Origin of the sequence: Bradyrhizobium sp. LCT2 (assembly GCF_009931255.1) — a bacterium.
GTDB lineage: Bacteria > Pseudomonadota > Alphaproteobacteria > Rhizobiales > Xanthobacteraceae > Bradyrhizobium > Bradyrhizobium diazoefficiens.
In genome coordinates, this window is record NZ_CP034432.1 from 4,550,619 (window position 1) to 4,607,191 (window position 56,573).

The 56,573-nt window shown below is 64.4% G+C and carries 54 protein-coding genes and 1 tRNA gene (2 of these 55 cut by a window edge); 40 read left to right on the forward strand and 15 right to left on the reverse strand.

All coding sequences use genetic code 11. The features are described from left to right. Both EI171_RS22000 and EI171_RS22005 read right to left on the reverse strand, forming a co-directional pair. Positions 1-530: the 5' portion of a flavodoxin family protein gene (locus tag EI171_RS22000; RefSeq protein ID WP_028171577.1), read on the reverse strand. 25 nt of this gene lie to the left of the window's left edge; the window shows 530 of its 555 coding nt (coding positions 1-530); it begins with the start codon at positions 528-530; its stop codon lies off the left edge, out of view. Positions 531-619: 89 nt separating this feature from the next. Continuing rightward, positions 620-1,087, reverse strand: coding sequence for a helix-turn-helix domain-containing protein (locus tag EI171_RS22005; RefSeq protein WP_161534667.1), 468 nt, complete (start codon positions 1,085-1,087; stop codon positions 620-622). Positions 1,088-1,208: 121 nt separating this feature from the next. On the opposite strand from EI171_RS22005, the gene EI171_RS22010 reads away from it, so the two are divergent. Together EI171_RS22010 and EI171_RS22015 are read left to right on the forward strand one after the other, a co-directional pair. Beyond that, positions 1,209-1,982 (forward strand): SDR family oxidoreductase, encoded by a 774-nt coding sequence (locus EI171_RS22010; RefSeq protein ID WP_161534668.1) that lies wholly within the window; start codon positions 1,209-1,211, stop codon positions 1,980-1,982. Positions 1,983-2,158: 176 nt separating this feature from the next. Next, on the forward strand, positions 2,159-2,341 hold the full coding sequence (locus tag EI171_RS22015) for a hypothetical protein (protein ID WP_011087867.1): 183 nt from the start codon (positions 2,159-2,161) through the stop codon (positions 2,339-2,341). A 61-nt stretch (positions 2,342-2,402) separates the two neighbouring features. Here the strand turns inward: EI171_RS22015 and EI171_RS22020 are convergent, their stop codons facing one another. Further along, positions 2,403-3,011 carry an FMN-dependent NADH-azoreductase gene (locus EI171_RS22020; RefSeq protein WP_011087866.1) on the reverse strand — a complete coding sequence of 203 codons (609 nt, stop codon included), beginning with the start codon at positions 3,009-3,011 and terminating at the stop codon, positions 2,403-2,405. A gap of 83 nt (positions 3,012-3,094) precedes the next feature. Here EI171_RS22020 and EI171_RS22025 point away from each other — a divergent pair, with 83 nt between their 5' ends. Next, positions 3,095-3,517 (forward strand): helix-turn-helix domain-containing protein, encoded by a 423-nt coding sequence (locus EI171_RS22025; RefSeq protein ID WP_161534669.1) that lies wholly within the window; start codon positions 3,095-3,097, stop codon positions 3,515-3,517. Here EI171_RS22025 and dprA read toward each other — a convergent pair. Then, on the reverse strand, positions 3,514-4,632 hold the full coding sequence (gene dprA / locus EI171_RS22030; RefSeq protein ID WP_161534670.1) for a DNA-processing protein DprA: 1,119 nt from the start codon (positions 4,630-4,632) through the stop codon (positions 3,514-3,516). The two genes, EI171_RS22025 and dprA, sit on opposite strands and share 4 nt — an antisense overlap. A 115-nt stretch (positions 4,633-4,747) precedes the next feature. Between dprA and EI171_RS22035 the strand changes: the two genes are divergently transcribed. Then, positions 4,748-5,992: an amidase gene (locus EI171_RS22035; RefSeq protein ID WP_161534671.1), complete on the forward strand. Its 1,245-nt coding sequence runs from the start codon at positions 4,748-4,750 to the stop codon at positions 5,990-5,992. On the opposite strand, the gene EI171_RS22040 is transcribed toward EI171_RS22035, so the two are convergent. From EI171_RS22040 to EI171_RS22055, 4 genes are all read right to left on the reverse strand, one after another. Further along, the gene (locus EI171_RS22040; RefSeq protein ID WP_161534672.1) at positions 5,984-7,195 is read right to left on the reverse strand and encodes a patatin-like phospholipase family protein; all 1,212 of its coding nucleotides are present in this window, start codon (positions 7,193-7,195) and stop codon (positions 5,984-5,986) included. The genes EI171_RS22035 and EI171_RS22040 overlap by 9 nt on opposite strands. Before the next feature lie 212 nt (positions 7,196-7,407). Next, on the reverse strand, positions 7,408-8,004 hold the full coding sequence (gene plsY, locus EI171_RS22045; RefSeq protein ID WP_028171585.1) for a glycerol-3-phosphate 1-O-acyltransferase PlsY: 597 nt from the start codon (positions 8,002-8,004) through the stop codon (positions 7,408-7,410). 104 nt (positions 8,005-8,108) lie between these two features. Then, positions 8,109-9,410, reverse strand: a complete 1,302-nt coding sequence (locus tag EI171_RS22050; protein WP_028171586.1) for a dihydroorotase — start codon at positions 9,408-9,410, stop codon at positions 8,109-8,111. A 5-nt stretch (positions 9,411-9,415) separates the two neighbouring features. Further along, on the reverse strand, positions 9,416-10,363 hold the full coding sequence (locus EI171_RS22055; protein WP_011087859.1) for an aspartate carbamoyltransferase catalytic subunit: 948 nt from the start codon (positions 10,361-10,363) through the stop codon (positions 9,416-9,418). 203 nt (positions 10,364-10,566) lie between these two features. Between EI171_RS22055 and EI171_RS22060 the strand changes: the two genes are divergently transcribed. The 3 genes from EI171_RS22060 to EI171_RS22070 all read left to right on the forward strand — a co-directional run bounded on the left by EI171_RS22060 (position 10,567) and on the right by EI171_RS22070 (position 13,904). After that, positions 10,567-11,325: a M15 family metallopeptidase gene (locus EI171_RS22060; RefSeq protein WP_161534673.1), complete on the forward strand. Its 759-nt coding sequence runs from the start codon at positions 10,567-10,569 to the stop codon at positions 11,323-11,325. A gap of 20 nt (positions 11,326-11,345) precedes the next feature. After that, a complete protein-coding gene (locus tag EI171_RS22065) occupies positions 11,346-12,989 on the forward strand; it encodes an acyl-CoA dehydrogenase family protein (RefSeq protein ID WP_161534674.1) in 1,644 nt (547 codons plus the stop codon). Positions 12,990-13,133: 144 nt separating this feature from the next. Next, a complete protein-coding gene (locus tag EI171_RS22070; protein WP_011087856.1) occupies positions 13,134-13,904 on the forward strand; it encodes a CPBP family intramembrane glutamic endopeptidase in 771 nt (256 codons plus the stop codon). Positions 13,905-14,071: 167 nt separating this feature from the next. On the opposite strand, the gene EI171_RS22075 is transcribed toward EI171_RS22070, so the two are convergent. Then, positions 14,072-14,995 (reverse strand): AEC family transporter, encoded by a 924-nt coding sequence (locus EI171_RS22075; protein ID WP_161534675.1) that lies wholly within the window; start codon positions 14,993-14,995, stop codon positions 14,072-14,074. Positions 14,996-15,000: 5 nt separating this feature from the next. After that, on the reverse strand, positions 15,001-15,486 hold the full coding sequence (gene ruvX, locus EI171_RS22080; RefSeq protein ID WP_028171591.1) for a Holliday junction resolvase RuvX: 486 nt from the start codon (positions 15,484-15,486) through the stop codon (positions 15,001-15,003). A 46-nt stretch (positions 15,487-15,532) separates the two neighbouring features. On the opposite strand from ruvX, the gene EI171_RS22085 reads away from it, so the two are divergent. After that, positions 15,533-15,748, forward strand: a complete 216-nt coding sequence (locus EI171_RS22085) for a hypothetical protein (RefSeq protein WP_028171592.1) — start codon at positions 15,533-15,535, stop codon at positions 15,746-15,748. Here the strand turns inward: EI171_RS22085 and EI171_RS22090 are convergent. Next, a complete protein-coding gene (locus EI171_RS22090) occupies positions 15,735-16,625 on the reverse strand; it encodes a LysR family transcriptional regulator (protein WP_011087853.1) in 891 nt (296 codons plus the stop codon). The genes EI171_RS22085 and EI171_RS22090 overlap by 14 nt on opposite strands. Before the next feature lie 97 nt (positions 16,626-16,722). Between EI171_RS22090 and EI171_RS22095 the strand changes: the two genes are divergently transcribed. From EI171_RS22095 to EI171_RS22135, 9 genes are all read left to right on the forward strand, one after another. Further along, a complete protein-coding gene (locus EI171_RS22095) occupies positions 16,723-17,724 on the forward strand; it encodes a nitronate monooxygenase family protein (protein WP_161534676.1) in 1,002 nt (333 codons plus the stop codon). Between the two features lie 218 nt (positions 17,725-17,942). Beyond that, complete coding sequence (locus EI171_RS22100) at positions 17,943-19,019, forward strand: nitronate monooxygenase family protein (protein ID WP_161534677.1); 1,077 nt, start codon at positions 17,943-17,945, stop codon at positions 19,017-19,019. A gap of 77 nt (positions 19,020-19,096) precedes the next feature. Further along, positions 19,097-19,384, forward strand: coding sequence for an Asp-tRNA(Asn)/Glu-tRNA(Gln) amidotransferase subunit GatC (gene gatC / locus EI171_RS22105; RefSeq protein ID WP_011087850.1), 288 nt, complete (start codon positions 19,097-19,099; stop codon positions 19,382-19,384). An 18-nt stretch (positions 19,385-19,402) separates the two neighbouring features. Then, positions 19,403-19,615 carry a hypothetical protein gene (locus EI171_RS22110; protein WP_027547180.1) on the forward strand — a complete coding sequence of 71 codons (213 nt, stop codon included), beginning with the start codon at positions 19,403-19,405 and terminating at the stop codon, positions 19,613-19,615. Beyond that, positions 19,612-21,087, forward strand: a complete 1,476-nt coding sequence (gatA, locus tag EI171_RS22115) for an Asp-tRNA(Asn)/Glu-tRNA(Gln) amidotransferase subunit GatA (protein ID WP_028171596.1) — start codon at positions 19,612-19,614, stop codon at positions 21,085-21,087. Before EI171_RS22110 ends, gatA begins: the two co-directional genes overlap by 4 nt. After that, on the forward strand, positions 21,078-21,380 hold the full coding sequence (locus EI171_RS22120) for a hypothetical protein (protein ID WP_011087848.1): 303 nt from the start codon (positions 21,078-21,080) through the stop codon (positions 21,378-21,380). The genes gatA and EI171_RS22120 overlap by 10 nt, the downstream gene beginning before the upstream one ends. After that, positions 21,377-22,855 (forward strand): Asp-tRNA(Asn)/Glu-tRNA(Gln) amidotransferase subunit GatB, encoded by a 1,479-nt coding sequence (gatB, locus tag EI171_RS22125; protein ID WP_011087847.1) that lies wholly within the window; start codon positions 21,377-21,379, stop codon positions 22,853-22,855. The genes EI171_RS22120 and gatB overlap by 4 nt, the downstream gene beginning before the upstream one ends. A 1,562-nt stretch (positions 22,856-24,417) precedes the next feature. Beyond that, on the forward strand, positions 24,418-24,684 hold the full coding sequence (locus EI171_RS22130; RefSeq protein ID WP_028171599.1) for a hypothetical protein: 267 nt from the start codon (positions 24,418-24,420) through the stop codon (positions 24,682-24,684). Positions 24,685-24,880: 196 nt separating this feature from the next. Beyond that, on the forward strand, positions 24,881-25,090 hold the full coding sequence (locus tag EI171_RS22135; protein WP_011087842.1) for a hypothetical protein: 210 nt from the start codon (positions 24,881-24,883) through the stop codon (positions 25,088-25,090). Positions 25,091-25,232: 142 nt separating this feature from the next. On the opposite strand, the gene EI171_RS22140 is transcribed toward EI171_RS22135, so the two are convergent. Next, positions 25,233-25,325 (reverse strand) — tRNA-Ser (locus EI171_RS22140). A gap of 488 nt (positions 25,326-25,813) precedes the next feature. On the opposite strand from EI171_RS22140, the gene EI171_RS22145 reads away from it, so the two are divergent. The 7 genes from EI171_RS22145 to EI171_RS22175 all read left to right on the forward strand — a co-directional run bounded on the left by EI171_RS22145 (position 25,814) and on the right by EI171_RS22175 (position 37,880). Continuing rightward, positions 25,814-27,001, forward strand: coding sequence for an efflux RND transporter periplasmic adaptor subunit (locus EI171_RS22145; RefSeq protein WP_202633173.1), 1,188 nt, complete (start codon positions 25,814-25,816; stop codon positions 26,999-27,001). 3 nt (positions 27,002-27,004) lie between these two features. Next, entirely contained in the window at positions 27,005-30,178 is a 3,174-nt protein-coding gene (locus tag EI171_RS22150; RefSeq protein ID WP_161534678.1) for an efflux RND transporter permease subunit, read from the forward strand. A 27-nt stretch (positions 30,179-30,205) separates the two neighbouring features. Next, positions 30,206-30,607 (forward strand): hypothetical protein, encoded by a 402-nt coding sequence (locus EI171_RS22155; protein WP_011087839.1) that lies wholly within the window; start codon positions 30,206-30,208, stop codon positions 30,605-30,607. Between the two features lie 451 nt (positions 30,608-31,058). Beyond that, the gene (locus EI171_RS22160; protein ID WP_038966356.1) at positions 31,059-32,465 is read left to right on the forward strand and encodes an OprD family outer membrane porin; all 1,407 of its coding nucleotides are present in this window, start codon (positions 31,059-31,061) and stop codon (positions 32,463-32,465) included. Positions 32,466-33,270: 805 nt separating this feature from the next. Then, entirely contained in the window at positions 33,271-34,869 is a 1,599-nt protein-coding gene (locus EI171_RS22165; protein WP_161534679.1) for a porin, read from the forward strand. Between the two features lie 306 nt (positions 34,870-35,175). Continuing rightward, positions 35,176-36,168 (forward strand): formylglycine-generating enzyme family protein, encoded by a 993-nt coding sequence (locus EI171_RS22170; RefSeq protein ID WP_161534680.1) that lies wholly within the window; start codon positions 35,176-35,178, stop codon positions 36,166-36,168. A 29-nt stretch (positions 36,169-36,197) separates the two neighbouring features. Next, entirely contained in the window at positions 36,198-37,880 is a 1,683-nt protein-coding gene (locus EI171_RS22175) for an arylsulfatase (RefSeq protein WP_161537054.1), read from the forward strand. A 17-nt stretch (positions 37,881-37,897) separates the two neighbouring features. On the opposite strand, the gene EI171_RS22180 is transcribed toward EI171_RS22175, so the two are convergent. Next, positions 37,898-40,309 carry a lytic transglycosylase domain-containing protein gene (locus EI171_RS22180; protein WP_161537055.1) on the reverse strand — a complete coding sequence of 804 codons (2,412 nt, stop codon included), beginning with the start codon at positions 40,307-40,309 and terminating at the stop codon, positions 37,898-37,900. A gap of 281 nt (positions 40,310-40,590) precedes the next feature. Between EI171_RS22180 and dapA the strand changes: the two genes are divergently transcribed. The 4 genes from dapA to EI171_RS22200 are packed head-to-tail and all read left to right on the forward strand — an operon-like array spanning position 40,591 to position 43,074. Further along, positions 40,591-41,481: a 4-hydroxy-tetrahydrodipicolinate synthase gene (dapA, locus tag EI171_RS22185; RefSeq protein WP_028171604.1), complete on the forward strand. Its 891-nt coding sequence runs from the start codon at positions 40,591-40,593 to the stop codon at positions 41,479-41,481. 57 nt (positions 41,482-41,538) lie between these two features. Then, on the forward strand, positions 41,539-41,955 hold the full coding sequence (gene mscL, locus EI171_RS22190; protein WP_027547170.1) for a large conductance mechanosensitive channel protein MscL: 417 nt from the start codon (positions 41,539-41,541) through the stop codon (positions 41,953-41,955). A 59-nt stretch (positions 41,956-42,014) separates the two neighbouring features. Then, positions 42,015-42,488, forward strand: coding sequence for an SsrA-binding protein SmpB (smpB, locus tag EI171_RS22195; RefSeq protein WP_011087830.1), 474 nt, complete (start codon positions 42,015-42,017; stop codon positions 42,486-42,488). Between the two features lie 4 nt (positions 42,489-42,492). After that, positions 42,493-43,074 carry a peroxiredoxin gene (locus tag EI171_RS22200; protein WP_161534681.1) on the forward strand — a complete coding sequence of 194 codons (582 nt, stop codon included), beginning with the start codon at positions 42,493-42,495 and terminating at the stop codon, positions 43,072-43,074. An 8-nt stretch (positions 43,075-43,082) separates the two neighbouring features. Here EI171_RS22200 and EI171_RS22205 read toward each other — a convergent pair whose 3' ends face one another. Beyond that, the gene (locus tag EI171_RS22205) at positions 43,083-43,757 is read right to left on the reverse strand and encodes a uracil-DNA glycosylase (RefSeq protein WP_161534682.1); all 675 of its coding nucleotides are present in this window, start codon (positions 43,755-43,757) and stop codon (positions 43,083-43,085) included. Further along, entirely contained in the window at positions 43,738-44,382 is a 645-nt protein-coding gene (locus EI171_RS22210; protein WP_011087827.1) for an NYN domain-containing protein, read from the reverse strand. The genes EI171_RS22205 and EI171_RS22210 overlap by 20 nt, the downstream gene beginning before the upstream one ends. Before the next feature lie 326 nt (positions 44,383-44,708). Here EI171_RS22210 and rpoZ point away from each other — a divergent pair, with 326 nt between their 5' ends. The 12 genes from rpoZ to EI171_RS22270 all read left to right on the forward strand — a co-directional run. After that, complete coding sequence (gene rpoZ, locus EI171_RS22215) at positions 44,709-45,101, forward strand: DNA-directed RNA polymerase subunit omega (protein WP_008133017.1); 393 nt, start codon at positions 44,709-44,711, stop codon at positions 45,099-45,101. Positions 45,102-45,310: 209 nt separating this feature from the next. Continuing rightward, the gene (locus EI171_RS22220) at positions 45,311-47,599 is read left to right on the forward strand and encodes a bifunctional (p)ppGpp synthetase/guanosine-3',5'-bis(diphosphate) 3'-pyrophosphohydrolase (RefSeq protein WP_060912485.1); all 2,289 of its coding nucleotides are present in this window, start codon (positions 45,311-45,313) and stop codon (positions 47,597-47,599) included. A 44-nt stretch (positions 47,600-47,643) separates the two neighbouring features. Next, positions 47,644-48,396, forward strand: coding sequence for a pyridoxine 5'-phosphate synthase (locus EI171_RS22225; RefSeq protein ID WP_011087825.1), 753 nt, complete (start codon positions 47,644-47,646; stop codon positions 48,394-48,396). Beyond that, on the forward strand, positions 48,393-48,812 hold the full coding sequence (acpS, locus tag EI171_RS22230) for a holo-ACP synthase (RefSeq protein ID WP_161534683.1): 420 nt from the start codon (positions 48,393-48,395) through the stop codon (positions 48,810-48,812). The genes EI171_RS22225 and acpS overlap by 4 nt, the downstream gene beginning before the upstream one ends. 249 nt (positions 48,813-49,061) lie before the next feature. After that, positions 49,062-49,826, forward strand: a complete 765-nt coding sequence (gene lepB / locus EI171_RS22235; RefSeq protein WP_011087823.1) for a signal peptidase I — start codon at positions 49,062-49,064, stop codon at positions 49,824-49,826. Further along, positions 49,823-50,644 carry a ribonuclease III gene (gene rnc / locus EI171_RS22240; protein WP_011087822.1) on the forward strand — a complete coding sequence of 274 codons (822 nt, stop codon included), beginning with the start codon at positions 49,823-49,825 and terminating at the stop codon, positions 50,642-50,644. Before lepB ends, rnc begins: the two co-directional genes overlap by 4 nt. Next, positions 50,634-51,560 carry a GTPase Era gene (gene era, locus EI171_RS22245; RefSeq protein ID WP_161534684.1) on the forward strand — a complete coding sequence of 309 codons (927 nt, stop codon included), beginning with the start codon at positions 50,634-50,636 and terminating at the stop codon, positions 51,558-51,560. The genes rnc and era overlap by 11 nt, the downstream gene beginning before the upstream one ends. Positions 51,561-51,581: 21 nt before the next feature. Beyond that, complete coding sequence (locus EI171_RS22250) at positions 51,582-51,962, forward strand: hypothetical protein (protein ID WP_011087820.1); 381 nt, start codon at positions 51,582-51,584, stop codon at positions 51,960-51,962. Positions 51,963-52,099: 137 nt separating this feature from the next. Continuing rightward, positions 52,100-52,852 carry a DNA repair protein RecO gene (gene recO / locus EI171_RS22255; RefSeq protein WP_161534685.1) on the forward strand — a complete coding sequence of 251 codons (753 nt, stop codon included), beginning with the start codon at positions 52,100-52,102 and terminating at the stop codon, positions 52,850-52,852. Between the two features lie 100 nt (positions 52,853-52,952). Continuing rightward, positions 52,953-53,237 (forward strand): hypothetical protein, encoded by a 285-nt coding sequence (locus EI171_RS22260; RefSeq protein ID WP_028171610.1) that lies wholly within the window; start codon positions 52,953-52,955, stop codon positions 53,235-53,237. A gap of 60 nt (positions 53,238-53,297) precedes the next feature. Then, the gene (parC, locus tag EI171_RS22265) at positions 53,298-55,553 is read left to right on the forward strand and encodes a DNA topoisomerase IV subunit A (protein ID WP_011087818.1); all 2,256 of its coding nucleotides are present in this window, start codon (positions 53,298-53,300) and stop codon (positions 55,551-55,553) included. A gap of 256 nt (positions 55,554-55,809) precedes the next feature. Next, a protein-coding gene (locus tag EI171_RS22270; RefSeq protein WP_161534686.1) for an ABC transporter substrate-binding protein crosses the window boundary here: on the forward strand, positions 55,810-56,573 show its beginning. Its footprint extends 787 nt past the window's final position; only the first 764 of its 1,551 coding nucleotides appear in the window; the start codon lies at positions 55,810-55,812; its stop codon lies beyond the right edge, outside the window.

The following is a 56,573-nucleotide window of genomic DNA, read 5'->3' on the forward strand; positions in this document are numbered from 1 at the left end:
GCCAATCGCTGGCCGAGATATTCGGCCGTGTTGAGATCGCTCCAAGGCAAGGCGCCGTCGACCAGGTGTGTCGCCAAGCCAAGCTGGCTGCCCAAACGATTGCGGCCGTCCCGATCCTCTCCGCCAGGGATATCGAGCCCGCACCAGAGCATGCCGTGCTGAGCACCCAGGATCGTAAAGTAGGTCAGCGTGTGGAGTTGATCCCCGCTTGCGCAGGCGCCGGTGGTGAACCCGGCTGCGATCTTGTTGGCCCAGGCTTGCTTGCTCCATCTGTCGCTCGAAGCGTCGGCAAAAGCTTTGAATTGGGCCGCGGGTCCGCCCATGTAGGTGGGACTGCCAAATGCGACCGCGTCGACGCGGTCGATCGTTTCCAATAACCTCTCATTCTGAAACCGGCCTGACACGATGTCGTCGCCTGTGATGCGACAAAGTGCGACGTCCGCCGTGCCAGCCGCTCCGCGCGCCACCGCATGCGCCAGCTTCTCGGTGGTGCCGGAGATGGAAAAATAGACGATGGCGAGCAGGGGCATAGCGGTGCCACTTTGGGATGTTCAGCCATCTTTGACGCCGTCGATATTTTGTACAAGTCCCCCTGCGCGGTAGTGGCAGCCGTGCGTCGTCACGCCGATCGCCGCCGCGGCGCCGGTCGCGGTTTCACTGTCGTGTCCGCGGGGCTGAGCAGCCGGCCGTCCTCCGCGCGCATTTCGAGCTTCTTCACCGGGCGGCCTTTCTCGCGATCGACCAGGATGGTCGCGATCTGCTCGGGGTGGTCGTCGAATTCCTCGCTCCATTGCCGGAGCGCGACCAGGATCGGGAAGGTGCCGCGGCCCTTCGGCGTCAGCACGTATTCAGAATAGGCGCTGCCGTCGGAGGCGGGGGCGGTCTCCAGAATGCCGTGATCGACCAGCGCGCGCAGCCGCGCGGCCAGAATGTTCTTGGCCATGCCGAGCTTGCTCTGAAACTCGCCGAAGCGGCGCAGGCCGAACAGCGCCTCGCGGATAATCAAGAGCGACCACCAGTCGCCGATCGCCTCCAGCGAGCGTGCGATCGGGCAGGCATCACCCTCGAAGCTGGTTCGTTTCACCATCGTCCTGGTCCTTTCGCGTTCGCCCGATTCCGGTGGCGATCACGCGCTTGTGTGGTTGCATCATAAAACCAAGTACCCTAGATGGCAATGTAGTTTCATTATGAAACCACTGGAGGCGAACGTGAGACTGAAGAACAAGACGGCATTGATTACGGGCGGCAACGGCGGCATCGGGCTTGCGACGGCAAAGCTGTTCGTGGCCGAGGGCGCCAAGGTGGTGATCACCGGGCGCAACAAGGAAACGCTGGCGGCTGCCGCGAAAGAGCTCGGCCCGAACGCGCTTGCGGTCGTCGCTGATGCCACCGACATCGCCGCCACCGAAGCCGCGACCAGGCAGGGCGCCGAGAAGTTCGGCAAGTTCGACATCGTGTTCGCAAATGCCGGTATTCCCGGCAGCACGCCGCTCGGTGCGGCGACGCTGGAGGTCTTTGAGAAGGTGATCAGCACGAACCTCACCGGCGTGTTCTTCACGGTCCAGTCGGCGCTGCCTCATCTCAACGACAATGCCTCGATCATCCTCAACGGCTCGGTGATCTCTGTGCTCGGCATTCCCGGCTATTCGGCTTACGGCGCGGCGAAGGCCGGCGTGCGGGCGATGGCGCGGATCATGGCCTCGGAGCTGTCGCCGCGCGGCATCCGCGTCAACGTCGTCGCGCCGGGCGCGATCCGCACGCCGATCTGGGGCGCTGCGATCGCAACGCCTGAAGCCGAGAAGGCGTTCGAGAAGCGCATCGCGCTGTCGACGCCGCTCGGCCGCATTGGTGAACCCGATCACATCTCGAAGACGGTGCTGTTCCTCGCCTCCGATGATTCCGCGCATATTCAAGGCCAGGAGATCTTCGTCGATGGCGGCGCAGTCGCCGCTCCGAGCGGTGCGCCGATCTATCGCGGCTGATCAAATCAAGTGCAAATTGAATCGGTCGGCGCGGCCACATCGGTTGCGCCGGCCGGTTCCCTCGTCCCGCGGGATGTATTTTCTGAACCTTGCGTGATCAGGTTGAACCTTGCCGCAAGCTGCCAAGACCCTTTTACGGGCAGGGGGTCATAAGACTCATTTTCAGGGAGCCCGTCATGCCAAAGGCAGCTCGTATTTTTTCGTCGATTTCAACACCGCGCATTTTCACCGAACGCTCCGCCATTCCCGCCAGGCGCTCCGACAAATCGGAGCTCATCGGGGTGGCTGTTTTCTCCGGCATCGGCCTGTTCGTTTCGCTCGTGGCCGTCATCCTGGGCATGCAGGGCGCCTGGTTTTAGCCCGTGCGATCTGTCAGCCGCCGCCGGAATCCGGCAGCGGCTGCTGCGGTCGGCGGGAGCCTCACGCCGCCTGAAGGCTGGTGGCCGCCTGAAGTGCGCCGGCCAGCGCTTTCTCACGATGGTCCGGCCCGACCTGGATGCCATCGGCGGAGATGAACTCGGGATCGGTGATGCCGATGAAGCCGAACACCCAGCGCAGATAGGTTTCGAGATGCTCGCCAGCGGCAGTCGGCATGTCCGCGCCGTAATAGCCGCCGCGCGAGATCGCCACGATCACGCGCTTTGCGCCGGCAAGGCCCTGAGGTCCATTGGCGCCGTATTGGAATGTCTTCCCCGCCACCAGGATGCGGTCGATCCAGGCCTTGAGCTGGCTCGGGATGGTGAAATTGTACATGGGCGCGCCGATCACGACCACGTCGGCAGCGAGGAACTCGTTCAGCACGGCCGCGCTCGCGGCAAGGTCGGGTCCGAGTTCCGCCGGCGCAGGCGCGCCTTGCGCGGCCGCCAGATGCGAGCCGGAGAGGTGGGCGAGCGGGGTCTGGGTCAGGTCGCGATAGACGACCTCGAGCGAGGGCGTCGCCTGGCGGAGACGGTCGACGATGGCGGCGGAAACCTGCCGGCTGACGGAGTGGGGGCCGAGCACGCTGGAGTCGATATGGAGGAGTTTCATTGAGGTCACCCATGGTATAGATTTGTAACCCGCACTACATGAGTGACCATCGAAATCCCCGCAAGAACGCACTTTTTTGAGCCATGGACACATCTTTGAAACCTGCGCACATCGATCTGCCTGCTTCGCCAAGGTCGGTTCCAAGGCCCGATCCCAACCATGCGGACTGCCGCGGGGTCGCCTCCGTGCTGTCCCGCGTCGGCGACAAATGGAGCGTGTTCGTCATCATGATGCTCGGCGACGGACCGAAGCGCTTCAACGAGCTCAAGCGCATGATCAACGGCATCTCGCAGCGGATGCTGACCTTGACGCTGCGTGGCCTCGAGCGCGACGGCCTCGTCACGCGCACGATCTTCCCGACCATTCCGCCGCGCGTGGACTATGAGCTGACCGATCTCGGCCGCGGCCTGTCGCGGCCCGTGGAGGCGCTCGGCAAGTGGGCGATGGAGCATCTGGCGCAGATCGAGGCCGCACGTACGCGGTTCGACAAGCGCGGCGAGAACTAAAGCAGCGACACCAATCCGCCGCCGTGGCGTTCGAGCCGGCCGGCGAGCTCGAGCTCCAGCAGCACGGTGCGCACGATCGCCGGCGAGGCACCGGACATCCGCACGAGGTCGTCGAGGCCGATCGGCACGGGGCCGAGCAGGCCGGTGATCTGGTCGCGGTCGTGCGTCTGCGGATCGCTCTCGAACGGCCCGCTGTCGGGCTCGCGCGCAGGAATCACCAGCGGCCGCTCCATGATCGGTGCGACAGCGTTGATGACGTCGGCAGCTTCGGTGACGAGCGTTGCGCCCTGCTTGATCAGATCATTGGTGCCGGCGGCGCGCGGATCGAGCGGCGAGCCCGGCACCGCGAACACCTCGCGGCCCTGTTCGGCCGCCATGCGCGCGGTGATCAGCGAGCCCGAGCGGTGGGCGGCCTCCACCACGACCACGCCGAGCGAGGCGCCCGAGATCAGCCGGTTGCGGCGGGGGAAGTCGCGGGCGCGCGGCTCGTGGCCGAGCGGCATCTCGGAGATCGCCGCGCCCGCGTGATCGAGGATCGATCCGAGCAAATCGCCGTGCTCCGGCGGATAGATGCAGTCATGGCCACCGGCGAGCACGGCGATCGTGCCGCTTTCGACACTGGCGCGATGCGCGGCCTGGTCGACGCCGCGGGCCAGCCCCGAGATGATGATGAAGCGGGCTTCGCCAAGCTCACGCGCGAGCTGACCAGCAAATTTCAGCCCAGCGCCGGAGGCATTGCGCGAGCCGACGATCGCGATCATCGGCCGCATCAAGGTTGTCGTGTCGCCGCGTACGGCGAGCAGCGGCGGGGCGTCGTCGAGCGTCGAAAGCCGCGCCGGATAGCCGTCCTCGCCGGGCGCGAGCCAGGCGATGCCGAATTTGCGGCTGGCGGCGAGCTCGGCCTTGGCCTCGTCCGCGCTACAGATGCGCCCCGACCGCGCCGCGCCGCCGCGGCGTGCCAGATCCGGCAGCCGCTCCAGGGCCGCACGCGCGCTGCCGAAATGATCGACCAGCGAACGGAAGGTGCGTGGCCCGACATTGTCGGAGCGGATCAGCCGCAGGCGGTCGACCCGTTCGGCTTCGGTCAGCTCCACGCTGGGGTTGATGGCGTCCACGGCGTCTCCCTTGCAGGGGCAGCATGGAACAACCTGAGGGCGTGGGCAACAGGGGCATGCGCTTGCGCGACCTCGCCCCGATGCTAAAAGCGATGGCAATAAGAAGGGTATTGCCATGATCTCACTCGCCGACCTCCAGCGCCGCATCGAAACGGGCGAGCTGTCGCCTGACGCAGCCATCGCCCAGTCGCACGCGGCGATCGAGGCGCGGGAGAAGGAGGTCCATGCCTTCGTCCGCCACGACAAGTCGGCAAGAGCGCAAGCCTCCGGCCCGCTGCGCGGCATCGCCGTCGGGATCAAGGACATCATCGACACGGCCAACATGCCGACCGAGATGGGCTCGCAGATCTATCGCGGCTGGCAGCCGCGCTCGGACGCGCCTGTTGTGATGATGCTGAAACGGGCGGGGGCCACCATCATCGGCAAGACCACGACCACGGCGTTTGCCTCGCGCGATCCGACGCCGACGCTCAATCCACACAATCTTGGCCATTCGCCGGGCGGCTCGTCCTCGGGCTCGGCGGCGGCGGTCGGTGCCGGCATGATCCCGCTGGCGCTTGGCACCCAGACCGGCGGCTCGGTGATCCGGCCCGCCGCCTATTGCGGGACGGCTGCGATCAAGCCGTCGTTCCGCATGCTGCCGACGGTCGGCGTGAAGTGCTATTCGTGGGCGCTCGACACGGTCGGCCTGTTCGGCGCGCGCGCGGAGGATCTCGCGCGCGGACTGCTCGCGATGACCGGCCGCAGCGAATTCTCCGGCATCGTCCCGGCCAGGGCGCCGCGCATCGGCGTGGTCAGGCAGGAGTTCGCCGGCGCTGTCGAGCCGGCGGCCGAGCAGGGCCTGCAAGCGGCGATCAAGGCGGCCGAGCGGGCCGGGGCCAGTGTTCAGGCCATCGATCTGCCCGAGGCGGTGCATGAGGCCTGGCGCATCCATCCCATCATCCAGGATTTCGAGGCGCACCGCGCGCTCGCCTGGGAGTTTTCCGAGCATCACGACGAAATCGCGCCGATGCTGCGCGCCAGTCTCGATGCGACGGTCGGGCTCACGCCGAAGGAATATGACGAGGCGCGCCGGATCGGCCGCCGTGGCCGCCGCGAGCTTGGCGAATTGTTCGAGGGCGTCGACGTGCTCCTGACCTATTCGGCGCCGGGCACCGCGCCGGCCAAGGCGCTCGCGAGCACCGGCGACCCTCGCTACAACCGGCTCTGGACGCTGATGGGCAATCCTTGCGTCAACGTGCCGGTGCTGAAGGTCGGTGGCCTGCCGATCGGCGTGCAGGTGATCGCGCGCTTCGGCAACGACGCACATGCGCTCGCGACGGCGTGGTTCCTGGAGGATGCGCTGGTGAAATCAGGCTAGCGCGGGTTCTGCGGAAGCGGTGCGCTGGTCGGATGCAGGCGGAGCTGCACTGATCGTAGCTCCTTGCCCGAGCCAGCGCTCGGCCGCCTCGCGGCCGCTCCGGTGCAACAGGCGGATGAAGCCGCGGCCGAGATCGGCCGAGCTACGCTGCGCCAGGCCTTCAACGGAGTCTTCCGCCGCGATCCTGGACAGCCGCAGCGAGGATGCAGCGTGCGATTGCGCCCATGCGATCGCCGCAACCTCGGCATTGAGCGCGGCGTTTGCGGTGATCTGGTCGAGCCGGCGGTCGATGGCGGCGAGCGTGATCGGCACGTAGCTGTCGCGGGACGGGGTGAGCTGGACCAGCAGCACGTCGGTCGCCGCCGTCTCCTGCGCCAGCTTCAGCAATGGCGGATTGCCGCCGAAGCCGCCGTCCCAATAGGCTTCGCCCTCGATCTCGACGGCGCAGTGGACCAAAGGCGGGCAGGTCGAGGCCAGCGCGACGTCGGTCGTGATGGCGTCATTGCGAAAGATCTGCTGCTGCCCGTCGCGGATCCGCGTCGCCGCGATCAGGAGCCTTGGCGACTTCGCCGCGCGCAGGGCCGCGAAATTGATGTCGCGCGACAGCGCCTGCCGCAGCGGATCGAGATCGAACGGATCGAACTGGCCGGAGCGCAGCGTCGGCCCGAACGCGACCGAGCTTCCCACGGGCGAAAAGCCGCCGACCAGCATCAGCGAGCGGAACGAGGCCTCGTGCATCAGGCGGACCCAGAACCGGTTCAGCCGCGCGCGCGCAGCCTCACGGCCGCCCTCGGCGAGGCCGCAAGCGAGCAGCAGCGCATTGACGGCGCCGGCGCTGGCGCCGCTGATGGTGTCGATCTCGATATCGGGCTCTTCCAGGAGCCGCTCCAGCACGCCCCAGGTGAAGGCGGCGAAGGTGCCGCCGCCCTGAAGCGCCAGCGAGAGTTTTCGCGGTGGCCATTGATCGGGGCGGACCTGATCGCGCACGACAGGTGCAGCCGTGGTCACGGCCTCGATGGGACCGGCAATTTGTGCCACGGGGGCGGGCGCAGGTGGCGGTGCAACGGGAGCCGGCTCGGGGACGCGAGGCGGCGAGGGCGCATCGGACCAGATGTCCGTCATGGACAGCAGTCGGCTCGCCGCAGTGCGTGCCGCACCTTGCGAACCACCGTCGATATGCGCGCCGACAATCTTCTCGCTCATTCTGAGCAACCGCGTAACGCCTTTTGCGCTGTCAGGATGACAGGCATGGAACTCGTTCGCCACTCTGGCCACGATTGGCTTTCGAGTTGCGAACAGGATTTGGCGTATAATGCGGAAGGAGCGCGGCGGTATCCGTACTTTTTCCCGGCGTTGGATTTTGTTTTGACGCGTTTTCCTGACGCGAACCGGAATCCAATTCGGTCGAAAACGCTCTAGGCCTTCTCGCCGATCCGGCTTTCCTTGCCCGATTGCAGCCGCTTGATGTTCTCGCGATGCGCGTAGAACAGCAGCAGCGTCAGCACGGCGAACAGCGCGGACAAAGCGAGGTGGCCGAACCACCACAGGAACATCGGCGTGATGAAGGAGGCCACCAGCGCCGAGAGCGAGGAATAGCGCGTGGTGAAGGCGGTCGCCAACCAGAGCAGGCAGAACACCACCGCGGCCGGCCAGAACAGGCCGAGCAGGATGCCGATATAGACCGCAACACCCTTGCCGCCCTTGAATTTGAGCCAGACCGGGAAGAGATGGCCGAGGAAGGCGCCGAGGCCTGCCACCATCGCAGCATTGGGGCCGGCGATGTAGCCGGCGATCACGACCGCCACGGTGCCCTTCAGCGCATCGAGCAAGAGGGTGCCCGCAGCAAGGCTCTTGCGTCCGGTGCGCAGCACGTTGGTGGCGCCGATGCTGCCGGAGCCGATCGAGCGGATATCTTGCGTGCCGGCGAGCCTGGTCAGGACCAGCCCGAACGGAATCGAGCCGAGGAGGTAGCCGATGACGAGCGCCACCGGCAAAAATGCTTCAAGACCCATGGCTGCAAATCCCTTGACCGCATCGCCATGCTGAACTGCGACGCCACGCATGATCCTGTCCCGATCCGCTGTCGCGGTGCAGGGCGACACCCAAAACCGTCACCCTAGACATGCTCGAAGACCGTCCGTCCGCCGACAATGGTGCGCACCACGCGGCCTGTAAAGCGGGCTTCGTCGAACGGGGTGTTCTTGCAGGGCGATTTGAGCTCGGCGGGATCGACCACCCAGGGGACGTCGGGGTCGATCACGATCACATCCGCCGGGCTGCCTGCGCGCAGGGTTCCACCGGGCAGGCCCAGAATCTCGGCCGGCCGGGTCGACATCGCCTGGATCAGCGTCTTCAGGTCCAGCTCGCCATTGTGCATCAGCCGCAGGCCGGCGGGCAGCATGGTCTCGAGCCCCACGGCGCCGGGAGCTGCTTCCGCGAACGGCAGGCGCTTGACCTCGACGTCCTGCGGATTGTGGTCGGACATGATGACGTCGATGAGGCCGGAGGCGACGGCTGCGACCAGCGCGCGGCGGTCGTCCTCGGTGCGCAGCGGCGGCGACAGCTTCAGGAACGACCGGTAGGGCCCGATATCGTTCTCGTTCAGCGCAAGATGGTTGATCGAGACCGAGGCGCTGACGGCGAGCCCGGCGTCGCGGGCGCGCTTGAGGATGTCGAGCGAGTCGATGCAGGACAGCGAGGCGGCGTGATAGCGGCCGCCGGTCAGCGCGACGAGGCGCATGTCGCGTTCCAGCATCACGGCTTCCGCTGCGTTCGGAATGCCCATCAGGCCGAGCCGCGAGGCGAACTCGCCCTCGTTCATCACGCCTTCGCCGACGAGATCGGGATCTTCGGTGTGATGCACGATCAGCGCGTCGAAATCGCGCGCGTAAGTCAGGGCCCGGCGCATCACCTGGGCGTTGGTGACGCTCCTGTCGCCGTCGCTGAAAGCGATGGCGCCGGCGGCCTTCAACAGGCCGAACTCGGTCATCTCCTCGCCGCGCATGCCCTTGGTCAGCGCCGCCATCGGCTGGATGTTGACGATCGCGGTGTCGCGGGCGCGGCGCATCACGAAGTCCACCGTCGCCGAATTGTCGATGACGGGCTCCGTATCGGGCTGGCAGATGATGGTGGTGATGCCGCCGGTCGCGGCTGCCTGGCTCGCGGACGCAAAGGTCTCGCGATGGCTGAAGCCGGGTTCGCCGACGAAAGCTTTCATGTCGATCAGGCCCGGGGCCACGATCTTGCCGGCGCAGTTGACGACGTCGGTGCCCTCGGGGACGCCGGCAGCGCCGATGCCGCGGCGGGTCTCGCGGATGATGCCGTCGGCAATCAGGACATCGCCGGGGCCGTCGAAATCCCTGGAGGGATCGACGACGCGGGCGTTGGCGAGCAGGATGGGACGGCGGTCAGTCAGCATGAGCATCACGCGTTCGGCAAGTTGCGGGCGAGCGCTTCGAGCACGGCCATGCGCACCGCCACGCCCATCTCGACCTGTTCGCGGATCAGCGATTGCGCGCCGTCGGCGACCGCGGTGTCGATCTCGACGCCGCGGTTCATCGGGCCGGGATGCATGACGAGAGCGTCTGGCTTGGCATAGCCAAGCTTTTTCTGGTCCAGCCCGAAATAGTTGAAATATTCGGAGGTCGACGGCACGAAGGAGCCGTTCATGCGCTCGCGCTGGAGCCGCAGCATCATGACGATGTCGGCGCCGTTGAGCCCCTCGCGCATGTCGCGCGCAACCTCGACGCCCATCCGCTCGATGCCGGGCGGCAGCAGCGTGGAGGGGCCGACGACCCGGACGCGGGCACCCATGGTGTTGAGCAGGATGATGTTGGAACGGGCCACACGCGAATGCAGCACGTCGCCGCAGATCGCGACGACGAGCCCCTCGATCCGGCCCTTGTTGCGGCGGATGGTCAGGGCGTCGAGCAGCGCCTGCGTCGGATGCTCGTGCGCGCCGTCGCCGGCATTGATCACGGAACCGTCAACCTTGCGGGCCAGCAGTTCCACCGCGCCTGACGCGTGGTGCCGGACCACCAGGATGTCCGGGTGCATGGCGTTGAGCGTCATCGCGGTGTCGACCAGCGTTTCGCCCTTCTTGATGGACGAGGAAGACACCGACATGTTCATGACGTCGGCGCCAAGCCGTTTGCCGGCGAGCTCGAACGAGGATTGGGTCCGGGTGGAGGCCTCGAAGAAGAGGTTCACCTGCGTCCGTCCACGCAGGACGGTGCGCTTCTTGTCAACCTGGCGGTTGAGCTCGACATATTCTTCGGACAGGTCGAGGAGGCCGGTGATGTCGGCCGCGGAAAGGCCCTCGATGCCCAGCAAATGCCGGTGGCCGAGGACGAAGGTCGATTTCGATGTCATTAAAACGAGAGCTATAGGCGGGGATGGCTGGGGGGGCAAGGGCCAATGCCGGGGCGGGGAGTTATCCCCTGAGGAGTCTGGTACACCGTCATTCCGGGATGGCGCGCAAGCGCCAGACCCGGAATCTCGAGATTCCGGGTTCGATGCTCCAGGCCGCGCTTCGCGGTCCTGTCGCATCGCCCCGGAACGACAGGGAAGTTTGGATGCGCTCAGCCAAATCAATTTTGATCGCGCTTTTAGTGATCGCCTCAATCTCGTCCGCCCACGCCCAGTCGCTCCCCGGAGGCTTCGTCTATTTGCGCGACATCGATCCCGGCATCATCCAGGACATCCGCTACGCCACATCGAACAATTTCGTCGGCCGTCCGCTCGCCGGCTACGGCGCCGGTGAGTGCGTGGTGAAGCGGGAGGTGGGGCTGCGGTTGAAGGCGGTCCAGCAGGAGCTCGCCGCACAAAACCTGTCGCTCAAGATGTTCGACTGCTACCGGCCGGCGCGGGCCTCGCTCGACATGGTCGCGTGGTCGCAGAACGGCCGCGAGACGGCCGCCGAGCGGCGCTACAATCCCAGGATTCCCAAGACCGAGCTGTTTCGCCTCGGCTATATCGCGAGCCGCTCGCAGCATTCGACGGGGGCGGCGCTCGATCTCACCTTGGTCGATCTCAAGGCCGACAATTCCGGCAAATACGACCCGTCGAAAACCTATGCCGACTGCACGGCGCCGGTCGAGGCGCGGCCGCCGGAGGGCAGCGTGGACATGGGCACCGGCTACGACTGCACGGATACGAAGGGCCATACCGCAGCACCGTCGATTACGCCGGACCAGCGCGCCTGGCGCAAGCGGCTGGTGGCTGCGATGGCCAAGCAAGGCTTTGTGAACTATTCGAAGGAGTGGTGGCATTTTTCCCTGCCGGGGGCAGGCGGGGCGGCCTATGATTTCCCGATCCAGCCGCGGCGGAACTGATTCCGCGCCGGGGAAACAAGATGACTCAGCCCAGCTCCGCAACCCACGAGGTCTTCAACCAGTCGCCGCCGTTTTGGGATGTCGATCTGTTTGCCGTGGACCGGCCGCTGGTCGAGGCGGTCAAGGCCAATGGCGGCGCTGAGGCGGAGCGGGAGCTGTCCGAATTCGGCAAGCATTGGGGCTCGGCCGCGATGGCCGATCGCGGGCGCGTGGCGAACGAGAACACGCCAAAACTGCGCACCTTCGACGCCAAGGGCAATCGCCGCGACCAGGTTGAGTTTCATCCCGCCTATCACGAGCTGATGGCGCACAGCGCCCATGCCGGCGTGCACAATTCGACCTGGACGGCGGAGGGGAAGCCTGCGGGCGATGCCGCCGAGGTCATCCGCGCGGCAAAATTCTACATCGCCTCGCAGGTCGAGACCGGCCATCTCTGTCCAATCACGATGACGCGCGCCTCCGTCGCCGCGCTGGCGATGCAGCCGGATCTTCTGGCGCGCGTGATGCCGGTGCTGGCGACGAAGAGCTACGACCCGACGTTCGCGCCGTGGTGGGACAAGCGCGGCATGACGCTCGGCATGGGCATGACCGAGAAGCAGGGCGGCACCGATGTGCGCGCCAACATGACGCGCGCGGTGCGTGACGGCGACGCCCATCGCATCACCGGCCACAAATGGTTCATGTCGGCGCCGATGTGCGACGCGTTCCTGGTGCTGGCGCAGGCCGACGAGGGCCTGACCTGTTTCTTCATGCCGCGCTTTGTGCCCGACGGGTCCGTCAACGCGATCCAGTTCCAGCGCTTGAAGGACAAGCTCGGCAACCGCTCCAATGCGTCGTCCGAGGTCGAGTTCTCCGGCGCTTATGCGCAAGCGGTCGGCGAGGCGGGCAAGGGCATCCGCACCATCATCCAGATGGTGCAGCTGACGCGGCAGGATTGCGCGATCGCCTCCACCGGCCTGATGCGCTCGGGGCTCGCGCATGCGCTGCATCATGCGCGTCACCGCAGCGTGTTCCAGAAGCATCTCGCCGACCAGCCCTTGATGCAGGCGGTGCTGTCGGACATGGCGCTGCATGTGGAGGCGAGCGTCGCCCTGGTGATGCGGCTCTGCCGCGCCTTCGACCGCACCCCGCACGATGCGGCGGAGGCCGCCTATATGCGGCTGCTGACGCCCGCGATCAAATACTGGACCTGCAAGAGCGCGCCTAGCTTCCTCTACGAGGCGATGGAGTGCCTCGGCGGCAACGGCTATGTCGAGGACGGCATCCTGGCACGCCACTATCGGGAGTCGCCGGTCAACGCGATCTGGGAAGGCTCGGGCAACGTGATGTGCCTCGACGTGCTGCGCGCACTGTCGCGCGAGCCGGAGGCGGCGATGGCGGTGCTGCAATCGCTTGCCGCCGAGACCAAGGGTTTGCCGGGCGCAGGCGAGGCGGTCGCGTTCATCGGCAAGACCTTCCGCCGCGCCGACGGCGAGCGCGTCGCGCGGCTCGCGGTCGAGAAGCTGGCGCTGCTTGCCGCGGCCGCCGCGCTGAACGGCGTGTCGCCGCGTCATGCTGAACTGTTCGCGGCCACGCGCCTCGCCACAACCCACGCCAGCATGTACGGCGCGGTCGAGCTGGAGAGCGGCGACGTGCGCGCGCTGCTGGAGAGGGCGCTGCCGTGAGCTTTTTGCTTCTTTTTTGCCGTCATTCCGGGGCGATGCGAAGCATCGAACTACGGTGCGCCCTTGCGCACCTGAGAATCTCGAGATTCCGGGTTCGCCCTTCGGGCGCCCCGGAATGACGGCAATCTCAACGAAAGCCTCCTGATGGATTCCCTCAATCCCGAGCATCCGCCACTGACCATGACGCCCGCGGATCACGCGCCGCGCGTCTGGAGGTTCCTCGGTACGGCGCTGTGGGGCCTTCTCATCTTCGTCGCGATGTTCGTCGGCCAGGTCGGGGCGATCCTGCTGCTGGCCGCGCTGCGCGGCCTTCCGATCGACATGGCCTCGATCCAGTCGGTCGGCCGCGAGCCGGCGGCGCTCGCGCTGTCGGTCATCATGGGCCTGCCGGCGACACTCCTCGCGGTGTGGCTCGCCATCCGTATCAAGAAGGCCTCCTTCGTCGACTATCTCGCGCTGCGCTGGCCGTCCTGGATGCAGCTCCTGTTCGGCGCGGTCGGTCTCATCCTGCTGGTGCTGGCCTGGGAGACGGTGTCGCGGAGCCTCGGCCGCGAGGCGACGCCGGGCTTCATGACCGATCTGTTGAAATCGGGCCGTGACAAGGGCGCGGCCCTGTTGCTGCTGATCGCCTTCAGCGTGGCGGCGCCGATGTCGGAAGAGGTGCTGGCGCGCGGCTTCCTCTTTCGCGGCTGGTCGGCGAGCTTCCTGCGCGTGCCCGGCGCGATCATCCTGTCGTCGCTGGTGTGGACGGTCGTGCATCTGCAATACGACCTGTACTTCCTCGCCGAGGTCTTCACCATCGGCCTGTGGTTCGGCTACATGCGCTATCGCGCCAATTCGCTTTGGCTCACGATCGTGCTGCACGCGCTGAACAACATGACGGCGGTGGTGCTGACGATGTGGCTGGGGGGCTGACGGCGGTTGCCCCACGTTCCGTCATTGCGAGCGCAAGCGAAGCAATCCAGAATCTTTCCGCGGAGGGATTCTGGATTGCTTCGTCGCATCAGCGCAAAATTGCTTCGCAATTTTGTCGCGAGCTCCTCGCAATGACGAGGAGAGGGAGGCGCCCACAACGACGAGTTTCAGGCCACCAGCGCGATCGCAACCGGCATCGTGATGGCCGCCAGGATGGTCTGCAGCGTGATGATCTGCGCCAGCAGCGGCGCATCGCCACCCATCTGCCGGGCCAGCACATAGGCGCTGGGTGAGGTCGGCACCGCCGCGCAGATCGCGACGATTGCCAGACTGTTGCCCGATAGCCCGAACCAGGCCGCAAGCCCCAGCGCGAGCACGGGCATCAGGACCAGCTTGAAGGCGACGCCGATCGTCGCGCTCAGGCTGGGACGCAGGAGGCCTTCGAGATGCAGGCCCGCACCGGTCACGAGCAGGCCGATCGCCAGGGATGACCGGCTCAGCGCGTCCGCAACCTCATGCCAGATCTTCGGCAGCGGCAGATGGACGACGTTGATGAAGAGCCCGATTGCGCAGGCCCAGATCAGGGGATTTCGGATCACCGTCGTGACGATCGCGCGGGCGGACTGTTTCTCGGGCGATGCATAGTGCGCGAGCACGGCGACGCTGAACACGTTGACCAGCGGGATGATCGCGACCATGGCGACGGATGCCAGCGCCAGCCCGACGTCGCCGAACATGTTGGCGGAGACGGAGAGCGCCACATAGGTCTGCCAGCGCGTCGCGCCCTGGAAGATCGAGGTGAAGGCCGGCCCGTCAATCTCGAGCCGCGCCAGCGCCGGGCGCAGCGCGAGGCACAGCAGCGACATCCCCAGCGCCGACAGCAAGAGCGCGCCGCCGACGCCGGCGACCGGCACCTTGGAAAGGTCGGCCTTCACCAGCGTCTGGATCAGCAGCATCGGAAACAGCACGAAATAGGTCAGCCGCTCCAGCCCGTGCCATTGCGTGTCCAGCCGCATCAGGCTGTGCCGAAGCACCACGCCGAGCACGATGAGGATGAAGACCGGCAGCAGCGCCGCGATCACGACGGCCATGGGGGTCAGCCGTTTCCGGTGCGCAAGTTCGCGAGGCGGTCGAGCGCGCCTTGCAGGATGAAGATCGCGGCGTGCTCGTCGATCACCTCGGCGCGTTTGGCGCGGCTGACATCCATGCCGATCAGCTCGCGTTCGACCGCTGCGGTCGAGAGGCGCTCGTCCCAGAGGCCGATGGGGAGCGTGGTGAGATTGGCGAGGTTGCGGGCGAAGGCGCGGGTCGATTGCGCGCGCGGGCCCTCGCTGCCGTCCATGTTGATGGGCAGGCCAAGCACGAAGCCGACGACCTTGCGCTCAGCGGCGATCGCGAGCAGCCGGGCGGCGTCCTGCTTGAACGCCTTGCGCTGAATGGTCTCGACGCCGGTCGCCAACCGCCGGTCCGGGTTCGACACGGCGACGCCGATCGTCTTGGTGCCCAGATCAAGGCCAACCAGCCCGCCGCGTTCGGGCCAGTGGGTTGCAGCATCGACCAGGGGCAGGATAAGAGCCGGCATGGCATCAGCGCATATCACGCGTCACGCCGTGGAGTGAACCCGGAACATGGATGCGCTGACACTATTCGGCCTGTTTGCCGTCACCGCGATGCTGGTCTGCTATGCGATGGAGGACCGCAGCCACTGGTTCGTGCTGCTGTTCGCGATGTCCTGCGCGCTCGGCTCGGCCTACGGCTTCCTGCAGGGCGCATGGCCGTTCGGGCTGGTCGAGGCGATCTGGGCGGTGGTGGCGCTCCGGCGCTGGTATCTCAGGCCGCGATGACGTCGTCGTCCTTCTTCAGGCAGGCAGCAAAGCCTTGCAGTGCGCTGTACTGATGTCCGGCACTGCGCTGGATGAAGAGTGTCTCGACGCGCGCGTGCGAGGCGCTCAGCGGGTGGATCGACACGCTGCCGTTCATCGCGCTGCGCTCGACCACGGCGCGCGGGAGTAGCGTCACGCCCATGTCGGCGGCGACGCAGCCGATCATGCCGTCGAGCGTGCCGAGCTCAAACCGTGCGGCCGACGGCCAGCCGAACTCGACGAAGATCTGCTCGAGCCGCTGGCGATAGGTGCAGCCGGTGCGGAACACCAGCGCAGTCGGACCTGACTCCGGCGTGCCGGCACGCAGCTCGGCTAGCGAGCTCCAGCGTCGCGCGCTGACCAGCACCAGCTCTTCGCGGAAGGCGCTCGTCGCCGTGAGGTCGGCATGCGCGATGGGACCTGCGACGAAGGCGCCGTCGAGCGTGCCTTCGAGCACGCCAGCAACAAGGTCGGCCGTTGTTGCCGTGCGCAAGGAGAGGCGCACGGCCGGGAAGCGGCGGTGGAAATCGGCCAGCAGCGGCGGCAGACGCACGGCGGCTGTCGTTTCCATCGAACCGATCGCCAGCGGCCCTTTCGGCTCGCCATCGTCGCGCGCGGCGAGCACGGCCTCGCGCGATAGCGCGGCCATCCGTTGCGCGTAGGGCAGGAGGCGTTTGCCGGCGCCGGTCAGCGTCATGCCGCGGCTGTGGCGCTCGAACAGCGGCGTGCCGATCTCCGCCTCCAGCGCCTTCACGCGCTGGGTGACGTTGGACTGCACCGTGTTGAGCTCCTCGGCGGCGCGGGTGATACCGCCGGTACGCGCGACCGCGGCGAAGGTCTGGATATCGCTGAGTTCCATGGCGTCGTTTCGCTTTTGTGATGGCAGCGTTCGCAACAATTCATTTTTCGAGAATGCTAGTCGCGCTTAGTCTCGCTGTCCAGATCGGGGAGAAGCCATGCCCATTGCGACGCCGCTGACGAGCTTGCTGGAGATCAGGCATCCCATCCTGCTGGCGCCGATGGATATCGTCGCGGGCAGCCGTCTGGTGGCGGCTGTTAGCCGCGCGGGAGGCTTCGGCATTCTGGGCGGCGGCTATGGCGAGCGGGCGTGGCTGGAGCGGGAGACCGCAAAGCTCTCCGGTCTGCGTGCGCCGTTCGGGATCGGCTTCATCACCTGGAGCCTCGCCAAGCGGCCCGAGCTGCTCGACATCGCGCTCGCCGCAAAGCCGTCTGCGATCATGCTGTCCTTCGGCGATCCCGCGCCGTTCGCACCGAAGATCAGATCCGTGGGCGCGCGCCTGATCTGCCAGGTGCAGGACGAGGCGATGGCGCGGCAGGCGCTCGACGCCGGCGCCGATATCCTGATCGCGCAGGGCACGGAGGCGGGCGGTCACGGCGCGTCACGGACCAGCATCGATCTCGTGCCTGCCATCGTCGATCTCGCGGCGGGCCGTGTGCCTGTGGTGGCGGCCGGCGGCATCGCGGACGGGCGCGGTCTCGCCGCCATGATGATGCTGGGCGCGAGCGGCGTGCTGCTCGGCACGCGCTTCTATGCGAGCCAGGAAGCCGACGGCGCCGAGGAGGCCAAGCGGCGCATTTGCGCGGCCAGCAGCGGCTCGACCGTGCGCGGGATCATCTTCGACCTGTCGCGCAACAATGTCTGGCCGGCGCCCTTCACGGGAAGGTGTCTGCTCAACGACCACGCCAGGCGCTGGATCGGCCGCGAGGTCGAGATGATGCAGAATGTCGCCGCAGTCGCGGCGGAGTATGCCGCAGCAAAGGCGGCCGGCAATTTCGATGTCGCCGCCGTGATCGCAGGCGAGGCGGTCGGGTTGATCCATGATATTCCACCGGCGGCCGAGATCGTGGAGCGGATTGCGACCGAGGCGGAGCAGATGCTGGAGGGACGGCGGAATTCGGTGACGGCGCCGCAGAATTTCTTCTCGGCAGGGACCTGAGCGAGCGCCTCGTCCTTCGAGACGACCGCTTCGCGGTCTCCTCAGGATGAGGCTTCGTTGAATCGGTGCCCGTTGAAATTGTTGCCGCGTACTCCGCCCTCATCCTGAGGGCCCGCCGAAGGCGGGCGTCTCGAAGGATGGGCTGCAGAGAACGCTCTGATACGCGACCTCCCTCTTCAAGGCGGGGGTAAGGACCAACAAGCGAGAGAAACCAAACCATGTGGCCTGACCGTCGACTGATCGACCTCTTCAAGACCGAATTCCCGATCGTGCTGGCGCCGATGGCCGGCGTGATGGATGCGGAGCTGGTGATTGCGGCCGCGCAAGGCGGGGCGCTGGGGTCGCTGCCCTGCGCGATGCTGTCGGCGGAGAAGGCGCGCGAACAGGTTGGTCTCATCCGCCAGCGCGTGAAGGCGCCCGTGAACATGAACTTCTTCTGCCATACGCCGATCGATCTCACGGCTGAGGCCGAAGTGCGCTGGAAGCAGCGGCTCGCCGGTTACTACCGGGAGCATGGCCTCGATCCGGCGGCGCCCATCAGCGCCGCGAACCGGGCTCCGTTCGATGCGGCCTTTTGCGAAGTCGTCGAGGAGCTGAAGCCGGACGTCGTCAGCTTCCATTTTGGCCTGCCGGAGCAGGCGCTGCTTAAGCGCGTCAAGGCGGCCGGCTCTCTCGTCATCTCGTCCGCCACGACGGTGAAGGAAGCCGTCTGGCTCGAGCGGCACGGCGCCGACGCCGTGATCGCGCAAGGCGCCGAGGCCGGCGGCCATCGCGGCATGTTCCTGACCGACAAGATCGCCGAGCAGCCCGGCACCTTCGCGCTGGTGCCGCAGGTCGCCGATGCGGTGAAGGTGCCGGTCATCGCAGCGGGTGGCATCGCCGACGGGCGCGGCATCGCCGCCGCCTTCGCGCTCGGCGCCTCCGGCGTGCAGATCGGCAGCGCCTATCTGCGTTGCCCGGAATCCAAGGTGAGTGCGGCGGGCCGCGCTGCGCTGGCCGAGGGGCGAGACGATTCCACCGTCATCACCAATGTCATGACCGGCCGGCCGGCGCGCGGGGTCCAGAACCGCCTGATGCGCGAGGCCGGTCCGATCTCGCCGGATGCACCGCCGTTTCCCCATGCGGCGACCGCGCTGGGGCCGCTCAAGGCCGCCGCCGAAAAGCAGGGCAGGGTGGATTTCACCAATCTCTGGGCCGGCCAGGCCATCGCCCTCGGCCGTGAGCTCCCTGCCGCCGAATTGACCCGGGATCTGGCCAAATCGGCCCTGGCCCGCATGAAGGCGCTCGCTGGATAGGCGGGAAGCCCCGGTTGCGGCGCAAAACCGGCCTCTGCTATACGGCACATAGGTTTTGCCGTGAGAGGCCTTATATAATGTCCGTCGACGCCGCTACCGTCCGCCGCATCGCGCATCTGGCGCGCATCGCGGTTTCCGAGGGCGAGGTTCCGCATCTGCAGGGCGAGCTCAACGCGATGCTCGCCTTCGTCGAGCAGCTCTCGGAGGTCAATGTCGAGGGCGTGGAGGCCATGACCTCGGTCACCCCGATGCAGATGAAGAAGCGGCAGGACGTGGTCAATGACGGCGAGATCGCGGACGATATCGTTGCCAACGCGCCCGCGACCGAAGGCCACTTCTTCCTGGTGCCGAAGGTCGTCGAGTAATTTTTAGGACGTGGTCCGATGTGCCTGCTTTGCGACGATGAGAAGGCCTACCAGGCCTATATGAACTATCTCGACAAGATGGAGCGGCAGGGCAAGGCTGCCGACCCCAATGTCGCCGTCAATGCCGTGCTCGACGAGATCGAGGCGGCTGCGAAAGCGGCCGCCAAGAAAGACGACCCGGCCAACGACAAGACCCTGTCTCCATTCTTCTGCAGCCCGATCAATAAATGACTGATTTGACATCGCTGACGCTCGCCGAGGCCCGCAAGGGTCTCGCGGCCAAGACTTTCACGTCACTCGAGCTGACCGACGCGCATCTGTCCGCGATCGAAGCCGCGCGCGTGCTCAATGCCTTCGTGATGGAGACGCCGGACCGCGCGCGCGATATGGCGCGCGAGGCGGATGGCAAGATCGCCAAGGGCGATGCCGGCCCGCTCGCCGGCATCCCGCTCGGCATCAAGGACCTGTTCGCGACCAAGGGCGTGCGCACCACGGCCTGCTCGAAGATCCTCGGCAATTTCGTGCCAACCTACGAGTCCACCGTGACCTCGCAGCTCTGGCGCGACGGCGCGGTGATGCTCGGCAAGCTCAACAATGACGAGTTCGCGATGGGCTCGGCGAACGAGACCTCGTGCTTCGGTCCCGTCGGCAATCCCTGGCGGCGTGAAGGCTCCAACACCACGCTGGTGCCGGGCGGCTCGTCCGGCGGCTCGGCCTCGGCCGTGGCGGCGCTGCTGTGCATGGGCGCGACCGCGACCGACACCGGCGGCTCGATCCGCCAGCCGGCGGCGTTCACCGCGACCGTCGGCATCAAGCCGACCTATGGCCGCTGCTCGCGCTGGGGCATCGTCGCCTTTGCCTCCTCGCTCGACCAGGCAGGTCCGATCGCGCGCAGCGTGCGCGACAGCGCGATGCTGCTGCGCTCGATGGCCGGCCACGATCCGAAGGACACGACGTCCGTCGATATTCCCGTGCCGGACTATGAGGCCGCGATCGGCAAGTCCGTGAAGGGCATCAGGATCGGCATCCCCAAGGAGTACCGTCTCGACGGCATGCCGGCCGAGATCGAGAAGCTGTGGAGCGAGGGCGCGGCGTGGCTCAAGGCCGCCGGCGCCGAGCTCGTCGAGGTGTCGCTGCCGCACACGAAGTACGCGCTGCCGGCCTATTACATCGTGGCGCCGGCGGAGGCGTCCTCCAACCTCGCGCGCTATGACGGCGTGCGCTACGGCCTGCGCGAGCAGGGCAAGAACATCATCGAGCTGTACGAGAACACCCGCGCCGAAGGTTTTGGCGCGGAGGTGCGCCGCCGCGTCATGATCGGCACCTATGTGCTCTCGGCCGGCTATTACGATGCCTATTATCTGCGCGCCCAGAAGGTCCGCACGCTGATCAAGAAGGATTTCGAGGATTGCTTCGCCAAGGGCGTCAACGCGATCCTGACGCCTGCGACGCCGTCGGCGGCCTTCGGCATCGGCGAGAAGGGCGGCGCCGACCCGGTCGAGATGTATCTCAACGACATCTTCACGGTGACGGTGAACATGGCGGGGCTGCCCGGCATCGCCGTGCCCGCCGGCAAGGACGCACAGGGCCTGCCGCTCGGCCTGCAACTGATCGGCCGTCCCTTCGACGAGGAGACGCTGTTCTCGCTCGGCGAAGTGATCGAGCAGGCCGCCGGCCGCTTCACGCCCGCGAGGTGGTGGTGAATGTCGCAGCGTTCATCGCGAGCCTCGACGGCGCGGCGCCGGCGCCGGACCTGAACGCGCCGCTCACAGGTCTCTGGTGGGCCGCCAAGGGCGACTGGGACCGGGCGCACAAGATCGTTCAGGACGAGAGCAGCCGCGAGGCGGCCTGGGTGCACGCCTATCTGCACCGCGTCGAAGGCGATCTCGGCAATGCCGGCTACTGGTATCGCCAGGCCGGACAGGTCGCGGCAAAGGATTCATTGGAAGCGGAGTGGCAGCGGATCGCTGTCACGCTGCTCGGGAGCAAGACATGAGCACGGCCACGCACAAGCTTCTCAAAGGCGCCACCGGCGATTGGGAGATGGTCATCGGCATGGAGATCCACGCCCAGGTGACGTCGAACTCAAAGCTGTTCTCGGGCGCGTCCACCGCGTTCGGCGGCGAGCCGAACAGCCACGTGTCGCTGGTCGATGTTGCGATGCCGGGCATGCTGCCCGTCATCAACGAGGAATGCGTCAGGCAGGCTGTCCGGACCGGGCTCGGTCTCAACGCAAAGATCAATCTGCGTTCGGTGTTCGATCGCAAAAACTATTTCTATCCGGACCTGCCGCAGGGCTACCAGATCAGCCAGTACAAGTCGCCGGTGGTGGGCGAAGGTGAGGTGCTGGTCGAGCTCGACGGCGGCCGCAGTGTCACCGTCGGCATCGAGCGCCTGCATATCGAGCAGGATCCCGGCAAAATGCTGCACGACCAGTCGCCGTCGCTGTCCCTCATCGACTTCAACCGCTGTGGCGTGGCGCTGATGGAGATTGTCTCAAAACCGGACATCCGCGACGCCGAGCAGGCCAAGGCCTATGTCACCAAGCTGCGCTCGATCATGCGCTACCTCGGCACCTGTGACGGCGACATGGAGAAGGGAAATCTGCGCGCCGACGTCAACGTTTCCGTGCGCAAGCCCGGCGGGCCGCTCGGCACCCGCTGCGAAATCAAGAACATGAACTCGATCAACTTCATCGGCCAGGCGATCGAGTATGAAGCGCGGCGCCAGATCGAGATCCTCGAGGACGGTGGGCAGATCGAGCAGGAGACGCGCCGGTTCGACCCCGACAAGGGCGAGACGCGGTCGATGCGGTCGAAGGAAGAGGCGCACGACTACCGCTACTTCCCCGATCCCGACCTGCTGCCGCTGGAGTTCAGCCAGGAGTTCGTCGACGAGCTGAAGGCGAAGCTGCCCGAGCTGCCGGACCAGAAGAAGACGCGCTTCGTCGCCGATTTCGGCCTGTCAGCTTACGACGCGAGCGTGCTGGTCGCCGAGCGCGAGAGCGCGGTGTTCTACGAGACCGTGCTCGACAAGCTCGGCGACCGCGCGCGCGACGGCAAGATGGCGGCGAACTGGGTAATCAACGAGCTGTTCGGTCGTCTCAACAAGGAAGGCCGGGATATTACGGGCTCTCCCGTAACCGCCGAGCAGCTGGCTGCGATCATCGATCTGATCGGCGAGGGCACGATCTCCGGCAAGATCGCCAAGGATCTGTTCGAGATCGTCTGGCAGGAGGGCGGCGATCCCCGCGCACTGGTCGAAAGCCGCGGCATGAAGCAGGTCACCGACCTCTCGGCGATCGAGAAGGTGGTCGACGACATCATCGCGGCCAATCCCGACAAGGCCGCGCAGGTCAAGGACAAGCCGCAGTCGCTCGGCTGGTTCGTCGGCCAGGTGATGAAGGCGTCCGGCGGCAAGGCCAACCCGCAAAGCGTCAACGAGCTGCTCAAGTCCAAGCTCGGCATCTAGCCTCACGCGTTCGGACGAGGTGACGGACATGCTTCGTCACCTCGCTATGGGTTCGCGATGCGACGCTCGCGCGCGTCCTCGGCGGCAATCTTCATCCCGACGACTGCGATGCGGCGACCGAATCGCCGTCACGCGATTCGCGCAAAACGGCGGCTTGCACGCGCTCCGACGAGCGCTCGCGCCGTTAAGCATGAAAATATTTTCGTTGCCAAAAACTGCGACTCAGAGTCCGCGAAACGCCTTCGCGGGGCCATCCTGCGCGTCGCGACGCGCGTCATCGCGTCGATCACGCGCAATGCGTGAGTGCAGGAAAATACTTTCTGCATAGTGTTTTCTTGCAATCATTACTCTCGCAAACATCGATGATGCGCCCACTCTCCGCGATCGGACGAACACGTCATGCAGTGTGCTTGCATCGCGCTCGCCAAGCGCACGCGCCTTGCTGCGTCAACACTTCTTTAAGCGAGAAGCTGTTTTTTTCGTCGTGTTGGTGTATTCGGGATGAGTGTGCATTCGATCCCCGACTGCATGCAGCGATTAAAGCCATCTCACACATCGGAGGGCAACATGGCCAAGAAAGCGAAGAAGGCGAAGAAGGCGAAGAGCGCAGTGAAGAAGACTGCGAAGAAGACCCGCAAGGTCGCGAAGAAGAAGAAGTAACTTCGACTTCTGAAGTTGCCGGCTCCCAGAGAGCCGGCACGTCATCAGCGCCTCCCAGAGGTTCTGGTCGACGATAGAGGGTGTCGGCGAGACATCAGGTCAACGGTCGGATCGCTCTTTTCGCGGTCCGGCAGAAGAAACGAGTTTTCTTCGTTCGGTGCGGTGCCGGTTCTCCGGTTCTGCAATTTCACAAGCGGCCTTCGGGTCAACGTGAAATCTGGTCCTGACGTGTTCGCCGACGCCCTCGTTCTCTGAGGCCGGGGTATTGCCGGCATTCCCTTTTCATATATTGCTGATCTGGTCGTGGCGTGACCGCGCTGCCGCTGAGCGCTGCCTCGGGGCAGGCGAGGGCTGCGGCTTTGTCGTTGCGCGACGTCCGTGCGCCGTTTTCCCTATTTGCAGTGCCATCGCCCGGCGGCGACCCGGTGCGTCGCGGCTTCTCGATGGATGGGGCGCCCGCCTGCCGCCTTCGCTGAAGCTTCGGCGTTCCAGGACCGCAAGCCCCGGCAGTGCCTTGGCGTAGCCGGGTCATGGGTGACGACAGGAAGTGGCGGAGTGTACGCCACAGCGCCCCGCCACCGCGCGCGATGGTTATCGTTGTCCGAAAATCGCAGGGTAAACCGAATCTGACAAATCGCAGAAGTGCCCGTCAAATGGGGACTTTTGGCATTCCGTGCGCGGCCGCGGCCAAGGCGCGTTTACGTCTGCTTCATCGCGATACTTAAACTGCCATTCAAATTTGCCCGCCATCATCGCTTCCAACAAGCCGGCAAACGGCCTGGGCAAGAAGACTTGGGGAAGAGTTGAGCAGCGCATGATCCCAGAAGGGATCACGCAAATCAGAGTTGGACGGGAGCCGCGCTCGGGGGAACGAGGCGGCATAAGAAAACAGGGGATGCGTTATGTTTCAGGGTACTTTCGATCTGGAGACCGCAACGCCGATCGACGCGAGCGCGCTGTCGGACGTGCTGTTCGAGCGCGGGATCTATTGGGCGAGCGGCCGCGCCGGCCTCGTCGATCTCGTCGCCGCGCACAAATGGTTCAACCTCGCCGCCCTGAAGGGCCGCAAGGACGCCGTGGCGCTGCGCCAGGAAGTTGCCGGACAGATGTCGGACGCCGAGATCTCGGCCGCACAGCGCGACGCGAGGGCGTGGGTTTCCACCCACTAGAGCCATTTCTGTTCCGATGGCATCGGAACAGGGCTCTGGTGTCTTGTTCTGAGATGTTTTCCCGACGCGAACCGGTATCCGCTTCGCTTGAAAACGCTTCGAGCTGAGGATCGCAGCCGGCCCCGTGTTTCCACGGGCGTGCCTGGTTGCGCTGAATCAAGTTCCTTCGTCGTGACGCCGCCTAGACCCGCGCGGCATGAGCGCTGCCGACACGAATGGACAATGGCTGCCGATTCAGATCGCGCCCGACGATTGCGATCTGGAACTCGGACGGCCGCACAAGACGGGCATCGTGCCCTGGACCTTTCCATGCCGGCGCAGGTCCGGCGTCTGGTTCAACGTCTGGGCCGACGAGCCGGTGCTGATTTCGCCCTCGCATTGGCGAATCTGGCGGTCCGGCCGCTAGGTGCGGACACACATAATATAGGGAATATAGGGAGAGCGAGAATCGGGCTGAGCTCAGCCGCGCGGATCCCTGCACCAAGCTTTGTCCGGCGCGGCGATCGCGTTCAGGTGAAAGAACGGCAGGCCTTGATTCTGCTGCTGGGTGGCGGAGAGGGAGGGATTCGAACCCTCGATACAGCTTGAGACCGTATGACGCTTTAGCAAAGCGTTGCCTTCAGCCACTCGGCCACCTCTCCGGTGCGAGCCTTATGCCTCTAATTACTTGGGCCGGTCAATTTGTAAGCGCGTGTTTGCGCTCGAATATTCCCAGCGATTTTCGAAACGAAGCAGCTTGGGGGCTCGGGGGGCGAACCGACACGGCATCCGAATCGTCTGGTGCCCTGTAGCAGGGAAGTCCATTCTCGGATGATTGGAGCCATTCTGGCTCAAGTGACTGAAATAACTTGTGAATTTATTCTTTATGCGTGCCGGCAGCCCGACTGGGGTCTCGCCGTTTCCGCCAGAACATAAATGACGTGCGTTCGCAGCCTTCGATAAGCCTCTGTAAATACGTGATTTTCTGCGTGCAGCTGTTCGGCCCGGGCCAGCACGCGGTCCGCCCCAGCCCATCAATCTCCAGCATGATGCGCCTGCCGGCCCACGCGCGCCCGTCCTCTTGCGCTAGATCAACCTCTCCATCGCAAGGACCCCCAAGACTTCGGTTCCGTTTAGACGGGAGCTGGACATGTGTAGCGATAATCGTCGTCTCGCCACCGGAGCAATCCCGGCCACCCAGCCCTGGGCGCCGATGAAGCTGCCGACGCTTCGGACCGCTTTCTGCCTGTTGGCGGTATTTGCACCATCATTCGAATTGCTGCCCGCCAGTGCCCAGCAAGCTCAACAGCCAGCCGCCGCCTCCGTCGGCGTAATCGTCGCCGAGCGCAAGCCGGTAAAACGAACGATCGATCTGGTCGGTCGCATCGAAGCGATCGAGCGAGTGGAAGTGCGGGCGCGGATCACGGGATATCTTGAAAAGGTCTCGTTCCAGGAAGGCGCTCTGGTCAAGGCAGGAGCGCCGCTTTACTCAATCGAAAAAGGGCTGTTCGAGGCCGCAGTAGATCAGGCCCAAGGCGTGCTGAATAAAGACAAGGCAGCGAAGACCCTGAGCGAGGTGCAGCTGCAGCGTGCCGAGGAATTGCTGGCAAAGCAGGCGGGCACGCAGGTGGCCCGTGACCAGGCGCTGGCTGCGGACCAGGCGGCCGCAGGTGCGCTGCTCGTGGACGAGGCCAATCTGAAAACTGCGCAAATCAATCTGGATTATACGGAAATTACGTCGCCGATCGCCGGCAAGATCGGCAAGACGAATATCACCAAAGGCAACGTGGTAAGCCCACAGACCGGCATCTTGACGACCATCGTAAGCCAAGATCCGATCTATGTTTCCTTCCCGGTCAGCGTCAGGGAATTTCTTGCAGCGCAAAAGGAAGGCCGCGACGTCGATGTCGTCGGCATCAAGGCCTATGTGTTCTTCTCCGACGGCACTGCCTACAGCCAGCCGGGTAAGATCAATTTCGTCAATGTGATCGTCGACCGCGGCACGGATACGATTCTTGCACGCGCATCATTTCCCAATCCCGACGGCGTGCTCGTGGATGGTCAGCTCGTCAGAGTTGGGCTGGAAAGCGGCTCCGCCCAGGAAAGGCTCCTCATCCCGCAAGCGGCGCTGATTTCGGATCAGGAGGGCATCTATATCTTGATCGTGGAGGACGGGAAAGCAGCGGTCCGACGTGTCAAACTCGGCGGGACCAGCGGCACGGGTGTGATCGTGGAGGAGGGCCTGACGGGCGGCGAGCAGGTCATCGTGGAGGGAATTCAGGGGATTCGCGGCGGCAGTCCCGTACACGCTCAGCCAGCCTCCACCAGCCGGAGCTGAGCCATGCTGTCTGCGATTTTCGTCGACCGCCCGCGGCTTGCAATCGTCATTGCAATCGTGACGACCATCGCCGGCGCAATCTCGTTTGTCGCCATGCCGGTGGCACAATATCCGGACATCGTGCCGCCTCAGGTCTCGGTGACCACCCAATATCCCGGGGCCAGCGGCGCCATTGTAGACGCCACCGTCGCGCAGCCGATCGAGGCGCAGGTGGTTGGCGTCGACAAAATGATCTACATGAAAAGCACCAGCGGCGACGACGGAAGCTACACGCTGACCGCCTCCTTCGAGCTCGGCACCAATCCTGACATCAATACCGTCAACATCAACAATCGCGTGCAGACCGCGCTGTCGTCGCTGCCGTCGGAGGTCCAGAAGCAGGGTATCAGCGTCAAGAAGAAATCGACGGCCATTCTCGCGGTCGTGACCCTGTACTCGCCCAAGCATACGCACGATCCGCTGTTTCTATCGAATTATGCCACCATCAACCTTCTCGATCAGATCAAGAGCACGAACGGCGTCGGGGATGCCTATCTTTTTGCGCCCCAGGACTACGCCATGCGTGCATGGGTCAAGACCGATCGACTGACCGGCCTCGACCTGACGACCGCCGATATCATCAACGCCGTCCAGTCGCAAAACGTGCAGGCAGCCGTAGGCCGGATCGGGGCGCGTCCGATCTTCAATGATCAGCAATTGCAGCTGAACATTCAAACGAAGGGCCGCCTCGCTTCCGTCTCCGACTTCGAGAATATCGTCGTCCGCACCAATCCGGATGGATCGGTCCTGAGGCTTCGCGACGTGGCCCAGGTCGAACTCGGCGCCGCCAACCTCGACCGCGATACCAGGTTCAACGGACAGAACGCGGCGGCAATTGTCGTTTATCAAACGCCGGGCGGCAACGCGATCGACACGGTCGCGGCAGTTCGAAAGAAGCTTGCAGAGCTCGAGAAGCGCTTTCCCGAAGACCTGTCGTGGAAGGTGACCTACGATCCAACGATCTTCGTCACCGATACCCTGCACGAGGTCAAAAAGACCCTGGTCGAGGCGTTCATTCTCGTCGTCATCGTGGTGTTCCTGTTTCTGGGCAGCGTTCGAGCGACGCTGATTCCGACATTGGCGGTTCCGGTCAGCCTCATCGGCGCGTTCATTGCGCTGAACGCCGTGGGATACTCGGCAAACACCGTCTCGCTGCTCGCCATCGTGCTTGCCATCGGAATTGTGGTCGACGATGCGATCGTCGTCGTCGAAAACGTCGAACGCGTCATGGAGGAGCGGCCTGAACTGTCGCCCGCGGATGCGACCAAGCAGGCGATGCGGGAGATTACGGCGCCGATCATTGCGATCACTCTCGTCCTTCTATCGGTGTTTGTTCCCATCGCGTTCATACCGGGGATTTCCGGCGAGCTGTTTCGCCAGTTCGCGGTGACGGTTGCGGTATCCATGCTGCTGTCCGCGATCAATGCGCTCACGCTGTCGCCAGCGCTTTGCGCCGTATTTCTGCGACCTCATCATGGTCCCAGACGCGGGCTCATCGGATGGACGATGCGAACGATCGACCGCGTCCGGGACGGATACGGAGCCATCGTCGCGCGTCTCGTCCATTTTTCGATAGTCGGAATTGCCATGGTCGCCGTCGCCGGCGCCGCTACCTTTGGCATTGCCAGGCAAACTCCGACGGGATTTGTCCCCGAAGATGATCAGGGCGCCATTTTTATCATTGCCCAGTTGCCCGGCGGCGCCTCGGTCGGGCGCACCTCAGAAGTTCTGCGTCGGGCCGAAGACATCATCAAACAGGATCCGGCCGTTGAAGACTATACCAGCATCATCGGCCTGAATTTCATCGACAGCTACTCGCAAGCGAACGCCGGTTTCATGGTGGTCACCTTCAAGCCTTTCGAGGAGCGCAAGAAAGGCGAGCTTGGCGCGCGCGAGACCATCGCGCGGTTGCGAGGGAAGCTTCGTGCCATCGAAGGAGGCGTCGTCGTGCCGTTGGCCCCGCCGCCGATCGTAGGCCTCGGCACCGGAGGCGGCTTCACCTATGTCCTCGAAGACCTGCGAGGTGGCGATCCGGCAGCCCTCGCGCAGGCTCTTCGCGGCCTCGTCGTGGCGGCCAACGCGGAGCCGCGCTTGAGGGGAGTGTTCAGCACATTCTCCGCTGACAATCCTTCGATCTTTCTGGAGATCGATCGCGACAAGGTCCAGATTCTCGGCGTGCAGCTCAAGGACGTGTTTCAGGCCTTGCAGGCGTCGCTTGGCGGCTATTTCATCAACAACATGAACCTTTACGGCCGCACTTGGCAGGTCCAGGTTCAGGCAGACGCCGCCGACCGTTCGACCATCACGGACATTTACCGCATCAATGTCCGTAATGCGGAAGGACAGATGATCCCGCTGCGCAGCCTCGTCGAAACGCGCGTTGCGCTTGGGCCGCCTGCAATCATTCGCTACAACAATCTTCGCGCAGTGACAATTCAGGGCACGCCGGCGTCTGGCGTGTCGTCCGGCCAAGCGTTGAAGGTGTTTGAGGACGTTGCTGCCAGGACACTGCCACAAGGTTACGCCGGCGAGTGGACGGACACAGCGTTCCAGGAAAAGCGCGCCGAAGGAAAGACCGGCATCATCCTCGGCTTCGCTGTGTTGTTCGCCTATCTCTTCCTGGTCGCACTCTATGAAAGCTGGACCATCCCGGTCCCGGTCTTGTTGTCGGTTACGATAGCGGTTTTGGGTTCGTTCAGCGCAATCCTGCTCAGCGGCCTGACACTCGATCTCTACGGGCAGATCGGGATGGTCGTGCTGATCGGACTGGCCGCCAAGAACGGCATTTTGATCGTCGAGTTCGCGAAGGAGAAGCGCGAGCATGGCATACCGCTGCTCGAGGCAGCCGCGGAAGGAGCACGCTTGCGCTTCCGCCCGGTGATGATGACGTCGTTTGCCTTCATCCTCGGTCTCTATCCGCTCGTGGTCGCATCAGGCGCCTCGGAGCTTGCACGACGCGGCGTAGGCACCCCGGTTTTCGGCGGTATGATTCTGGCCTCGTTCGTGGGCATCTTCGCGATCCCTCCGCTTTACGTCATGTTCCAGGCCATCCGAGAGCGATTGCGGCCGGGCGCAAAGAAGAAGCCCGAAGCTTTGCCAGCCAACGAGATTTCAACGGACAATGTCGCGGCCGAATGAGGTCGCTTCCACGATGGAGCTCTTTTCATGATCAATATTCGCAACATTCAGGTCCTTACTGTCGCGATCGTGATGGCCTCCAGCCCGGCATCGGCCATAGAACTCACCGGAGCATGGGCGAGCGAAGCCGACATGTGCAGTCAGGTATTCAGCAAGCGAGGCAGTCACGTCGCCTTCACCGAGATGTCGGAGTTGTACGGCTCGGGCTTCATCATCGAGGGCAACAGCATACGAGGAAAGTCGGCCAACTGCACGATCAAGTCCAAAAAGGAAAACGCAGGCAGCGTCGAGATTTCGGCTGCATGCGCAACCTCGATCATGAATCAGGACATGAAATTCGTCCTGAAAGTTATTGACGACAACAATATCAGCCGCTCCTTTCCCGACATTTCCGACATGAGCGTTAAATTTACCAGGTGTGCAATGTAGATCGCGCCAGGTTCATGCGAACCGGCTGATCGTTTGCCGGTGGCAATCCCCTTGTTGCTCGCGTCTTACTGCAGAGCTTGAGCATAGAAGTGGCGAGGGCACGTTGCGCAAGGTTGTCGGGGACATTGCACCAAAGGTCATTTCTCGAGACGAGATAGCTGCGAAGATGTCTTTGGGTCGCGCCGACACGAGAGGTGCGATGCGATCTCAGGGCTCGCACCGAAGTGTGTTCGATATCTGATCCAGCGCCATTGCTGTGCTCGACAGACGATGCCGCGCGACGGTTTGCTGTGCGTGTCGGTCCGCTTGGCGCGGGAGTATTGCGCTACCACAGCCGGCGCCGTTTTGTTGATGCGCAGAGATTAATCCGAGTGTTGATCCAAATCAAAGTGCTGGTGTCGTACGCGCTCAGCGTGTGTTGAATCCGCTCCCGGGGACAGGAGAAGGAAGTATGCACCGCGTGTTTCGGGCGATCTGCAATCGCCTCGTTGCTTCAGCCGGCCTCGTCGCGATTTGGTTCTGCCTTGCGCAGCCGGCAACAGCCCAGGAGCTTCTGCTGCCTGCGTCGCGAGATGAAATCGCCGACCGCGAGCGTCTGTCCTCGTGGACATTGGACAAGTTTCCCGCTCAGCCGTTCATGAAGGAAATCTACTGGGACCGCCGAGCTCAGGAGTTGCCGGCGTTCTTCCGCGATTCACTCGTACAATACGTCGCGCGAACCTATTACATGAACCGCGACAATTTCGACGGAACCAAGTCGCAAGCTTATGCCGCAGGCGGCTGGCTTGCGGTCCGAACCGGCCTGATTGGCGACCTGTTCGGCATTCACGCCGCCTTCTACGGATCGGAGAGGCTTTTTGGTCCTCTCGATCAAGACGGTACGAAGCTGTTGGCGCCGGGCCAGAACAACATCAATACTTTGGGTCAGATCTATGGACGCATCCAACTCGGCGACCAGGAAATCCGTGGCGGACGGCAGTTGGTCGATACGCCATTGATCAATCCTCAAGACAATCGGATGGTACCGAACACGTTCGAGGCCGCGACGCTTGTATCGTTGCCAGACAAGGATCGCTTCTACGACTACGCCCTCGGTTACATCTGGAATATCAAGCCGCGCGATTCAAACGATTTCATTCCGATGTCGAATGCGCTGGCCGGAACCGGCACGGAGGGCACGCCATTTGGGATGTTCAGGCTCCGCCCGATTCCTGGCCTCGTGTTGACGGCTATGGATTACAACGTCCAGAACTTCATCAATTCCGGCTTCGGTCAGGCGGAGTATGACTTCAGGCAGCCAAAGGGGATGCCCAACTTCATCTTGGGCGGCAATGTCATCGCGCAGACGAGCGTAGGCGACAACCTGCTGGCGGGCAGTCCCTTCGAGACCTACCAGGCTTCTGCGAAGGCACAGATGGCGTATGCCGGCTGGACGCTCTTCATCGCGGGGTCTGCGACAGGGAACCAATCCAAGATCTATTCGCCTTTCGGGACCAAACCGAACTATACGGACATGCAGCAAGTGTCCTTTGACAACGCCGGCGAGAAGGCGATCGGCGGCAGCGCCGCTTACGACTTCGCGGCCTTTGGGCTCCCCGGACTGAGCACCGGTGCCTGGTACAGCCAGGGTTGGGGAGCCCTGAATCCGGTGACCAATGTCGCGATTCCCGACCGTCGAGAACTGGATGTATGGCTGCAGTATCGGCCGACCGAGGGGCCGCTGAAAGGCCTGCGACTGAAGACCCAATACTCAAACGTTTGGCAACAGGGGAACGTGCGCCCGACGCAGCAAGAATTCCGCTTGATCGCCGATTACACGGTGCTTTTCAGGCCGGAACCGTCGGTGTCGAAGCACTAGGGCAATCACCTTCTTCCCAACCCGGATCAGGCGTGGTGCCACTGGACAGGCTCGCATTGCCCCGATGCGGAACGATTTAGGCGGAGCTTTGATGACGGGCGCGATCGCTGCCGGGCTCGTCGCACCGGTTTTGCATCGTCAAGGAGGCTGAGTACCCTCCCGCCCGAGCCCGAAAATCGCAAGTCATCGAAAACGCCTAGTGATGCGACTTGGGGCGCGGGGCCACGGTGTGCAGCACCTGACTGCTTCGAGGGCGATCGGTCTAGCCGCAACTCATCTCTATCGAAGAAAATGCCATGCCCTCTTGGTGCCGACGCCTTCCGAATGCGCTCGCGGAGGGGAGGCTGTGTCTTCCCGTTGAGTCTTCTTCTGATTCCACGATTCGAGGGCGCCGAAACCTCGTTCGAGACGAACTCCCTGTAGCGGTGCCTCATGTGGGGAACTTTGAAGGCAAATGGAACCGCTTAAAAAACATCAATGTAAACAATATGTTACAGGGGCGATCCGATCACATCTGCGTGTTATTTGTGCAACACCCGTCGGAAAACGCGCTTCATAGGCCCGTTCCGGAGCGTTCTGTTGTTGTGTGTGCAAGGACGTTCGGTAATTGTGACTGAGCGACGGAGGGGGGCATCCCGAGGTCGTCCCGTTTTAGGTGGTTCGCTTAAGTCCCTCGCGGTCAGCGGGTGTGTCCGAAGGCGCGAAGCGACTAAGCGGTGAGTTAAGGGACAAGGGAACCAACCTTAGGGTGTCTTCACCCAGCGGATCCGGAACCTTCCCTATAGAGCAAACTTGGAGGTTTAACATGAAGTTGGTTAAGAGCCTTTTGCTCGGTTCAGCGGCGGGTCTGATCGCCGTTGGCGGAGCACAGGCAGCCGATCTCCCCGTAAAGGCCAAAGCGGTCGAATACGTGAAGATCTGCTCCCTGTACGGTGCCGGATTCTACTACATCCCGGGCACTGACACCTGCATCAAGCTGGGTGGTTACCTGCGCGCTGAAGTCGCGCTGGGCACCAACTCGGACTTCACCCTGAACCAGAACGTCTCGACCCAGGGCGCCAACGGTGCACGCAACCGTCTGACGAACTACTACACGATGCGCGCTCGTGAAGACCTCAACATCGACACGCGCACCGCGACCGAGTACGGCGTGGTCCGCACCTTCTTCGATGGCGTCTTCTCCTGGACGACCGGCAACTATGTCGGCACCGGCAGCGCCACCGGTGGCACCGCCTACAGCGGTGCGCTCGCCATCAACACTCCCGTCGGTGCAGCTGCTCCGGCTCTCTTCGGCTCCGGCGGCGGTTCGGTGAACGGCACGGACGGTAACACCTCGGCCGGTTCGCTCGGTGTGTACTACGCCTTCATCCAGTTCGCCGGCTTCACCATGGGTAAGGCGGTGTCGCAGTTCGACGCGCCCTGGACCAACTATCCGGGCAACAACTTCGACGGTCTCGTCGGCGGTTCGGGCACGGTCACCGGTGTCAACCAGTTCAGCTACACCGCTGACTTCGGTCAGGGCATCACGGCGGCGTTCTCGGCTGAAGACGCCACCTCGTACTATCAGGCTGGTAACGTCAACCTGACTGGCGCAACTGCGGCTGGCATTTTCGGCGGTGCTGTCGGCGCCAATGCCATCGGCGGCAGCAGGTCGCCGAACCTCGTCGGTATGGTTCGTGTCGACCAGGCCTGGGGTCTGTTCCAGGCGTCGGTCGCTGCGCATGACAACCACGTCGGTTACTACGGCACGTCCGAAGTCACTGGTCACCCCGACGACAAGTGGGGCTGGGCGGTTCAGCTCGCTCTGTCGATCAAGAACATCCCGACCGGTGCGGGTGACGTGATCAACATCTCGGCCGTCTACACCGACGGTGCGACCCGCTACAACTTCCAGAACCTCGCGGGCAGCACGTATGTGATGTACGGCAGCTCGGGCCTCGCCGGCGCCTACGGCAGCGTCGCCGCTGTCACCGCTCCGGACACCGTGTTCGTCACGGGTGGCCAGCAGGAGACGATCAAGACCTGGGGCTTCCGCGGTGCTTACACGCACAACTGGGATCCCTACTGGAACACCGCGATCTACGGTGCCTACGCTCAGGCGCAGTTCGGCTCGGGGGCCAAGACCTTCCTCTGCGGCGCTGGTGGCCTGCTCACCGTCGGGCAGCCTGGTCTTACGGGTTGTAACCCCGACTTCAATATCGGCCAGGTGGGTATCATCACCCGCTGGACGCCGGTCAAGAACCTGACGTTCTCGGCCGACTTGGCCTGGACCAACGTCGACCAGAAGTACGCAGGTACAATTGCGGCGGGGCTGGCCGCTGTTCCCGCCAAGCCGGCTGCGACCTACGAGGTCAAGGACCAGAACTCGCTCGTTCTGCTCCTCCGCGCTCAGCGCAACTGGTGATCTCGGTCTAACGACCTGACAGAGAGCCCCGGCGGGAAACCGCCGGGGCTTTTCTTTTGGTGCATGGCTTTGCGCCCCAGCAATGTCGGCCGAGCCGGCGCGTCGCTTCCGTGACCGGTCGCGTGCACGCCTCAGGTCGCGGCCGCTGCTCAAGCCGGACGACGGCGCATGTCCGGCGCTTGCCACCGATGCTCTCGGCAGCGACTCCCTGCGCTGTCTGCTTATGGCCCTGAAACGGGCCTTTGATCTGGATCAACCCGGAGGAGTGCCACCAGGCCGCTGATGCGATGGCCCCCGGGGGTCGTCATGTATCTGGCTGATACGAAATCGTTGTCTGGCTCCGGACAATCGTTCGAAGATCCAGCAGGTGAGGGGATGCTTTATGTGCCGGGCGGCACGTTTCGCATGGGCTCGGATCGGCATTATCCGGAGGAAGCGCCGGCCCATCTCGTTACCGTTGACGGATTCTGGATGGATCGCACGCCGGTCACCAACCGCCAATTCCGCAAATTCGTGAACGCGACCGGCTACGTCACTTTCGCCGAAATTACACCTGATGCGAAGGACTATCCGGGTGCTCTGCCGCACATGCTCAAGGCCGGGTCACTGGTCTTCACGCCGCCTAAGCGAGCTGTAGACTTGCACAACTGGGGGCAATGGTGGACGTTCAAATTCGGCGCCGACTGGCGCCGTCCCTATGGTCCGCGCAGCAACATCAGCGGGCTCGACGACCACCCGGTCGTCCACGTCGCCTACCGCGACGTCGAAGCCTATGCCAAATGGGCCGGCAAGGAATTGCCGACCGAGGCCGAATGGGAATTCGCCGCACGCGGCGGATTGGACGGCGCGGAATTCGCCTGGGGTGACGAGCAATTCCCCCGCGGCAGGCATATGGCAAACACCTGGCAGGGCAATTTCCCGCACCAGAATCTCGCGGCTGATGGCTTCGAACGTACTTCGCCCGTCACCGCATTCCCGGCCAACGGTTACGGCCTGCACGACATGATCGGTAATGTCTGGGAATGGACGGCCGATTGGTATTCGCAGAAGCACGAAGCCGACGCCCTGAAAGTCTGCTGCATCCCGCAAAATCCTCGCGGCGGGCCCGAGGGCGCGAGCTACGATTCTTGTCAGCCGAACCTCAGGATTCCACGCAAGGTGCTTAAAGGCGGCTCGCATCTTTGCGCTCCCAGCTACTGCCGCCGCTATCGTCCGGCCGCGCGTCGTGCCGAGCCGATCGACACCTCAGCAAGCCATGTCGGCTTCAGGTGCATCGCCAGGAAGAGGATCACGTCATGAGTAACGATCGGATTCCGGAAAAGCCTGAGATGAGCACGGGACCAATCGGCGGAGGATTGAAACGCCGCGATCTCTTGTTGAGTGGTAGTTCTCTCGTCGCCGCTTCGGCGCTCTCGGCCGTCGGATTGACGAGCCCTGCGCAAGCGCAGCAACCAGCTACGGCGCCGGCGCCCGCTACGCCCGGGCAACGGCCGAACATCGTCGTCATCATGGGTGACGATATCGGCATCTGGAATATCGGGGCCTACCACCGCGGGATGATGGCCGGGCGGACGCCAAACCTCGACAAGATCGCCGCCGAAGGCATGCTGTTCACCGATTACTACGCCGAGGCGAGTTGCACGGCGGGCCGCGCCAACTTCATCACCGGCGAGCTGCCGATCCGCACCGGCATGACCACAGTCGGCCAGGCCGGCGCTCCCACCGGCTTGCCGGCGGAGGCCGTGACCATTGCCGCGGCGCTGAAAGGTATGGGCTACGCCACCGGCCAGTTCGGCAAGAACCACCTTGGCGACAAAAACGAGTTTCTGCCGACGGTGCATGGCTTCGACGAGTTCTTCGGCTACCTGTATCACCTCGACGCGATGGAAGATCCGGCCCACCCCGCTTATCCGCAGGAGCTGTTGAACACAGTCGGTCCGCGCAACATGGTTCACTCGTGGGCGACCAACGTGGACGACGCCACCGTGGATCCGCGCTGGGGCAAGGTCGGCAAGCAGAGGATCGAGGACGCCGGAACGCTCTATCCCAAGCGGATGGAAACCGTGGACGATGAAATCCGCGACTTCGCGCTCAATTTCATCGACAGGGCCAGGGCCGACAACAAGCCATTCTTCCTGTGGCTCAATCCGACCCGCATGCACATCGTTACGCACCTGTCGCCGAAGTACCAGGCGATGCGCAACTCCAAGAATGGTTGGTCCATCCATGAAGCCGGCATGGCGCAGCTCGACGACGACATTGGCATCGTGATGCAGAAGCTGAAGGATATGGGCGTCGATGACAACACCATCGTGGTATTCACGACCGACAACGGCACCGAGGTCTTCACCTGGCCCGATGGCGGACAGACGCCATTCGCGCAGAGCAAAGGCACGATCATGGAGGGCGGCTTCCGCGCGCCGGCGATGGTCCGCTGGCCGGGCAAGGTGCCGGCCGGCAAGGTCGAGAACGGCATCATGTCCGGACTGGACTGGTTCCCGACCTTCCTGGCCGCTGCCGGCAACCCCAACATCGTCGACGAGCTCAAAAAGGGTAAGCAGATCGGTGACCGCACCTACAAGTGCCATCTGGACGGCTACAACCAGCTGGACATGATCACTGGCAAGGGGCCGTCAAATCGGCACGAAATCTTTTATTTCGGCGAAAGCGAGCTGGGGGCCGTGCGCATCGACGACTACAAATATCGTTTTATCGACCAGCCCGGAGGCTGGCTGGGTGATAAAAGCAAGGTTGACGTGCCCTATTTGACCAACCTTCGCCTCGATCCTTTCGAGCGCACGGGCTGGCCCGATAGCGGGACCAAATACGGGGCGCAACAATACTTCGACTGGTTCAAATACGAATTCTGGCGCTTCGTGTTTGTTCAGCAGCAGGTGGAAAAGCTGGCGATGACGGCGATCGAGTTTCCGCCGATGCAGAGGGGTGCAAGCTTCAATCTAGACGCTGTGAAGGCCAAGATCGAAGCGGCGCGAGCGGCAATCGCCAAGTAGCGCAGCTTAAGGCGCCGCTATTCCACGCTGCCGGCGCCGCGGCGCAGGTCGGCCTCGATCTGCAACCGCGTGCCGCCGCCGAACCGGGCGCGGTAGACCTGAAGGTTCTCCATGATCCGCTGCACGTAATTGCGCGTCTCGGAGAACGGAATGAGCTCGACCCAGTCGACCGCATCGACCTTGGGATCGCGCGGATCGCCGTAGCGGTCGACCCACTTCTTCACGCTGCCGCGGCCGGCATTGTAGGCGGCAAACGTCATGATGTAGGAGCCGCGATAATCCTCGAGCAGCCCACCGAGCTCGGCCGAGCCGAGCGTAGCGTTGTAGGCCGAATCGTTCTTCAGCCGCCCCAGATCGTAGGTCGCGCCATGCCGCTTGCAGACATAGCGCGCGGCATCCGGCGTCACCTGCATCAGCCCGTAGGCCTGTGCCGGCGAGACCACCGAGGGATTGAACGCGCTCTCCTGCCGGGCGATGGCGTAGACGATGCTGCGCTCGACCTCGGGGCCGATCGGCGTGAATTGCGGAATGCCGTTGACGGGATAGGCGTAAAAATCGAACGGAAGGCCGCGGTTGAGCGCGGCCTTGCCGACCAGCAGCATGCCGCGCGCATCGCTGTAGCGCTGGGTCAGCTCGCCAAGGCCGGTCAGGGCTTCGGGATCTCCGTTCTCGCCCATGTCGGCGAGCATGGGCACGGCCATCTCGCGCTCGTCGAGCTCGTAGAGCAGTTGCGCCGCGCGCACGATCTCCAGCCGTTCAGCGCCGCGCCCGCGCGGCTGGCTGTTGAGCTCGATCTGCGGCAGGCCGAGTTTTGCGCGTGCGAGCTGGCCGTAATAGCTCGTGGATTGTTCGGCAGCCCGCGCATAGGCGTTGCGCGCCTCCTGCTGGCGGCCCGCCGCTTCCGCCGCGCGGCCCTGCCAATAGCCGGCGCGCGCCAGCGTGGTCGGATTGACGCTGCCGACGCCGATGCGGGCAAAATGCTGGGTGGCGGTCGCGGGATCGTTGAGAAAGCGCAGCGCGATCCAGCCTGCCGTGAACTCCTGCTCGGTCTTGTAGATGTCGCGCGAGGGCAGCGCCGCGTCGCGCGCGATCAGATAGGCGCTGCGGAACTCCTCGGTGTCGATCATCTTGCGCGCGAGCAGGCGCCGCTCGATCCACCATTCGTCGAGATTGTAGAGCCGGTTCGGATCCTTCGGCGCCGACAGCATGAGCTGGGCGGCCTCGGCAAACTTCTCCTCGCGGCGCAGCAGCTGGATCTTGCTGAAGAGGAAACCGGGGTCATTGTGCAGCTCGCGCGGCACCGCCTCGAGCAATGCGCGCGCGTTCGGCGCCTTCTTGACCGAGGCGATGCGGGCCTTGGCCAGCGCGACATAGCCGGCGCCGAGGCGTTTTGCGGCGCGCAGTGCGGCCTCGTTTTCGCTGCCGTAGAGCAGGGTGTCCATCCGCGCCTTCTGATCGCCCGGCGTCAGCAGGGCGCCGAACTGGTCGAGCGCGTTGTTCTCGGTGTCCTCCGACATCGGATCGCTGCGCCAGGCCTCGCGCACCAGCCGCTCGGCATTGGCGCGGTCGCCGCGCGCCAGCATCGCCTTGGCGAGCGTGAAGCGGCCCTTCGCGGACACCGGGGATTCGTTCTCGAACCACGACCACGCAACTGAATCGTCGCGCCTGTCGTCCCACATCGCAGCCTCGAGGCGGCGGCGCAGGAAGGTCTGCGACGGCCAGCTCGGATTGGCGGAGAGGAAGGCGCGATAGCGCTCGACGGTCGCGCCATTGTCCTCGCTGCGCAGGATGATCCATTCCGCGAGCTTTCGCGCGACGGGATCCGAGATCGTGGCGGCGGCGTTGGTGGCGTCGCCCGCCTTGCGCTTGCGCACGAGTTCGATGACGCTCTCCAGCGTGTCCTTGTCGGCTTGCGACGTCGCCGAGGTCGCAGCGATCGCGGCCGGCGTCACCGGCCTGCGAGGTGCCGCGTGCTGGCGGGTCGCGGGCGCCAGCACAGGAGCTGCGATCGGTTTGGCGGCCGGAGCGGCGGCGGGTCTGACGGTGGCCGTCGCGGCCGGCGCGGGTGCCGCTTTGGGGGGAGAGCCGGTGGCGGTCGGCTGCGATTTTGGCGCGGTCGCCGCTGCCGCAGGCTTGGGCTTGTTCTTGGCGGGGTCCTTGGCGGGTTCCTTGCCAGCGTCCTTGCCGGCATTCTGGGCTGGTTTCTTCGCGGCATCTTTGGCCGGGGCGCCAGCCGCCCCCTTGCTCGCGCCCTTCGCTGTGTCCTTGCCGGTTCCCTTGGTGGTGTCCTTAGCTGTTTCCTTGACCGATCCTTTGCCGGATCCCTTCGCGGCGTCCTTGGCGGCTGGCTTCGCAGTGTCCTTGGCCCCTTCCGCGGGTGTCTCATTGGACTTGGCCCAGGCGGCGCAGCCGACCGACAGCCCTGCCATCAGGCACACGACCAGACCGGTGGATCGCCATGTGGCACGAGGAAATGAGGTCACGGCGTTTCGTCGCCCCGAATCAGTCAAGTGGCTCAAGATCTAGCTGAATTTGATTGAATATGCGGACAAAATACCAACAGCCGCTTACCTCGGGCGGGTTTGCACCATCACCGCGGCAAAATCGCGGCCTAAACGGTGCGTCGCACGGGAGCGGCCCTTTTACCGGCGGGATAGACCCGATATGAATGGGGCTTGCTCTCAAAACTCGCCGCGTACGGAGGAAGTCCATGGCAGCCAAGACGAAATTCCGGGGGTCGTTCACCGCCTTGGTCACGCCGTTCAAGAACGGCTCGCTCGACGAGGCAGCGTTCCGCTCCCTGGTCAACTGGCAGATTTCCGAGGGCACCAACGGACTGGTCCCGGTCGGCACGACAGGCGAGAGCCCGACGCTCAGCCATGACGAGCACAAGAAGGTCGTCGAGTGGTGCATCGAGGAGGCCAAGGGCCGCGTGCCCGTGGTTGCCGGTGCCGGCTCCAACTCGACCAAGGAGGCGATCGAGCTGGCCCAGCACGCCGAGAAGGCGGGCGCGGACGCCGTGCTGGTGGTGACGCCTTACTACAACAAGCCGACCCAGGAAGGGATGTACCAGCACTTCAAGGCGATCAACGATGCGATCGGGATTCCGATCATCATCTACAACATCCCGCCGCGCTCGGTGATCGACATGTCGGTCGACACCATGAAGCGGCTGTGGGAGCTGAAGAACATCGCCGGCGTCAAGGACGCCACCGCCAGCATGGTCCGCGTGTCGCAGCAGCGCGCGGCGATGGGCGAGGACTTCAACCAGCTGTCGGGCGAGGATGCGACCATCCTCGGCTACATGGCCCATGGCGGCCATGGCTGCATCTCGGTGACCTCGAACGTCGCGCCGCGCCTGTGCTCGGAGTTCCACACCGCCTGGCAGAAGGGCGATCACGCCACCGCGCTGAAGCTGCACGACAAGCTGATGCCGCTGCACAACAACCTCTTCATCGAGAGCAATCCAGCGCCGATCAAGTACGCGATGTCGCTGCTCGGCAAGCTTGACGAGACGCTGCGGCTGCCGATGGTGCCGGTGACCGAGCCGACGCGCGTTGCCGTGCGCAGCGCCATGGTTCACGCTGGCCTGATCAACTGACGCGGCAGCCTTTCCGGGGAGCCTTTCATGAGCGGGGTCGATGAAAAGGGCAGGCGGATGCTCAAGGAGTTCCGCGAATTCGCCATGAAGGGCAACGTCGTCGATCTCGCGGTCGGCGTCATCATCGGCGCGGCCTTCGGCGCCATCGTCACTTCGCTGGTCGGCGACGTGATCATGCCGTTGATCGGCGCCGTCACCGGCGGCCTCGACTTCTCGAACTACTTCACCCCCTTGTCGAAGGCGGTCACCGCCACCAACTTAGCGGATGCTAAAAAGCAAGGCGCGGTCTTGGCTTGGGGCAGCTTCCTCACGCTGACGATCAACTTCATCATCATTGCCTTCGTGCTGTTCCTGGTGATCCGCGCCATCAACACCCTGAAGCGCAAGGAAGAGGCGGCACCGGCCGCTCCGCCGAAGCCGTCGGCCGAGGTCGAGCTGCTGACCGAGATCCGCGATCTCCTCAAGAAGTCTTGACGCGTACGCTTCGTCCAAACTGTTAGCGTTCGCGCGTATCTCACTCAGGTTTGTCTGCCATGGCTGATAAGAACGAACGACCGATCAAGGTCATGGCGGAAAATCGCAAGGCCCGCTTCAACTATGCGATCGAGGATACGATCGAGGCGGGCATTGCGCTGACCGGCACCGAGGTCAAGTCGATCCGCAACGGCAAGAGCACGATCGCGGAATCCTACGCCGATTCGAAGAACGGCGAGATCTGGCTGATCAACGCCACCATTCCCGAATACCTCCAGGGCAACCGCTTCAACCACGAGCCCAAACGGCCGCGAAAGCTGCTGCTCCATCGCCGGCAGATCAACAAGCTGATCGGCGCGGTGGACCGCGAGGGCATGACGCTGATCCCGCTCAAGCTCTACTTCAACGAGCGCGGCCGCGCCAAGCTGCAGCTGGCGGTTGCAAAGGGCAAGAAGCTGCACGACAAGCGCGAGACCGAGAAGAAGCGCGACTGGAGCCGGGAGAAGGGGCGCCTGCTGCGGGCGAGGGGATAGCGGGATGAATCAGAAGAACCTGCTCGAGGTCGACTGGAGCCAGATTCCGGCGCCGGCCGATGATGGCGGCGCCGCGCATCTGCCGGGCATGACGCTGCCCGCGATCGGCCTGCTCGCGACCGACGACACATCAGTGATGCTGTCGGCGCTCCCCGGCCGAACCGTGGTGTTCGCCTATCCCCGCACCGGCGAGCCCGGCAAGATCTCGCTGGTCGACGATTGGGACATGATCCCGGGCGCGCGCGGCTGCACGCCGCAGACCTGCGCGTTTCGCGATCTGTTTGCCGAGCTGAAGGCCGCCGGCGCTGCCCACGTGTTCGGCCTCTCGACCCAGAGCAACGAATACCAGACCGAGATGGCCTCGCGCCTGCATCTGCCGTTTCCGGTGTTGTCGGACGAGAAGCTGGCGCTGACGCGCGCCCTCAAACTGCCGACCATGGAGGTCGCAGGTCTGACGCTGATCAAGCGCCTCGCGCTGATCATCGACGACGCCAGGATCACGCATGTGTTCTATCCGGTGTTTCCGCCCGACCGGAATGCCGGCGATGTCCTGGACTGGCTGAAGGCCAATCCCGTCAAAGGCTAGTCCAAGGGCTAATCGAGGTCGGCCTTCACCTTCGCGAACACGGACCGGAACATGTCCGGCGTCAGCACGCCGGTGTTCGTGTTGTAACGCGAGCAGTGATAGCTGTCGTAGAGCCTGAACGCGCCGGCCTGGTGCACCGCGCCGTGGCCGAAAGGGGCTTGCGAGCCCTTCAGATTCAGCGGCTTGAGCACGGTGTCGTGCGCAATCCGCCCGAGCGCGACGATCGCGCGCAGGTTCGGCATCGTCGCCAGATTCGCCGCGAGAAACTGGCGACAGGTGTTGATCTCGGCGGGCAGCGGCTTGTTCTGCGGCGGAACACAATGCACCGCATTGGCGATGCGGCAGTCGACCAGCTTCAGCCCGTCATCGGGCCGCGCCTGATAGGCGCCCTTGGCAAAGCCGTATTCCAGCAGCGTGGCGTAGAGCAGGTCGCCGGCATAGTCGCCGGTGAAGGGACGGCCGGTGCGGTTGGCGCCCTGCATGCCCGGCGCGAGGCCAACGATCAGCAGGCGCGCCTTGATGTCCCCGAAGGGCGCGACCGGGGCGTTGTGCCACAACGGCTCGCGCGCGCGGTTCGCCTCGCGAAAGGCGACCAGGCGCGGACAGAGCGGACAGTCACGGTCGGGGACGAGGGTGGGGGGCTGGCGGCCTGACCGGGCCGCCTCACTCCTCAAAGTCGTCATCGCCCCTCGGGGCCATCGTGGTCGCGCGCTGGAGGAATTGCGGGGCGTGGTGGCGGGCCTCGCGCTCGCCACGATCGCGCGGGGCGGGGCGTTCGGACGGGTCGCGGCCGAGCTTGGATTGCAGCTCGACGAGGTCGGTGAAGACGTCGGCCTGGCGGCGCAGCTCGTCGGCGATCATCGGCGGCTGGCTGGCGATGGTCGAGACCACCGTGACCCGCACGCCGCGGCGCTGGACGGCCTCGACCAGGGAGCGGAAGTCGCCGTCACCGGAGAACAGCACCATCTGGTCGATGTGCTCGGCGAGCTCCATCGCGTCCACGGCGAGCTCGATGTCCATGTTGCCCTTGACCTTGCGGCGGCCGGAGGCGTCGATGAACTCCTTGGTCGCCTTGGTGACGACGGTGTAGCCGTTGTAGTCCAGCCAGTCGATCAGCGGGCGGATCGAGGAGTACTCCTGATCCTCGATGATGGCGGTGTAGTAGAAAGCCCGCAACAGCGTCCCGCGGCTCTGAAACTCCTTCAGCAGGCGCTTGTAGTCGATGTCGAAGCCCAGTGTTTTCGCCGTCGCGTAGAGATTGGCCCCGTCGATGAAGAGCGCGATCTTGTTGGTAGGAGAAGGTGACATTCAGTTTGCTCGCGAAGTGCTCGTGATTGATCGTTTATTGTTGGCGCGGCAGCACGCCGCGCAGTTCTAGAGTGCCGCCGAAACCCGTCGAAACCGCAAATCCGGAGAAGTCGGGGCAATCAAGGTATAGTTATGGCGAACTCTCAAACACCCGGGGCCGCCCTCGGTGGCAGCCCTGGAAATCGCCCATCCCAGCCCCAATGTGGGGGTAGCAGAGCCATTTGGCGAGGCCAAATCACAAATTGGCCTTGCGAAATTGTCTTGGCCCCTATAACTAGCCCCAATCATCCACATATTTCGTCCCACCCACAACGGAGCGACAGTCCATGGCTCGCGTCACCGTAGAAGATTGCATCGACAAGGTCGATAACCGGTTTGACCTGGTCCTGCTGGCCGCCCACCGTGCCCGCATGATTTCGTCGGGTTCACAACTAACGGTTGACCGCGATAACGACAAGAACCCTGTTGTGTCTTTGCGTGAAATTGCCGACACGACCATCTCGCCGGAGGACCTCCGCGAGGAGCTGGTGCACTCGCTCCAGAAGTTCGTCGAGGTCGACGAGCCCGAGCCGGATACGGTGCCGCTGATCGGTTCCGCCGGCGCCAGCGTCGATGCGGACGATACCGAAGTTGCCGTTGAGCGCATGACCGAAGAGGAGCTCCTGAAGGGCCTCGAAGGCCTCGCGCCGCCGGAAGAGCAGCCCGAGGAAGACGAGTAGATCGTCCCGTCGCAATCGCCGAATTCTTGTGATCTTATCAAAGGCCCGAACCTGCGTTCGGGCCTTTGCTTTTGTTGGCGTTTTCGTGGTTACCATAGTGTTGCCGGTTCGCGCCGCGCACCTGTCACCGAATTGATCGGACGCGCGCGGGATCGGAGCTAAGATGTATACAACGGGCCGCCTTGAGGTCCGTTTGAAGGCAGGACGGCATGGTGTATCGACGCCGCAGATCAACGCAGATGCAGGCCGCAACCGAATCGGTTGCCGTGGCCCCGACTGCGCCGGTGGCGCGCCCGGCCAAGCCGCGTGCGCGCATGATGCGTCAATATGACCTCGTCGAGCGCGTCAGGTCCTACAATCCCAACACCAACGAAGATCTGCTGAACCGCGCCTATGTCTACGCCATGAAGGCGCACGGCTCGCAGACGCGGGCCTCGGGCGATCCGTATTTCTCGCATCCGCTCGAAGTGGCGGCGATTCTCACCGACCTGAAGCTCGACGACGCCACCATCGTGGCCGCGCTGCTGCACGACACGATCGAGGACACCGAAGCGACGCGGGCCGAGATCGACCAGATATTCGGACCCGAGATCGGCGCGCTGGTCGAGGGCCTGACCAAGCTGAAGCGGCTGGAGTTGGTGTCGCGCGAGGCCAAGCAGGCCGAGAACCTGCGCAAATTGTTGCTGGCGATTGCCGACGATGTTCGCGTTCTCCTGGTGAAGCTCGCCGACCGCCTGCACAACATGCGCACGCTGGAATTCGTGCCGCCGGAATCGCGCAGGCGCATTGCCGAGGAGACGCTCGACATCTACGCGCCGCTCGCGGGCCGCATGGGCATGCAGGAAATGCGCGAGGAGCTGGAGGACCTGTCCTTCCGCACGCTCGACCCCGAGGCCTATTCGGTGGTGATGCAGCGGCTCGACGCGCTCGCCGAGCGCAACCGCAATCTGATCGGCGAGATCGAGGCCCAGCTCTCCAACAATCTGCGCCACCGCGGCCTTGGCGCGCGGGTTTATGGCCGCCGCAAGAAGCCGTTCTCGATCTGGACCAAGATGGAGCGCAAATCGGTCGGCTTCGAGCAATTGTCCGACATCTTCGGCTTCCGCGTCGTCGTGAACGACATCGAGGCCTGCTACCGCGCGCTCGGGATCGTCCACACCACCTGGCCGGTCGTGCCGGGGCGTTTCAAGGACTACATCTCGACGCCGAAGCAGAACGACTACCGCTCGATCCACACCACCGTGATCGGTCCGGGCAACCAGCGCGCCGAGCTCCAGATCCGCACCGAGGCGATGGACCAGATCGCCGAGCGCGGTATCGCCGCGCACGTGTTCTACAAGGAAGGCGCGGGCTCGCCGACCGAATTCCTCAAGCGCGAATCCAACGCGTTCGCCTGGCTGCGGCACACCGTCGGAATCCTCTCGGAGAGTGCCAACCCCGAGGAATTCCTCGAGCACACCAAGCTCGAGCTGTTCCACGACCAGGTGTTCTGCTTCACCCCGAAGGGCAAGCTGATCGCGCTGCCGCGCCACGCCAACGTCATCGACTTTGCCTATGCGGTGCATACCGACGTCGGCAACAGCGCGGTGGGCTGCAAGATCAACGGCAAGTTTTCGCCGCTGTCCTCGGAGCTCCAGAACGGCGACGAGGTCGAGGTGCTGACCTCGGAGGCGCAATCGGCGCCGCCGTCCGCCTGGGAGACGCTCGCGGTCACCGGCAAGGCGCGCGCCGCGATCCGCCGCGCCACGCGCACCGCGGTGCGCGACCAATATGTCGGTCTCGGCCGGCGCATCGTCGAGCGCCTGTTCGAGCGCGCCAAGATCGAATACGCCGACGACAAGCTCAAGGGTGCGCTGCCGCGGCTTGCGCGCACCTCGATCGAGGACGTCATGGCGGCTGTGGGGCGCGGCGAGATCAAGGCCTCGCACGTCGCGCGCGCGATGTATCCCGACTACAAGGAGGAGCGCGTCGCCCGCTACGGCATCAAGAAGGGGCTCGCCGCCAAGCTCAAGGAGAAGGTGGCCTCCGAGCCGCCGCGAACCCCGGTCGCGATCCCGATCCGCGGCATCAATTCCGACCTGCCGGTGAAGTTCGCGCCGAACGGCGGCGCGGTACCCGGCGACCGCATCGTCGGCATCGTCACGCCGGGCGAGGGCATCACCATCTACCCGATCCAGGCGCCGGCGCTGAAGGATTTCGAGGAGGAGCCCGAGCGCTGGCTCGACGTGCGCTGGGACATCGAGGACACCGCGCCGCAGCGCTTCCCGGCCCGCATCAGGGTCGAGAACGTCAACGAGCCCGGCGCGCTCGCGCAGATCGCGACCGTGATCGCCGAGCACGACGGCAACATCGACAACATCAGCATGCAGCGCCGCTCTCCGGACTTCACGGAGACGACGATCGATCTCGAAGTCTACGACCTGAAGCACCTGAGCGCGATCCTGGCCCAGTTGCGCGCGAAGGCGGTCGTCGCCCGCGTCGAACGTGTTAATGGATAGGCGTCTTTCGTATTCGCCTGTCCTTCGAATTTGTGAGCCTTGCAATGCCCGCTTCTCCGCTCCGCCTCGGCGTCAATGTCGACCATGTCGCGACCCTGCGTAACGCGCGCGGCGGCCGCAATCCCGATCCGGTGCGCGCCGCGCTGCTGGCGATCGAGGCCGGCGCCGACGGCATCACCGCGCATCTGCGCGAGGATCGCCGCCACATCCGCGACGAGGACATGGCGCGGCTGAAGGCCGAGATCTCCAAGCCGCTCAATTTCGAGATGGCGGCGACCGACGACATGATGCGCATCTCGCTCGCCACCAGGCCGCACGCGGTGTGCCTCGTGCCGGAGCGCCGGCAGGAGGTGACGACCGAGGGCGGACTGGATGTCGTCGGCCAGCACAATGCGCTCGCGCCCTACATCGCCCGGCTGAACGATGCCGGAATCCGCGTCTCGCTGTTCATCGCCGCGGACCCCGCGCAGATCGAGATGGCGGCGCGGCTGCGCGCGCCCGTGATCGAGATCCACACCGGCGCCTGGTGCGATGCCGTCGTCGACGGCCACACCGAGAAGGCCGACGCAGAGTGGAAGCGGATCGTGGCGGGTGCGAAGCTGGCGAAGGACGCGGGGCTGGAGGTTCACGCCGGCCACGGGCTCGACTATGCGACGGCGGAGACGATCGCAGCTCTGCCCGACATCATGGAGCTCAATATCGGCTACTACATGATCGGCGAGGCGCTGTTCGTCGGTCTCGCCGAGACGGTGCGCAGCATGCGCGCGGCGATGGACCGCGGCCGGAGCCGGGCATGATCATCGGCATCGGCTCCGACCTGATCGACATCACCCGCGTCGGCAAGGTGATCGAGCGCCATGGCGAACGCTTTCTCGACCGCATCTTCACCGCGGCCGAGCGGGCCAAGGCGGAGCGGCGCGCCAAGAACGAGAAGATGGTGGTGGCGACCTACGCCAAGCGCTTTGCCGCCAAAGAGGCCTGCTCGAAGGCGCTCGGCACCGGGATCAGGCGCGGCGTCTGGTGGCGCGACATGGGGGTGGTCAACCTGCCGGGCGGACGGCCGACCATGCAGCTGACCGGCGGCGCTCTGGCCCGGCTCCAGGCCCTGACGCCTGATGGCTTCGAGGCGCAGATCGACCTGTCGATCACCGACGACTGGCCGCTCGCACAGGCCTTCGTCATCATTTCGGCCGTTCCGCTGGCCAAGCCCTGACCGTTCCCCAAGTCATTTTATAATTCTTGTTAAGAATCAATATCTTATGCAGTTTTGATGCGATCCTTGATTGCGTGGCCTCCGACAACCGTCTAAAAGTCCGCGGACGCAAATCAGGCTGGGCGAATTCGGCTTTACGCCGGAATTGGCCCTCATTATCAGAATCAGGACAATCTCCTTGGGCCGCGAAGCGATGGCTGTTCGCGGGAGGAGGGCGCTCTGTGACCGCCGGCCGGAATTGAGAGAGCAATGAGCGTGACTTCGGGAACGAAAACTGAAAGCGGCGTCGGCGAAACGATCCGGGTCGTGATCCACGCTCTCCTGATCGCGCTCGTGATCCGCACCTTTCTGTTCCAGCCCTTCAACATCCCGTCCGGCTCGATGAAGGCGACGCTGCTGGTCGGCGACTATCTGTTCGTCTCGAAATATTCCTACGGCTATAGCCACTACTCGATCCCGTTCTCGCCGCCGCTGTTCTCGGGGCGGCTCTGGGGCTCGGACCCGAACCGCGGCGACATCGTCGTGTTTCGCCTGCCGAAGGACGATTCCACCGACTACATCAAGCGCGTGATCGGGCTTCCCGGCGACCGCGTCCAGATGAAGGACGGGCTGCTCTACATCAACGACACCCCGGTCGAGCGGCAGCGCATGAGCGAATATGTCGGCGAGGATCCGTGCGGCTCCGAAGGCGGCGGCATCTCCCGGGTGAAGCGCTGGAAGGAAACGCTGCCGAACGGCGTGTCCTATGAGACGCTGGACTGCGCCGACAACGGCTACATGGACACCACCAACGTCTACACCGTGCCGGCCGGCCATTTCTTCATGATGGGCGACAATCGCGACAATTCCACCGACAGCCGCTTCCTCGGCCAGGTCGGCTATGTGCCGCAGGAGAATTTGATCGGCCGAGCCCAGATGATCTTCTTCTCCATCGCCGAAGGCGAGCATGCCTGGATGTTCTGGCGCTGGCCGTGGGCGGTGCGCTGGAATCGCTTCTTCAAAATCGTCCGATGAAAGACGAAGCCAAGGACATCACGACCCAGCCGACCGAAGCGCAAGCCGCTCCTGACGGCGAAGCTGTGACCAAGACGCCTGCCAAGAAGAAGCGGGCGCGGAGCAGCAAGGCCAAGGGCACGGATGCGAACGCGGCGCTTGAGGCGCGCATCGGCCACAGCTTCGCCGACCCGAACCTGCTGATGCAGGGGATCACGCATGTCTCGGCGCTGAAATCCGGGCGCAAGCGCGGCGACAGCTATCAGCGGCTGGAATTCCTCGGCGACCACGTGCTTGGGCTCGTCGTGTCCGACATGCTCTACCACGCCTTCCCGAACGCCGACGAAGGCGAGCTGTCCAAGCGCCTTGCCGAACTCGTGCGCAAGGAGAGCTGTGCCGACGTCGCCAAGTCGCTCGGGCTGCTCGACGACATCAAGCTCGGCTCGGTCGGCCCCAGCGCCGACGCCCGCCTGCGCAAGAGCGTGCTCGGCGACATCTGCGAAGCCGTGATCGGCGCCATCTTCCTCGACGGCGGCCATGCCGCGGCGGCCGAATTCGTCAAGCGCAACTGGACCGAGCGCATGCACAAGCCGCGGCGTCCGTTGCGCGATCCCAAGACCGTGCTCCAGGAATGGGCGCAGGGGAAGGGCCTGCCGACGCCTGTTTACCGCGAGGTCGAGCGCACCGGCCCGCATCACGATCCGCAGTTCCGCGTCGCGGTGGACCTGCCGGGACTGGCGCCGGCGGAAGGTATCGGCGGCAGCAAGCGCGCGGCAGAGAAGGTGGCGGCCTCGGTGATGATCGAACGTGAAGGTGTTGGCGGCGGCAATGACGGTTGAAGCAAGCGGCGAGGCGCTCGCCGCGACGCGCTGCGGCTTCGTTGCGCTCATTGGCGCACCGAATGTCGGCAAGTCCACGCTGGTCAACGCGCTGGTCGGCGCCAAGGTCACGATCGTCTCGCGCAAGGTGCAGACCACGCGCGCGCTGATCCGCGGCATCGTCATCGAGAACAACGCGCAGATCATCCTGGTCGACACGCCCGGCATCTTCTCGCCGAAGCGCAGGCTCGACCGCGCCATGGTCTCGACCGCCTGGAGCGGGGCGCATGACGCCGATCTCGTCTGCGTGCTGCTGGACGCCAAGACCGGCATCGACGAGGAGGCCGAGGCGATCCTCGCCAAGGCGGCAAACGTCAATCACGACAAGATCCTGGTGATCAACAAGGTCGACCTGGTCCAGCGCGAGAAGCTGCTGGCGCTGGCGCAGGCGGCCAACGAGCGCATGCCGTTCGCCAAGACCTTCATGATCGCGGCAATCTCCGGCGACGGCGTCGACGACCTCCGCTCGACGCTTGCCGAGATGGTGCCGCCGGGGCCGTTCCTCTATCCCGAGGACCAGATGTCGGACGCGCCGATGCGGCACTTGGCGGCCGAGATCACGCGCGAGAAGATCTATCGCAAGCTGCACCAGGAATTGCCCTACCAGTCCACGGTCGAGACCGACAAGTGGGAGGAGCGCAAGGACAAGTCGGTGCGCATCGAGCAGACGATCTTCGTCGAGCGCGAAAGCCAGCGCAAGATCGTGCTCGGCAAGGGCGGCGCCACCATCAAGTCGATCGGCGCGGACTCGCGCAAGGAGATTAGTGAGATCCTCGGCGTGCCGGTGCACCTGTTCCTGTTCGTCAAGGTGCGCGAGAACTGGGGCGACGATCCCGATCGCTATCGCGAGATGGGCCTGGAATTTCCCAAAGAATAAGCAAGAACAGATCGGTATCCGATGAGCGTGCCCACGAACGTCCGGCGCTTCGAAGCGCTGCTCTATGCGTCGTTGATGCTGGATGCGCTGTCGGTTGCGGTGCAGGACCGCACGCCCAATGCCGAGATGACCGAGCAGATGATCATGACGGCGACCCTGCTCGCCGGCGGCATGATCCTGCTGCTGGTCTATTTCGTCTGGCTGGCTGCGCATTGGCGCAAGAACTGGCCGCGCTGGGTGCTGGCCGCAGCCCTGGTGCTGTCGGTGATCTCGCTCGGCCAGATCATCGGCGAGAAGGGCATGGAGCTCGACAGCGCCATCGAGATCGTCTCCTGCGTGCTGACCACGATGGGCCTGTATTTCTCCTTCAGCGGCGACGCGCAGGGCTGGTTCAACGCGTGAGGTTTTGCGCGGTGCCGTAGGGTGGGTAAAGGTGCGCCCTTGCGCGCCGTGCCCACCACGATCGCGGTGGATCAAAATTGGTGGGCGCGCTTCGCTTTGGCCACCCGACGGTCGCTCAAAATGCTAGACTTCCTTCAATGGAATGGACCGACGAAGGCATCGTGCTGGGGGTGCGGCGGCATGGCGAGAGCAGCGCCATCGTCGAACTGCTGACGCGCGCGCACGGCCGCCATCTCGGTCTCGTGCGCGGCGGTGCCGGCTCGCGGATGCGGCCCTTGCTGCAACCGGGCAACAGCGTCAGCGCGGTGTGGCGGGCGCGGCTCGACGAGCATCTCGGCACCTACGCGGTCGAGGGCCTGAAGCTGCGTGCGGCCACGCTGCTGGCCTCGTCCCATGGCGTCTACGGCGTCACCCATCTCGCCTCGATCGCGCGGCTCCTTCCCGAGCGCGATCCGCACGAGGAGATATTCGGGCTGCTCGAACATTCGCTCGACGATTTCGACGACATCGGCAGCGCGGCCGTACACGTGATCCATTTCGAGCTGGCGATGCTCGCCGAGCTCGGCTTCGGGCTCGCGCTGGACAACTGCGCGGTGACCGGGGAGACCGCGGACCTGATCTACGTTTCGCCGAAATCCGGCGGCGCGGTGTCGCGCGGCGCGGGCGAGCCATGGCGCGACCGGCTGCTGCGCCTGCCGCCGTTCCTGCGCCACGGCGAAACCGCGACCGAGCTCACCGACCAGGATCTCCAGGACGGTTTTCGGCTGACCGGATTGTTCCTGCTGCGCCACGTGCTGGAGCCGCGCGGGCAGGTCCATTCCGACGCGCGGGCCGGCTTCATCAATGCCTTGACGAGGCAGCAGGCGAGGGCGGCGATCCCGGCGCCATGACGTCAGCGCGCCTCTGTATTGTCTGATCAGATGGCATGTCCCGGAACCAAATCGGGTTTCCTGGATTGGCCCGTGGGGTTCCAACCCGGGGATAAACCTGATGCTGATCAAGGGACTTATTGTGTCGGCAGCGCTGATTGCGCTGGCGCCGGACGCCCTCGCAGGCGAGCAAACAGGACTGGTTCGCCGTGCCTCCTGCACGGTCGTCAGGTTCTATGTAGCCAAATATTCGGCAGCAGCCGCAGAGGCATGGGCCCGGTCCAAGGGCGCGACGGAAGCAGAGATCGAGACTGCCCGGCGCTGCCTGACCAACGCGCCGACCACGACACAGGCCCAAAATCGCCAGGCCACCCAGACTGTGACCGCCGGCTGGGCGGGGCAGTAACCGCCCACAGGGAACCAATCCATCCTTGCCCGATTCGCTTCCACGGTTTAACCGGGCGGCATGGGAAAACGATTGATTCCGCCGGAACCGGCCGAAATCCATGAGGTGCCGCTGCGTGAGGCGCTGGAAGAGCGCTATCTCGCCTATGCGCTCTCCACCATCATGCACCGTGCGCTGCCGGACGCACGCGACGGCCTGAAGCCGGTGCACCGGCGCATCCTCTACGGCATGCGCCTGCTCAGGCTCGACCCCGGCACGGCCTTCAAGAAATCCGCCAAGATCGTCGGCGACGTGATGGGCTCGTTCCATCCGCATGGCGACCAGGCGATCTACGACGCCATGGTGCGGCTCGCGCAGGATTTCTCCTCGCGCTACCCGCTGGTCGACGGCCAGGGCAATTTCGGCAATATCGACGGCGATAACCCCGCCGCCTACCGCTACACCGAAGCGCGCATGACCGATGTCGCGCGGCTTCTGCTCGAGGGCATCGACGAGGACGGCGTTGAATTCCGTCCCAATTACGACGGCCAGTCGAAGGAGCCGATCGTCCTGCCCGGCGGCTTCCCGAACCTGCTCGCCAACGGCGCGCAGGGCATCGCGGTCGGCATGGCGACCTCGATCCCGCCGCACAATGCCGCCGAGCTCTGCGACGCGGCGCTGCATCTGATCGAGAAGCCCGACGCGAAATCCAAGGCGCTGCTGAAGTGGGTGAAGGGCCCGGACTTTCCGACCGGCGGCATCTGCGTCGATTCCAAGCAGGCGATCGCGGAGGCCTACACGACCGGCCGCGGCTCGTTCCGCGTCCGCGCCAGGTGGGAGCAGGAAGAGGGCGCGCGCGGTACCTGGGTCGTCGTCGTCACCGAGATCCCCTTTCTGGTGCAGAAGTCGCGCCTGATCGAGAAGATCGCCGAGCTTCAGGATCAGAAGAAGCTGCCGCTGGTCGGCGATGTCAGGGACGAGTCGGCCGAAGACGTCCGCATCGTGATCGAGCCGAAGTCGAAGAACGTCGATCCGGCGCTGATGATGGAATCGCTGTTCCGGCTGACCGAGCTCGAAAACAAGATTCCGCTGAACCTCAACGTGCTGATCAAGGGCCGCATCCCCAAGGTCGTGGGGCTCGCGGAGTGCCTGCGCGAATGGCTCGACCATCTGCGCGACGTCCTGATCCGGCGCAGCAACTACCGCAAGGCGCAGATCGAGCATCGGCTGGAAGTTCTCGGCGGCTTCCTGATCGCCTATCTGAACATCGACAAGGTGATCAAGATCATCCGCACCGAGGATGAGCCGAAGCCGGCGCTGATGAAGGCGTTCAAGCTCACCGAGGTGCAGGCCGAAGCCATCCTCAACATGCGGCTCCGCTCGTTGCGCAAGCTCGAGGAAATGGAGATCCGCACCGAGGACAAGAACCTGCGCAACGAGCTCAAGGGCATCAATGCGGTGCTCGCCTCGGAAGCCGAGCAGTGGAAGAAGGTCGGCGAGCAGGTCGGCAAGGTCCGCGACATGTTCGGACCGAAGACGCCGCTCGGCAAGCGCCGCACAACCTTTGCCGATGCGCCCGAGCACGATCTCGCCGCGATCGAGGAGGCCTTCGTCGAGCGCGAGCCGGTGACGGTCGTCGTGTCCGACAAGGGCTGGATCCGCACCATGAAGGGGCATGTCGAGGATCTCTCGGGCCTTGCCTTCAAGCAGGACGACAGGCTCGGCTTCGCGTTCTTTGCGGAGACGACCTCGAAGCTGCTGCTGTTCGCCACCAACGGCAAGTTCTACTCGCTCGATGTCGCGAAACTTCCGGGCGGCCGCGGTCACGGCGAGCCGATCCGCCTGTTCATCGACCTCGAGCAGGAGGCGGCGCCCGTCGCGCTGTTCGTCAACAAGGGTGGACGCAAATTCCTGGTCGCGAGCCACGAGGGCCAGGGCTTTGTCGTCAACGAGGACGATTGCGTCGGCACCACCAAGAAGGGCAAGCAGGTCCTCAACGTCGACATGCCGAACGAGGCACGCACGGTCACCGAGGTGGTCGGCGACACCGTCGCGGTCATCGGCGAGAACCGCAAGATGCTGGTGTTCCCGCTCGACCAGATCCCGGAGATGGCCCGCGGCCGCGGCGTCCGCTTGCAGAAATACAAGGACGGCGGTCTCTCCGACGTCGTCGTGTTCGACGCCAAGGCCGGCCTGACCTGGAAGGACTCCGCGGGCCGCGAATTCTCCGCGACCATGAAGGAGCTCGCGGAGTGGCAGGGCACCCGCGCCGACGCCGGCCGCCTGCCGCCGAAGGGTTTCCCGAAGTCGAACAAGTTCGGCCGGGGGATCGAGTAGGGGCTGCGACTGCCTGCCACAACACCGTGTCATGCCCCGCGAAGGCGGGGCATCCAGTACGCCGCAGCCTCTCGGCCGAACCACAATCGTCTCTGGAATACTGGATCGCCCGCCTTCGCGGGCGATGACACCGACGGTGTAGCCCGCAAACGCTTGGCAGATAGCCGTGAGCGCATACGTGCCTCCGTTGATCGGGCACGAACATTGCTTTTTCCTGACGACTGCAAACGACAAGTCAAAAGGCAAATAAGCAACAATGTTCAAGCCAAAGTCATTCATTCCGGCGCTGTTCGCCCTCGCGCTGGTTGCCGGGCCCGCGCATGCAGCGGGCAATCTCGTCGCGGTGCTCGAGGCGGAGATCGTCACGCTCGATCCGCATTTTTCCACGGCCTATATTTCGCGCACGTTCGGCTACATGGTGTTCGACACGCTGTTTGCGAAGGATTCCAAGGGTGAGATCAAACCGCAGATGGTGCAGGACTGGAAGGTCTCGCCCGACGGCTTGACCTACAGCTTCACGCTGCGCGACGGCTTGAAGTGGCATGACGGCCAGCCGGTCACGGCGGCCGACTGCGTCGCATCGCTGCGCCGTTGGGGCTCCCGCAGTGCGCTCGGCCGCCGCATCTTCGCGATCACGGCCTCGCTCGAGCCGACGGACGCCAAGACGTTCGTGCTGACGCTGAAGGAGCCGTCCGGCCTCGTCATCGACGCGCTCGGCAACCCCGTCAGCCCCGTCGCCTTCATGATGCCCGAGCGCATTGCCAAGACGCCGGGCGACCAGCGCATCACCGAGATCGTCGGCTCCGGCCCGTTCGTCTACAGCAAGGCCGATCACCGCACCGGCGACCGCATGATCCTGAAGAAGTTCGCGGACTATGTGCCGCGCCCCGAGCCTGCCGACTTCCTCGCCGGCGGCAAGCGCGTCAATGTCGACACGCTCGAGATCCGCGTCATTCCGGACGGTGCGACCGCGGCTTCCGCGCTCCAGGCCGGCGAAGTCGATTTCATGCAGTACGCGCC

Coding starts and splice junctions, on each gene's coding strand:
- EI171_RS22005 (WP_161534667.1), bottom strand. CDS start 1,087: ATGGTGAAACGAACCAGCTTCGAGGGTGATGCCTGCCCGATCGCACGC.
- EI171_RS22015 (WP_011087867.1), top strand. CDS start 2,159: ATGCCAAAGGCAGCTCGTATTTTTTCGTCGATTTCAACACCGCGCATT.
- EI171_RS22020 (WP_011087866.1), bottom strand. CDS start 3,011: ATGAAACTCCTCCATATCGACTCCAGCGTGCTCGGCCCCCACTCCGTC.
- EI171_RS22025 (WP_161534669.1), top strand. CDS start 3,095: ATGGACACATCTTTGAAACCTGCGCACATCGATCTGCCTGCTTCGCCA.
- EI171_RS22035 (WP_161534671.1), top strand. CDS start 4,748: ATGATCTCACTCGCCGACCTCCAGCGCCGCATCGAAACGGGCGAGCTG.
- EI171_RS22040 (WP_161534672.1), bottom strand. CDS start 7,195: ATGAGCGAGAAGATTGTCGGCGCGCATATCGACGGTGGTTCGCAAGGT.
- plsY (WP_028171585.1), bottom strand. CDS start 8,004: ATGGGTCTTGAAGCATTTTTGCCGGTGGCGCTCGTCATCGGCTACCTC.
- EI171_RS22050 (WP_028171586.1), bottom strand. CDS start 9,410: ATGCTGACTGACCGCCGTCCCATCCTGCTCGCCAACGCCCGCGTCGTC.
- EI171_RS22055 (WP_011087859.1), bottom strand. CDS start 10,363: ATGACATCGAAATCGACCTTCGTCCTCGGCCACCGGCATTTGCTGGGC.
- EI171_RS22060 (WP_161534673.1), top strand. CDS start 10,567: ATGCGCTCAGCCAAATCAATTTTGATCGCGCTTTTAGTGATCGCCTCA.
- EI171_RS22065 (WP_161534674.1), top strand. CDS start 11,346: ATGACTCAGCCCAGCTCCGCAACCCACGAGGTCTTCAACCAGTCGCCG.
- EI171_RS22070 (WP_011087856.1), top strand. CDS start 13,134: ATGGATTCCCTCAATCCCGAGCATCCGCCACTGACCATGACGCCCGCG.
- EI171_RS22075 (WP_161534675.1), bottom strand. CDS start 14,995: ATGGCCGTCGTGATCGCGGCGCTGCTGCCGGTCTTCATCCTCATCGTG.
- ruvX (WP_028171591.1), bottom strand. CDS start 15,486: ATGCCGGCTCTTATCCTGCCCCTGGTCGATGCTGCAACCCACTGGCCC.
- EI171_RS22085 (WP_028171592.1), top strand. CDS start 15,533: ATGGATGCGCTGACACTATTCGGCCTGTTTGCCGTCACCGCGATGCTG.
- EI171_RS22090 (WP_011087853.1), bottom strand. CDS start 16,625: ATGGAACTCAGCGATATCCAGACCTTCGCCGCGGTCGCGCGTACCGGC.
- EI171_RS22095 (WP_161534676.1), top strand. CDS start 16,723: ATGCCCATTGCGACGCCGCTGACGAGCTTGCTGGAGATCAGGCATCCC.
- EI171_RS22100 (WP_161534677.1), top strand. CDS start 17,943: ATGTGGCCTGACCGTCGACTGATCGACCTCTTCAAGACCGAATTCCCG.
- gatC (WP_011087850.1), top strand. CDS start 19,097: ATGTCCGTCGACGCCGCTACCGTCCGCCGCATCGCGCATCTGGCGCGC.
- EI171_RS22110 (WP_027547180.1), top strand. CDS start 19,403: ATGTGCCTGCTTTGCGACGATGAGAAGGCCTACCAGGCCTATATGAAC.
- gatA (WP_028171596.1), top strand. CDS start 19,612: ATGACTGATTTGACATCGCTGACGCTCGCCGAGGCCCGCAAGGGTCTC.
- gatB (WP_011087847.1), top strand. CDS start 21,377: ATGAGCACGGCCACGCACAAGCTTCTCAAAGGCGCCACCGGCGATTGG.
- EI171_RS22130 (WP_028171599.1), top strand. CDS start 24,418: ATGTTTCAGGGTACTTTCGATCTGGAGACCGCAACGCCGATCGACGCG.
- EI171_RS22135 (WP_011087842.1), top strand. CDS start 24,881: ATGAGCGCTGCCGACACGAATGGACAATGGCTGCCGATTCAGATCGCG.
- EI171_RS22145 (WP_202633173.1), top strand. CDS start 25,814: ATGTGTAGCGATAATCGTCGTCTCGCCACCGGAGCAATCCCGGCCACC.
- EI171_RS22150 (WP_161534678.1), top strand. CDS start 27,005: ATGCTGTCTGCGATTTTCGTCGACCGCCCGCGGCTTGCAATCGTCATT.
- EI171_RS22155 (WP_011087839.1), top strand. CDS start 30,206: ATGATCAATATTCGCAACATTCAGGTCCTTACTGTCGCGATCGTGATG.
- EI171_RS22160 (WP_038966356.1), top strand. CDS start 31,059: ATGCACCGCGTGTTTCGGGCGATCTGCAATCGCCTCGTTGCTTCAGCC.
- EI171_RS22165 (WP_161534679.1), top strand. CDS start 33,271: ATGAAGTTGGTTAAGAGCCTTTTGCTCGGTTCAGCGGCGGGTCTGATC.
- EI171_RS22170 (WP_161534680.1), top strand. CDS start 35,176: ATGTATCTGGCTGATACGAAATCGTTGTCTGGCTCCGGACAATCGTTC.
- EI171_RS22175 (WP_161537054.1), top strand. CDS start 36,198: ATGAGCACGGGACCAATCGGCGGAGGATTGAAACGCCGCGATCTCTTG.
- EI171_RS22180 (WP_161537055.1), bottom strand. CDS start 40,309: ATGGCAGGGCTGTCGGTCGGCTGCGCCGCCTGGGCCAAGTCCAATGAG.
- dapA (WP_028171604.1), top strand. CDS start 40,591: ATGGCAGCCAAGACGAAATTCCGGGGGTCGTTCACCGCCTTGGTCACG.
- mscL (WP_027547170.1), top strand. CDS start 41,539: ATGCTCAAGGAGTTCCGCGAATTCGCCATGAAGGGCAACGTCGTCGAT.
- smpB (WP_011087830.1), top strand. CDS start 42,015: ATGGCTGATAAGAACGAACGACCGATCAAGGTCATGGCGGAAAATCGC.
- EI171_RS22200 (WP_161534681.1), top strand. CDS start 42,493: ATGAATCAGAAGAACCTGCTCGAGGTCGACTGGAGCCAGATTCCGGCG.
- EI171_RS22205 (WP_161534682.1), bottom strand. CDS start 43,757: ATGACGACTTTGAGGAGTGAGGCGGCCCGGTCAGGCCGCCAGCCCCCC.
- EI171_RS22210 (WP_011087827.1), bottom strand. CDS start 44,382: ATGTCACCTTCTCCTACCAACAAGATCGCGCTCTTCATCGACGGGGCC.
- rpoZ (WP_008133017.1), top strand. CDS start 44,709: ATGGCTCGCGTCACCGTAGAAGATTGCATCGACAAGGTCGATAACCGG.
- EI171_RS22220 (WP_060912485.1), top strand. CDS start 45,311: ATGGTGTATCGACGCCGCAGATCAACGCAGATGCAGGCCGCAACCGAA.
- EI171_RS22225 (WP_011087825.1), top strand. CDS start 47,644: ATGCCCGCTTCTCCGCTCCGCCTCGGCGTCAATGTCGACCATGTCGCG.
- acpS (WP_161534683.1), top strand. CDS start 48,393: ATGATCATCGGCATCGGCTCCGACCTGATCGACATCACCCGCGTCGGC.
- lepB (WP_011087823.1), top strand. CDS start 49,062: ATGAGCGTGACTTCGGGAACGAAAACTGAAAGCGGCGTCGGCGAAACG.
- rnc (WP_011087822.1), top strand. CDS start 49,823: ATGAAAGACGAAGCCAAGGACATCACGACCCAGCCGACCGAAGCGCAA.
- era (WP_161534684.1), top strand. CDS start 50,634: ATGACGGTTGAAGCAAGCGGCGAGGCGCTCGCCGCGACGCGCTGCGGC.
- EI171_RS22250 (WP_011087820.1), top strand. CDS start 51,582: ATGAGCGTGCCCACGAACGTCCGGCGCTTCGAAGCGCTGCTCTATGCG.
- recO (WP_161534685.1), top strand. CDS start 52,100: ATGGAATGGACCGACGAAGGCATCGTGCTGGGGGTGCGGCGGCATGGC.
- EI171_RS22260 (WP_028171610.1), top strand. CDS start 52,953: ATGCTGATCAAGGGACTTATTGTGTCGGCAGCGCTGATTGCGCTGGCG.
- parC (WP_011087818.1), top strand. CDS start 53,298: ATGGGAAAACGATTGATTCCGCCGGAACCGGCCGAAATCCATGAGGTG.